The 57,671-nt window shown below is 61.0% G+C and carries 44 protein-coding genes (2 of these 44 running past the window's edge); 21 read left to right on the forward strand and 23 right to left on the reverse strand.

Annotation, left to right across the window (positions count from 1 at the left end):
- Together GSQ80_RS03630 and GSQ80_RS03635 are read left to right on the forward strand one after the other, a co-directional pair.
- On the forward strand, nt 1-733 hold the 3' portion of the coding sequence (locus GSQ80_RS03630; protein WP_158786121.1) for an NAD(P)-dependent alcohol dehydrogenase. The gene continues 287 nt to the left of window position 1, outside the view; only the last 733 of its 1,020 coding nucleotides appear in the window; its start codon lies beyond the left edge, outside the window; the stop codon is at nt 731-733.
- A gap of 77 nt (nt 734-810) precedes the next feature.
- The gene (locus tag GSQ80_RS03635; RefSeq protein ID WP_158786122.1) at nt 811-1,062 is read left to right on the forward strand and encodes a hypothetical protein; all 252 of its coding nucleotides are present in this window, start codon (nt 811-813) and stop codon (nt 1,060-1,062) included.
- 9 nt (nt 1,063-1,071) lie between these two features.
- Here the strand turns inward: GSQ80_RS03635 and GSQ80_RS03640 are convergent, their stop codons facing one another.
- From GSQ80_RS03640 to GSQ80_RS03645, 3 genes are all read right to left on the reverse strand, one after another.
- Entirely contained in the window at nt 1,072-1,839 is a 768-nt protein-coding gene (locus GSQ80_RS03640; RefSeq protein WP_158786123.1) for a PP2C family protein-serine/threonine phosphatase, read from the reverse strand.
- Between the two features lie 110 nt (nt 1,840-1,949).
- Nucleotides 1,950-2,324 carry a hypothetical protein gene (locus tag GSQ80_RS22960; RefSeq protein WP_216850111.1) on the reverse strand — a complete coding sequence of 125 codons (375 nt, stop codon included), beginning with the start codon at nt 2,322-2,324 and terminating at the stop codon, nt 1,950-1,952.
- On the reverse strand, nt 2,305-3,285 hold the full coding sequence (locus tag GSQ80_RS03645) for a coproporphyrinogen III oxidase family protein (RefSeq protein WP_216850113.1): 981 nt from the start codon (nt 3,283-3,285) through the stop codon (nt 2,305-2,307). Before GSQ80_RS03645 ends, GSQ80_RS22960 begins: the two co-directional genes overlap by 20 nt.
- 397 nt (nt 3,286-3,682) lie before the next feature.
- On the opposite strand from GSQ80_RS03645, the gene GSQ80_RS03650 reads away from it, so the two are divergent.
- Nucleotides 3,683-5,266, forward strand: coding sequence for a c-type cytochrome (locus tag GSQ80_RS03650; protein ID WP_158786124.1), 1,584 nt, complete (start codon nt 3,683-3,685; stop codon nt 5,264-5,266).
- A gap of 1 nt (nt 5,267) precedes the next feature.
- The gene (locus tag GSQ80_RS03655; protein ID WP_158786125.1) at nt 5,268-6,440 is read left to right on the forward strand and encodes a hypothetical protein; all 1,173 of its coding nucleotides are present in this window, start codon (nt 5,268-5,270) and stop codon (nt 6,438-6,440) included.
- Nucleotides 6,441-6,506: 66 nt separating this feature from the next.
- Here the strand turns inward: GSQ80_RS03655 and GSQ80_RS03660 are convergent, their stop codons facing one another.
- Together GSQ80_RS03660 and GSQ80_RS03665 are read right to left on the reverse strand one after the other, a co-directional pair.
- Nucleotides 6,507-7,691 (reverse strand): VIT1/CCC1 transporter family protein, encoded by a 1,185-nt coding sequence (locus tag GSQ80_RS03660; protein ID WP_158786126.1) that lies wholly within the window; start codon nt 7,689-7,691, stop codon nt 6,507-6,509.
- Nucleotides 7,692-7,754: 63 nt separating this feature from the next.
- Nucleotides 7,755-9,431 carry a hypothetical protein gene (locus GSQ80_RS03665; RefSeq protein WP_158786127.1) on the reverse strand — a complete coding sequence of 559 codons (1,677 nt, stop codon included), beginning with the start codon at nt 9,429-9,431 and terminating at the stop codon, nt 7,755-7,757.
- Between the two features lie 279 nt (nt 9,432-9,710).
- On the opposite strand from GSQ80_RS03665, the gene aceA reads away from it, so the two are divergent.
- The 3 genes from aceA to rseP all read left to right on the forward strand — a co-directional run bounded on the left by aceA (nt 9,711) and on the right by rseP (nt 14,104).
- Nucleotides 9,711-11,027 (forward strand): isocitrate lyase, encoded by a 1,317-nt coding sequence (aceA, locus tag GSQ80_RS03670; protein ID WP_158786128.1) that lies wholly within the window; start codon nt 9,711-9,713, stop codon nt 11,025-11,027.
- A gap of 467 nt (nt 11,028-11,494) precedes the next feature.
- Nucleotides 11,495-12,670: a 1-deoxy-D-xylulose-5-phosphate reductoisomerase gene (gene dxr / locus GSQ80_RS03675; RefSeq protein WP_158786129.1), complete on the forward strand. Its 1,176-nt coding sequence runs from the start codon at nt 11,495-11,497 to the stop codon at nt 12,668-12,670.
- Between the two features lie 60 nt (nt 12,671-12,730).
- Nucleotides 12,731-14,104, forward strand: coding sequence for an RIP metalloprotease RseP (gene rseP / locus GSQ80_RS03680; protein WP_158786130.1), 1,374 nt, complete (start codon nt 12,731-12,733; stop codon nt 14,102-14,104).
- A 333-nt stretch (nt 14,105-14,437) separates the two neighbouring features.
- On the opposite strand, the gene GSQ80_RS03685 is transcribed toward rseP, so the two are convergent.
- Entirely contained in the window at nt 14,438-15,388 is a 951-nt protein-coding gene (locus GSQ80_RS03685) for a DHH family phosphoesterase (protein ID WP_254059414.1), read from the reverse strand.
- A gap of 194 nt (nt 15,389-15,582) precedes the next feature.
- Here GSQ80_RS03685 and GSQ80_RS03690 point away from each other — a divergent pair, with 194 nt between their 5' ends.
- The 6 genes from GSQ80_RS03690 to GSQ80_RS03715 all read left to right on the forward strand — a co-directional run bounded on the left by GSQ80_RS03690 (nt 15,583) and on the right by GSQ80_RS03715 (nt 24,484).
- Nucleotides 15,583-16,683: a CPBP family intramembrane glutamic endopeptidase gene (locus GSQ80_RS03690; RefSeq protein ID WP_158786132.1), complete on the forward strand. Its 1,101-nt coding sequence runs from the start codon at nt 15,583-15,585 to the stop codon at nt 16,681-16,683.
- 146 nt (nt 16,684-16,829) lie between these two features.
- The gene (locus GSQ80_RS03695) at nt 16,830-20,084 is read left to right on the forward strand and encodes a penicillin acylase family protein (RefSeq protein ID WP_158786133.1); all 3,255 of its coding nucleotides are present in this window, start codon (nt 16,830-16,832) and stop codon (nt 20,082-20,084) included.
- A gap of 530 nt (nt 20,085-20,614) precedes the next feature.
- Nucleotides 20,615-22,663 carry a hypothetical protein gene (locus GSQ80_RS03700; protein WP_216850114.1) on the forward strand — a complete coding sequence of 683 codons (2,049 nt, stop codon included), beginning with the start codon at nt 20,615-20,617 and terminating at the stop codon, nt 22,661-22,663.
- Between the two features lie 66 nt (nt 22,664-22,729).
- Entirely contained in the window at nt 22,730-22,960 is a 231-nt protein-coding gene (locus tag GSQ80_RS03705) for a hypothetical protein (RefSeq protein ID WP_158786135.1), read from the forward strand.
- A 67-nt stretch (nt 22,961-23,027) separates the two neighbouring features.
- Nucleotides 23,028-23,963, forward strand: a complete 936-nt coding sequence (locus GSQ80_RS03710) for a polyprenyl synthetase family protein (protein WP_158786136.1) — start codon at nt 23,028-23,030, stop codon at nt 23,961-23,963.
- A 101-nt stretch (nt 23,964-24,064) separates the two neighbouring features.
- Nucleotides 24,065-24,484 (forward strand): hypothetical protein, encoded by a 420-nt coding sequence (locus GSQ80_RS03715; RefSeq protein WP_158786137.1) that lies wholly within the window; start codon nt 24,065-24,067, stop codon nt 24,482-24,484.
- A 95-nt stretch (nt 24,485-24,579) separates the two neighbouring features.
- Here GSQ80_RS03715 and GSQ80_RS03720 read toward each other — a convergent pair whose 3' ends face one another.
- The 5 genes from GSQ80_RS03720 to GSQ80_RS03740 all read right to left on the reverse strand — a co-directional run bounded on the left by GSQ80_RS03720 (nt 24,580) and on the right by GSQ80_RS03740 (nt 33,593).
- Complete coding sequence (locus tag GSQ80_RS03720) at nt 24,580-26,787, reverse strand: TolC family protein (RefSeq protein ID WP_158786138.1); 2,208 nt, start codon at nt 26,785-26,787, stop codon at nt 24,580-24,582.
- Nucleotides 26,784-28,475 carry an efflux RND transporter periplasmic adaptor subunit gene (locus GSQ80_RS03725; protein WP_158786139.1) on the reverse strand — a complete coding sequence of 564 codons (1,692 nt, stop codon included), beginning with the start codon at nt 28,473-28,475 and terminating at the stop codon, nt 26,784-26,786. The genes GSQ80_RS03720 and GSQ80_RS03725 overlap by 4 nt, the downstream gene beginning before the upstream one ends.
- Nucleotides 28,475-31,723, reverse strand: coding sequence for an efflux RND transporter permease subunit (locus GSQ80_RS03730; RefSeq protein ID WP_158786140.1), 3,249 nt, complete (start codon nt 31,721-31,723; stop codon nt 28,475-28,477). Before GSQ80_RS03730 ends, GSQ80_RS03725 begins: the two co-directional genes overlap by 1 nt.
- 208 nt (nt 31,724-31,931) lie before the next feature.
- Nucleotides 31,932-32,477 (reverse strand): Rid family hydrolase, encoded by a 546-nt coding sequence (locus GSQ80_RS03735; RefSeq protein WP_158786141.1) that lies wholly within the window; start codon nt 32,475-32,477, stop codon nt 31,932-31,934.
- A gap of 63 nt (nt 32,478-32,540) precedes the next feature.
- Complete coding sequence (locus tag GSQ80_RS03740; protein ID WP_158786142.1) at nt 32,541-33,593, reverse strand: arabinofuranosidase catalytic domain-containing protein; 1,053 nt, start codon at nt 33,591-33,593, stop codon at nt 32,541-32,543.
- A gap of 279 nt (nt 33,594-33,872) precedes the next feature.
- On the opposite strand from GSQ80_RS03740, the gene GSQ80_RS03745 reads away from it, so the two are divergent.
- A complete protein-coding gene (locus GSQ80_RS03745) occupies nt 33,873-35,225 on the forward strand; it encodes an NAD(P)/FAD-dependent oxidoreductase (protein WP_158786143.1) in 1,353 nt (450 codons plus the stop codon).
- An 11-nt stretch (nt 35,226-35,236) separates the two neighbouring features.
- Nucleotides 35,237-36,982 (forward strand): hypothetical protein, encoded by a 1,746-nt coding sequence (locus GSQ80_RS03750; protein WP_158786144.1) that lies wholly within the window; start codon nt 35,237-35,239, stop codon nt 36,980-36,982.
- Between the two features lies 1 nt (nt 36,983).
- Here GSQ80_RS03750 and GSQ80_RS03755 read toward each other — a convergent pair whose 3' ends face one another.
- Nucleotides 36,984-37,367 (reverse strand): nuclear transport factor 2 family protein, encoded by a 384-nt coding sequence (locus GSQ80_RS03755; protein WP_158786145.1) that lies wholly within the window; start codon nt 37,365-37,367, stop codon nt 36,984-36,986.
- 407 nt (nt 37,368-37,774) lie between these two features.
- Here GSQ80_RS03755 and GSQ80_RS03760 point away from each other — a divergent pair, with 407 nt between their 5' ends.
- A complete protein-coding gene (locus GSQ80_RS03760) occupies nt 37,775-39,505 on the forward strand; it encodes a M20/M25/M40 family metallo-hydrolase (RefSeq protein WP_158786146.1) in 1,731 nt (576 codons plus the stop codon).
- Between the two features lie 57 nt (nt 39,506-39,562).
- Here the strand turns inward: GSQ80_RS03760 and GSQ80_RS03765 are convergent, their stop codons facing one another.
- The 3 genes from GSQ80_RS03765 to GSQ80_RS03775 form a co-directional block, all read right to left on the reverse strand.
- Complete coding sequence (locus GSQ80_RS03765; RefSeq protein ID WP_158786147.1) at nt 39,563-39,883, reverse strand: hypothetical protein; 321 nt, start codon at nt 39,881-39,883, stop codon at nt 39,563-39,565.
- Nucleotides 39,880-40,443 carry an RNA polymerase sigma factor gene (locus GSQ80_RS03770; RefSeq protein WP_158786148.1) on the reverse strand — a complete coding sequence of 188 codons (564 nt, stop codon included), beginning with the start codon at nt 40,441-40,443 and terminating at the stop codon, nt 39,880-39,882. Before GSQ80_RS03770 ends, GSQ80_RS03765 begins: the two co-directional genes overlap by 4 nt.
- Nucleotides 40,444-40,579: 136 nt before the next feature.
- Nucleotides 40,580-42,100 (reverse strand): helicase HerA-like C-terminal domain-containing protein, encoded by a 1,521-nt coding sequence (locus GSQ80_RS03775; RefSeq protein WP_158786149.1) that lies wholly within the window; start codon nt 42,098-42,100, stop codon nt 40,580-40,582.
- Nucleotides 42,101-42,313: 213 nt separating this feature from the next.
- Between GSQ80_RS03775 and GSQ80_RS03780 the strand changes: the two genes are divergently transcribed.
- Both GSQ80_RS03780 and GSQ80_RS03785 read left to right on the forward strand, forming a co-directional pair.
- Nucleotides 42,314-42,643, forward strand: coding sequence for a DUF59 domain-containing protein (locus tag GSQ80_RS03780; protein WP_158786150.1), 330 nt, complete (start codon nt 42,314-42,316; stop codon nt 42,641-42,643).
- 96 nt (nt 42,644-42,739) lie between these two features.
- Nucleotides 42,740-43,465, forward strand: coding sequence for a class I SAM-dependent methyltransferase (locus GSQ80_RS03785; protein ID WP_158786151.1), 726 nt, complete (start codon nt 42,740-42,742; stop codon nt 43,463-43,465).
- A gap of 616 nt (nt 43,466-44,081) precedes the next feature.
- Here the strand turns inward: GSQ80_RS03785 and tsaE are convergent.
- The 8 genes from tsaE to murC form a co-directional block, all read right to left on the reverse strand.
- The gene (tsaE, locus tag GSQ80_RS03790) at nt 44,082-44,525 is read right to left on the reverse strand and encodes a tRNA (adenosine(37)-N6)-threonylcarbamoyltransferase complex ATPase subunit type 1 TsaE (RefSeq protein WP_158786152.1); all 444 of its coding nucleotides are present in this window, start codon (nt 44,523-44,525) and stop codon (nt 44,082-44,084) included.
- Nucleotides 44,522-46,210 (reverse strand): NAD(P)H-hydrate dehydratase, encoded by a 1,689-nt coding sequence (locus GSQ80_RS03795; RefSeq protein ID WP_158786153.1) that lies wholly within the window; start codon nt 46,208-46,210, stop codon nt 44,522-44,524. The genes tsaE and GSQ80_RS03795 overlap by 4 nt, the downstream gene beginning before the upstream one ends.
- Nucleotides 46,211-46,312: 102 nt before the next feature.
- Nucleotides 46,313-47,587 (reverse strand): penicillin-binding transpeptidase domain-containing protein, encoded by a 1,275-nt coding sequence (locus tag GSQ80_RS03800; RefSeq protein ID WP_158786154.1) that lies wholly within the window; start codon nt 47,585-47,587, stop codon nt 46,313-46,315.
- Between the two features lie 164 nt (nt 47,588-47,751).
- Nucleotides 47,752-49,587: a cell division protein FtsZ gene (ftsZ, locus tag GSQ80_RS03805; protein WP_371315677.1), complete on the reverse strand. Its 1,836-nt coding sequence runs from the start codon at nt 49,585-49,587 to the stop codon at nt 47,752-47,754.
- Nucleotides 49,588-49,665: 78 nt separating this feature from the next.
- Complete coding sequence (locus GSQ80_RS03810) at nt 49,666-50,334, reverse strand: hypothetical protein (protein ID WP_158786155.1); 669 nt, start codon at nt 50,332-50,334, stop codon at nt 49,666-49,668.
- Between the two features lie 48 nt (nt 50,335-50,382).
- A complete protein-coding gene (gene ftsA, locus GSQ80_RS03815; RefSeq protein WP_158786156.1) occupies nt 50,383-51,609 on the reverse strand; it encodes a cell division protein FtsA in 1,227 nt (408 codons plus the stop codon).
- The gene (locus GSQ80_RS03820; RefSeq protein ID WP_158786157.1) at nt 51,606-53,258 is read right to left on the reverse strand and encodes an FtsQ-type POTRA domain-containing protein; all 1,653 of its coding nucleotides are present in this window, start codon (nt 53,256-53,258) and stop codon (nt 51,606-51,608) included. Before GSQ80_RS03820 ends, ftsA begins: the two co-directional genes overlap by 4 nt.
- A gap of 331 nt (nt 53,259-53,589) precedes the next feature.
- Nucleotides 53,590-54,963, reverse strand: a complete 1,374-nt coding sequence (murC, locus tag GSQ80_RS03825; RefSeq protein ID WP_158786234.1) for a UDP-N-acetylmuramate--L-alanine ligase — start codon at nt 54,961-54,963, stop codon at nt 53,590-53,592.
- Between the two features lie 85 nt (nt 54,964-55,048).
- On the opposite strand from murC, the gene GSQ80_RS03830 reads away from it, so the two are divergent.
- From GSQ80_RS03830 to GSQ80_RS22965, 3 genes are all read left to right on the forward strand, one after another.
- Nucleotides 55,049-56,125 (forward strand): acetamidase/formamidase family protein, encoded by a 1,077-nt coding sequence (locus tag GSQ80_RS03830; protein ID WP_254059415.1) that lies wholly within the window; start codon nt 55,049-55,051, stop codon nt 56,123-56,125.
- A 436-nt stretch (nt 56,126-56,561) separates the two neighbouring features.
- On the forward strand, nt 56,562-56,840 hold the full coding sequence (locus GSQ80_RS03835; protein ID WP_254059416.1) for a GIY-YIG nuclease family protein: 279 nt from the start codon (nt 56,562-56,564) through the stop codon (nt 56,838-56,840).
- 777 nt (nt 56,841-57,617) lie between these two features.
- Nucleotides 57,618-57,671: the start of a colicin transporter gene (locus GSQ80_RS22965; RefSeq protein ID WP_158786158.1), read on the forward strand. It continues 810 nt past the right edge of the window; the window shows 54 of its 864 coding nt (coding positions 1-54); it begins with the start codon at nt 57,618-57,620; the stop codon falls past the right edge of the window.

Below are 57,671 nucleotides of genomic sequence, written 5' to 3' on the forward strand. Positions count from 1 at the left end.
CGGCCCCATCCAACCCACCACCGGCAAGTCCGCGCTAGGCGGCCCAATCGACGGCGTCTTCTCCACCCAGCACCTCTTTCCCGAAACCGGCCTCATCCACGCCCCCGCCGGCTTCACCCACGCAGAAGCCGCGACCCTCCCCTGCTCCGCCCTCACCGCCTGGAACGCCCTCGTCGAAAAAGGAAATCTCCACGCCGGCCAGACCGTCCTCCTGCTCGGCACCGGCGGCGTTTCGCTCTTCGCCCTGCAGATCGCCAAAGCCCACGGCGCCCGCGTCCTCATCACCAGTTCCTCCGACGAAAAACTAGCCCGCGCCCGCACCCTCGGCGCCGACGACGTCATCAACTACCGCACCACCCCCGACTGGGACCGCGAAGTCTTCCGCCTCACCGCGAACCGCGGCGTCGACCACATCGTAGAAGTCGGAGGAGCCGGCACCCTCCCTCTCTCCCTAAAAGCCGTAACCCCCGGCGGCCACATCTACGTCATCGGCGTCCTCGCTGGCAAAGGCCAGCTCATCGACCCCACGCCCATCCTCGCCAAGGCCATCCACGTCCAGGGCGTCTACGTAGGCAGCCGCGCCATGTACGCCCGCATGAACGCCGCCATCGACACCAACCACCTCCACCCCGTCATCGACAGTACGTTCCCCCTCACCCAGGCCCGCGAAGCTCTCACCCACATGCAGTCAGCCAACCACTACGGCAAAATCGTCCTCAACCTAAAAGCCTGACCCTCCGGAACGGTAGTCAGAGAACGGGCAAACCTATCCGCGATTCAGCCATCTTAGACGAACGAGGAGATATCGCTATGAACCGCAAATTGTTAGTTGGGCTGTTGGGATTAGGGATTGTATTGAGCGCGCCGCTGGTTGCGCAGAACACCGCGGATACCACGACGGCAAAGAAGCAGCTCAAGAGCGACCAAAAGGTAGACAAGCAGCAAGCCAAGGCGGACAAGGCGGAGAGAAAGGCACTCGGCACCAAACAGCAGAAGAAGGCTGATAAGGCTCAGGACAAGGCAAACAAGCAGGCCGAGAAAGCCTCCGATCCACAGGGTTAACCAGCGAACCTAGCGACTCCGAACCATCGCCAGCGCCGTCATGTCTTCCGGCACCGTCTTGCGCCAGAACGCCAGCCGACCCCACCGGCCCTGCTGAAACAAATGCGCCGCCTCCAACACCTCGCGGCACACTTCCGCTGCCGACTCCTGCTTCGAACTTCGCAGCACCTCCATAACCCGCTCAGCACCAAACGGAGTGTTGCCGCGCATGCTCTGCGTCACTCCTTTGGTGACGATCAGAAGCACCGCACCCGGCTCAAACGCCTGCATCGAAGCGTCATAGATCAAACGCGTAAACAGGCCGAGCGGCATTGCCACGTCGGGCAAAAGTCGCGTCCCCTCCGAATCCCGTATTGCCGCCGTCTGCCCGCCCGCGTTTACATACGCGAGTATCCCAAGCTGCACATCGTAGCAACCCACCATCGTCGGAGCGAAACGAATCTCCTTTGCGGGCCCCGTAATCCCTTCGTTGATCGCCTGCACCAGTAGCTCCGTGCCTTCCATCAAATTCACATCGCCGGCACCGAACAACTCAACGGCCTTCGCTCGAAACACCTCCTGCGCGCGCGCCGCGACTGGGCTGGCCTCGCCTCGTCTGCCCGCAATATCACTCAGGAGAAACACAACCCGCGAGCCCACGCGCACCGCATCAAAAAAGTCCCCGCCTGTGCGGTCAACATAATACTGGGCATGAAGATCAAGCCCATCGACGATCCCCAACTCCGCTCGCCGCGGCTCTTGATCGGATGCAGCCAGCTTCGTATCGACACCAGGCATAACACTCTCCACGATCGTTTGCTTTGTGAGATTGTAGTCCGGGTCACGCCCTTCGCGTGCTTTAACTTGCATAGCGTTCAGATTTGCTTCCGCCAAGCCCTGGCATGCTCTTACGACGCCATCCTGCGAGGCATCAACGCTATGCTTTCGAGACCCTTCCCCACAGCGCAGCTTCTTCCTTCCGTGCCGTCTTCAGGAGTCAGGGACTGCCGAGCCTGATCGCGGAATTCGTTGATCCCGATAAAAAATTCGCGCATCATCACGACAAAAAGATACTTCCCCCTGGTCGTCAATCGGATCACCGCAGAATCTGAAAAATCCAAGGCTCCATTCACCGTAAAGTAGGACAACTCCATAGCGAGTCCAAGCTCAACCGGCACCCCGAACCGGTCACGAAATTGCCTTCGGTCCAGCCCGGAGCCGAACAAATCCATCAAAAAATGGTAACGCATCTGATTATGGTGACTATACGATTTCGATCCCATCACCGGCCTCCGCCCACCCTGAATTTTCTTCTGTATAGCTCTTCAACGAAAAAGTGTTGACGTAGATGGTCCCATCCAAATAACTGAATGCCCCTGAGCCGATGCCGACGTACTCCTCCGTATCCACGATGTATTCATCGATTAAGCTGCCATTTTTGCGGGAAAACGCCCAACCAGTCGTTTGTTCAAACTCTCCAGCCATCTTTTCCAGGATCAACTGATAATCCTCGTACTCGCAATCGTAAGTAACAACGCCGACAGTTTGTTTCAGCGACTTCACGACCGACGATGGGCTCATCAATGGATAAAACGTGATCTGATTCGCGCCCGACCCCGACGCCAACTCGATATCCCTCAGCAGCACCTCTCTCGTTTGACCAGGAAAATTAAAGATGATGTCCACGTTCAGCGATTGAAACATTCCCTCTACGCTATGAATTCTTTTTAATATCTGCTCGCCGTCCCCGAAGCGCTCCAACCGGCTCACTTTATGAAGTAGCGCGTTATCAAAACTCTGGACCCCAACCGACATCCGCTGAACTCTTCCCGCCAATCTCTCAGCCAGGGCTGGCTCCAATTGATTGGGATTGGTCTCACAAGAGATATCTGTAATTCCAAAGAGTTCTTTAGCCAGATCAATTGTCGTTATCAATTCATCCAGCAGAATCGTGGGCGTCCCTCCGCCAAAATACAAAGACTGGAACTTGTAACCCAATGCGGCCGTCATGCGCATCTCATCGCGCAAGCTTACAAAGTAAGTTCTCGCTGCCGGCTCCTTATAAGCGAAGCGGTTGAATGAACAATACGGACACAGAACATCACAGAACGGTATATGGATATACAGCATGTAGCGTCGATCTAGCTTTGGACCAGGCAGGCTGGTTGCGCCGCTTTTCTCCAGTTGAAATGCATCTCGAGTGACAAACCGAAGCAGTGGCGTAAGAATTTTTTCCGATAGCATGGTGCGTACCTCAGGCGATTCCGGCAGACTGTCTTCGCAGCTCGAAGCTCCGTCCTTGATTCACGCTGCCATGGATCCTGACAAGCTGTTCGTTCTAAGCCTGACCCGAGTGTATGCCGTTCCATCGTGACCGCCATCACAGCAGCGCCACAATCCCCGCTTGTAGGGTTACACCCAGCACGATGACGAAGGGAGTAGTTTGTGGACTCCGGTTCAAGTGTGTTGGTAACAGATACCTCACGTCGAGCAGTCCTCTGTCTTTCAGCGGCTCCTACCTCTCCCTCCTTCCCATGCACCACAGCCAAACGGCTGAAGATTCGTACAATTCAGCTCGTTAACAGAGCCCTCACCGCGCCCTAATTTCACGGCAACGCGCGCACAGGCGAGAGGAAGCATCATGAACTACCCAATCTGGGACGTATCCTTTGGCGCAGGTTTACTCATAGCGCTCGTAGCCGGACTCCACGTCTTCGTCTCCCACTTCGCCGTCGGCGGCGGCCTCTTCCTTGTCCTCACCGAGCGCAAGGCCATCAAGAACCACGACCACGCCCTGCTCAATTGGCTTAAGGCCCACACCAAATTCTTCGTCCTTCTCACCGTCGTCTACGGAGCGGTCAGCGGCGTCGGCATCTGGTTCACCATCGGCCTCATCTCCCCCACCGCCACCAGCGACCTCATTCACATCTTCGTCTGGGGCTGGGCCATCGAGTGGGTTTTCTTCTTCGTCGAAATCACCGCCGCCCTTCTCTACCTCGCCGGCTGGGACAAGCTAAGCCCCAAACTCCACCAGTGGTACGGCTGGATCTACTTTTGGGCCGCCTTCGCAAGCCTCGTCGTCATCAACGGCATCATCACCTTCATGCTCACGCCGGGCAGCTGGCTCGACGTCCACAAGTTCTGGATCGGCTTCTTCAACCCCACCTACTGGCCATCCCTCTTCTTCCGCAGCGCCATCTGCATCGCCCTCGCCGGCATCTACGCCCTCATCACCGCAAGCGTCCTGAAGGACAAAGACCTCAAAGCCCGCATCGTCCGCTGGGGCGCTCTCTGGACCATCCCATCCCTACTCGCCCTCATACCCTTCGGCTATTGGTACATCCGCGAAGTCCCCGCCGCGCTCTTCCTCAGCGCCCGCGGCCTCATGCCCACCGCCACCCACTACGCCTTCCTCGCGTGGAGCCTCCTCGCCGTCACCTTCATCCTGATGCTGCTCGCCCTCTTCACCCCGCGCCGCATGCACCTCGTCTTCGCTCTTGTCATCGGCCTCGTCGCCCTCGGTGCGATGGACTCCTTCGAGTTCGTCCGTGAAGACGTCCGCAAGCCCTTCGTCATCGAAAACTACCTCTACGACAACTCGCTCTACGCCGCTGCCATGCCCGGCGACGGCGGCTTCACCGTCGACAACCTCAACACAGTCGGCGTCCTCCACTCCGCCGCCTGGATCGACCAACGCACCATCACCGCCGAAAACCAAATCGCCGTAGGCCACGAGATCTTCCGTGTCGAATGCCAGGCCTGCCACACCGCCAACAGCTACCGAGGCATCCATCAACTCCTCGAGCAGCGACAGTGGGATCCCACCACCACCCGCGCCATGCTCAGCGGTCTCGCCCTCATGCACAACGGAGTCATGCCACCCTTCGCCGGCACCGACCCCGAACGCGACGCACTAGCCGCCTACCTCAACACTCTCCAGACCATCACGCCCACACCCGCCACCGACGGCAAACTGATCTACCAGAACAACTGTTCCATGTGCCACCAGGATCATCCCAACGACCAGTTCTTCACCAGCATCGTCACCGACCCCAAGGCCGCCGCTGACTCCTTCAAGGACCTCACCAGCATCTTCCCCCTCATGCCCGACATCAAGTTGAACGAGCCCCAGCGCACCGCCCTCGTCCAGTACCTCAACACCCAGCGCCCACCCGCCCAGCACGCCCAGAATCAACCCAGCCCCGCAGCCGAAGGAGGCAAATAACATGATCGACCCCAGCATCGTTCCCATCGTCGACCCCAATCCGCTCCCCGCTCCCTACTGGCTCTTCAAGCTGCTGCTGCTCGTCACCTTCACCCTGCACATCATCGCGATGAACTTCATGCTCGGCGGTGCCTTCCTCGCCGTAGTCGCCCGCTTCACCTCAAAGGGAAAAGAGTTTCGCAACCGCATCTTCCTCGACCTAGCCAAGAAAGTTCCCGTCTTCCTCGCGGCCACGATCACGATTGGCATCGCGCCGCTACTCTTCGTACAGGCCATCTACGGCCAGTACTTCTACACCTCGACCATCCTCATCGCCTGGCCCTGGTTCCTAATACTGGTCCTCCTCTGCATCGCCTACTACGGCTTCTACTACGTCGTCTACAACGGCCAGCGCCGCCCCGGTCCCGCCGGCATCGTCCTTCTCGTCAGCCTCACGTTCGTCCTAATCGTCGGCTTCATCCAATCCAACAACGTCACCCTGATGCAGACCCCGGCCCACTGGGCAGCCAAGTACTTCGCCTCCCCCACCGGCTGGAGCAACAACCTCTCGGACCCCACGCTAATCCCGCGCTACCTGCACTTCGTCACCTCCGCGATCGCCGTCGGCGGCATGCTTCTTGTGCTCCTCGCACTGGCCCGCTGGAAGAGCGATCGTGAGTACGCCACTTACCTCTTCCAGTACGGCGGCAAGTCCTTCATGTACGCCACCATGGCCCAGTTCATTATCGGCACCTGGTTCCTCGTCACCATTCCACGCAACCTCCGCATGATCTTCATGGGCGACAACCCGCTCGCCTCGGTACTTTTCATCATCGGCATTCTCGGCACCATCGCCGCCATCTTCCTCATGTCCAACGCCATCCGAAAGCAGAACATCCGCGTCGCCGCTTACGGTGTCTCAGGGCTCCTCGCCGTGGTCATCATCACCATGATCATCATGCGCGACATCCTGCGCGACGCCTATCTCGAACCCTACTTCCACCCCCACCAATTCGCCGTGAAAACCCAATGGGCAGTCCTGCCAGTCTTCCTCGTACTCTTCCTCGCCGGCGTCGGCCTCTGGCTTCTCATGCTCAAGCGCTACGGCCTCTTCAGCGGCAACAAGCCTCCTCTAGCTGACACTACCCCAACGGCAAACGCGGCAGCCGAAACCGAAGTCGAGCTAGTCCACTAAAACTTCCTCCTGGAAACAGAAAAAGGAGCCATCACCGGCTCCTTCTCTGTTTAACCCCCCTCGCCCTCAGGCAAATCGTCCAATCCCAATCCCAATCACGTACGTCACGACGCCCTCCAGCAGTCCAACAAACGTCATCTCCAGCCCACTACTCCACCACGACCGAATCGTAATCAGCGACTTCGCCGCGCCCACCGCAAAGTGCGCCAGCAGCGAAACAATCGCCGCCACCAAAATCGCCGGATATCCCGCCAGGAAGAAAAACGGAATCACCGGCACCAGCGCACCCACCGCCGTCGACAACGCAGCCGTCGTGGCCGACACCCAAGGTTTGCTCAATCCCTCTTCACTCACATGCAGCCGCTCCCTCGCCAGCGCCTCCACCAGCTGCTCTTTCTTCTCCGCAATGTGTCCCACAAAATGGTCCGCATCTTCAGCCGACAGCCCCCGCACCTGGTACGTCAGCGACAGCAACTCTCGCGCCTCAGCCTCGTTGTTCTCCACCGCATCCCGCTCGCGTGCAAACTCCGCCTCATAAATTTCGCGCTCACTCTTCGCCGCCAAATACGCGCCCGACCCCATCGAGAGTGCGCTAGCAAACATTCCTGCCAGCCCCGCAATCAGCACAAACTTGCTGTTCCCCAGCGTCGCTCCCGACACGCCCGACACAATCCCGAAGATCGCGCCCAACCCATCATTCACGCCGTAGATTGCATCACCAATCCAGCTCGCGGCCCGCGGTTGACCCTTCTCGCGCTCGGCCACCAGCTCATCCAGCGCCTGCTGCGCCGCCTCCGGCCCCAGCGGCTCAGCCGGCAGATGATGACGAATCAACCCACCCAGCGTAAGGTAGTGATCCGCCTCATCCGAAATCACCTCTTTCAGAATCGCAATGCTCTCCTCATCGCCCAGCTCGCGAATCTGTTTTCCATAGCGCGCAATATCGCGACTCTCGTCCAGCTCCAGTCGCCGCAGTGCAAGATCCTGTCCGCCCACCCTCGTTGCCAGCGATCCAGCCTCACCCGACTCCGGCCCGTCGTATTTTGGGATCGCAGCACCCAGCACCGTCAGCCGCGTCGCCCACAGATCCGCATGGTGTTTCTCCGCCAGCGCCAGGTTGCGCAGCGTCCGCCGCCGCTGCAAGTCGCTCTCCTGGTCAGACAGTGCCTGATACGTGTGAAATCCCCGCATCTCCGCCTGCCAGTTGCTGGCCAGCGCTTCAATTAAATGTGCAGCGTCCTTGCTATTCATGAAAGTCTCTCATTCGTTTTCCCAATTCTCGCTTAACCCTCCGCTTTACGCTGTGACGGCCGTTCACGCTCTACCCTTCCCCAACCCCGCAACCGGCACCCCCGCCATCGACGACCGCTTCACCAGCCGCCTAACCTTCTGCGGCGACATTGCCAGCTTCTTCGCCACCCTCGAAATCTTGCACTCCTCCCGCATCCACACCCGCGGAATCACCAGCTGCGCAAACTGCTCCGTCACCTCCTGAAAACTCTTGCCCGTAATAATCCCCTGCGACCACGCCCGCAGCGTATCTTCAATCCCCACCACCTTCAGCAGCCGAGCCTTCAGCACATTCAACTCATCCACCGCATAGTCTGCATCCTGCGGGTCCAGCAGCGCCGACGCCGCATCCACACACCGCTGCGCCAGCTCATAATCATGAAAGAAATTATTCGCCGCCGTCTCCCCCAGCGCCACATAGGCATTCAGCAGCACGCGCTTATTCTCCATCGACTGCGCCAGCGTCACTGCCTCCATGCAATGCTGCTTTGCCAGCCGCGCATACACCGGAATCTCCTCAGCCGATCCCAGCAGCTCCTCCACCCGCGCATTCTCAATCATCCCCATCAGCGTGCACGCCCTCGCCCGCAGCAGCACATTATGATGTGCCTCCGCAATCTCCAGCGCCTGCGCCGCCTCCTTCGCCGACATCCCCAAATCACCGACATCCAAATGCAGATACCCCGCATTCAGCAGCGCCGACCCCAACCCGCCATGCTCCCCATGCAGCGTACAAATCTCCTTCGCGCGCTCCAGTTCCAAAATCGCGCTCCGATAAAGCTCCTGATACTGGCGATGAAACTCCCTCAGTCGCGACTCGCCAGACTTCCCCGCATCGCCCTTGCCGGTCTTCCGCGCCGCCGTCACATCAATATGCTTCTTCAACTGCGCCGCAAGCAGCCGCTTCACAAAACTTAAATTCGTAACTGCGCGCGCCAGGTTTGTATGATCTGGATGGCTGATCTCATACAGCGCCACGGCGCGCTCAAAGTGTGTCGCCGCCAGCGCATAGTCGCCATGCCTGCGCACAATCCGACCTCGCGCGCTCTCAATATTCCCCAGCGCAATCCAATGGTCCGTCTTCTTCAACTCCTTTTCGGCCTCGCTCAGCATCTGCAGCGCGCCCGCACTATCGCCATTCTGAAACACAATCCACGCCTGCTGAATCTTGATGATCGCCACCAGCGCCTCCGACCCCGGCATCGCATGTGCAATCGTGAGCGCCGCCAGTAGATGGTCTCGCGCCATGTCGTAGTCCGCCTTCTTGCGATGCGCGCGCGCCTTCCACAGATTTGCCAGCGCCTTCAACTCCGCATCCTGAAACACATCCTCCATCTGCAGCAGCCCACCCAATATCCGGATCGCCCCGTCCGCATCATTGGTCGACAGCGCATAGAACGCCTCCGTCATCCTCACCCGCACATACGCCGCCACACCCATCTGCTCCCGCTGCGCAGCCGTCAGCCGATCCAGCCTCTCGCGCAACAACTGCGGCTCGCGATACCCCACATCCACCCACTGCGCCAGCATCAACAAAACCTCTGCCCCATGCCGGTCATTCAACTCCAACGCCTTCCACGCCGGCTCCGCTCGATCCAGCAGCTTGATCCCTTCCGCAATACTCCGCCGCCGCAGGCAATCCATCATCGCGATCAGCCACTCGCGATCCGCCGCCACCGCTCTTGCCTTTCTTTCTGTCATTCCCTCTGGGAATCTGCTTCTGGTTTTGCTCTTGTCTTTCTTTCTGTCATTCCCTCTGGGAATCTGCTTTTGACTTTGCTCTTGCCTGTCTCTCGCACTCTTCGCAGTCATCCGAACCTCCGCTTGCTCACCAGTCTCCAGTGTCCTCTACCTCCACGTCTGTGTTCTGGCACACTTCGTTCACTAGCACGGTTCGTACCACCCCACCTTGCCATCGCGCTCGCAATCCACTCTACTCCGAAATAAGGCAACCACCCCACTGGAACCAAGGAGTAGAAAATGACCAAACAACAGCAGATTCAGCAGATAGAAACCAACTGGAACTCCCCTCGCTTCGCGGGCATCAAGCGCGGCTACACTGCCGAGGACGTATACACTCTCCGCGGCTCGGTCCACATCGAATACTCCCTCGCCCGTTCTGGAGCAGAGCGTCTCTGGAACGAACTCCAACACCCCGGCCACATCGCGGCCCTCGGCGCCCTCACCGGCAACCAGGCAGTCCAGATGGCGCAAGCCGGCCTCAAGGCCATCTACCTCAGCGGCTGGCAGGTCGCAGCCGACGCCAATACCGGCGGCCAGATGTACCCCGACCAAAGCCTCTATCCCGTCAACAGCGTTCCCCAGGTCGTCAAGGCCATCAACAACGCCCTGCTACGCGCTGACCAGATTCACCATAGTGAGACAACCGAACAGGCCGCAAACAAAGCCAGCGACACCAAGGACTGGATGCTCCCCATCGTCGCCGACGCGGAAGCCGGCTTCGGTGGCACCCTCAACGCCTTCGAGCTCATGAAGTCCATGATCGAAGCCGGTGCAGCCGGCGTCCACTTCGAAGACCAACTCTCCTCCGCCAAGAAGTGCGGCCACATGGGCGGCAAAGTCCTCGTGCCCACCCGCGAAGCCGTGCAAAAATTAATCGCTGCACGCCTCGCCGCCGACGTCCTCGGCGTCCCCACGCTCCTCGTAGCCCGCACCGACGCCAACGGCGCCCAACTCATCACCTCCGATTGCGACCCCATCGATGCCGAGTTCGTCACCGGCGAGCGCACCATCGAAGGCTTCTGTCGCATCAACGGTGGCATCGACTGCGCCATCGCCCGCGGCCTCGCCTACGCCCCCTACGCCGACATCATCTGGTGCGAGACCTCCGAACCCAACGTCGGAGAAGCCAAGAAGTTCGCCACTGCCATCCACAAGCAGTTCCCCGGCAAGCTCCTCGCCTACAACTGCTCCCCCTCCTTCAACTGGCGCGCCAAACTCTCCGAGCCCGAGATCCACGTCTTCCAGAAAACCCTCGCCGCCATGGGCTACAAGTTCCAGTTCGTCACCCTCGCCGGCTTCCACGCCCTCAACCTCTCCATGTTCGAGTTAGCCGAGGCCTACAAGCACGACGGCATGCTCGCCTACTCCCACCTCCAGCAGCGCGAGTTCGCCCTCGCCGACCAGGGTTACGGTGCCGTCCGCCACCAGCGTTTCGTCGGCACCGCCTACTTCGACAAAGTCGCCACCACCATCTCCCACGGCGAAACCTCCACCAACGCCCTCCCCGGCAGCACCGAAGAAGAGCAATTCGAACCCGAATCAGCCGCCGCCTAACCAACCCACAGTGCGCCCCGAATCGCAGGGGCGCACTTGCACTTGCCTTTTTTGCACTTGCCTTTGTCGTTGCAGTTGCAAGTTCTTCGCCGTCATCCTGAGCGGAGCGAAGGATCCCTGTATTTGTATTTGCATTTGCACTTGCGCTTGCCTTTCTTCAACAATTTCTAAAAGAAATTGTCATTCCGAGCGCAGCGAGGAACCTGCTGTCTTCCGTTCTTGCCTTTGCCTTCCTTTCGACCCTCCCCAAGCCACCCCAGGCCCTCACGCCAAGGGTGGCTTCTTTCAAGCGCCGCAGATCCAAGCCCCTAAGTCATCACGATCTCGAAGGGGCACGGCTTCAGCCGTGCCATAAACCTGTTCCTACCCATCGGCTTGAGCCGCCGAGGGTAGCCAGGCAATCTTTACCATCCCCACAATCCTCATCCCCCAGATAAATTCCCTCGCACCCAAGTAAAATAAACAGTGTGAAGAAGATCGCCGTCCTCGGCTCAACCGGCTCCATCGGCCAGAGCACCCTAAGCATCTGCGAGTCCCACCCCGACCGCTTCCATCCCATCGCGTTCGCCGCCGGCTCCAACCTCGACATCGTCTTCGAGCAGTGCCAGCGCTGGCGCCCACAGATAGTCTCCGTCGCCACCGAACCCCTGGCAGACAAGCTCTCAACCCGCCTCAAACAAAACGGCCTCACCGGTATAGAAGTCGTCCACGGCACGGCCGGCACAGTCCGCGTCGCCACCCTCCCCGCCGTAGACTTTGTAGTCGCGGCCATCGTGGGAGTAGCCGGCCTCGAAGCCACCTACGCCGCCGTTCTCTCCGGCAAAACGGTAGGCCTCGCTAACAAGGAATGTCTCGTAGCCGCCGGCGACCTAATCCTCGCCGCCGCCCGCGAACACAACGTAGACCTACTCCCCATCGACTCCGAGCACAACGCCATCCACCAATGCCTCCGCGCCGGCACCGCCGCCGAAGTCAAACAAATCTGGCTAACCGCATCCGGCGGCCCCTTCCGCAACACCCCGCTAGCCGACTTCGACCGCATCACCCCCGCCCAGGCCCTCAAGCATCCCACCTGGGTCATGGGCCAGCGCATCACGATCGACTCCGCCACCATGCTCAACAAGGGCCTCGAAATCATCGAAGCTTGCCGCCTCTTCAACCTTCCTCCCTCGCGCGTCAAGGTAACCGTCCACCCCCAATCCACCATCCATTCCTTAGTCGAGTACATCGACGGCAGCATCCTCGCCCAAATCTCCGTCACCGACATGCGCCTCCCCATCCTCTACGCCCTCTCCTGGCCCGACCGCGTCGCCAGCGACCTCACCTTCGACCTCGCCCATCTCTCCCAACTCGACTTCCAGACCCCCAACTTCGCCCGCTTCCCCTGCCTCCGCCTCGCCTACGAAGCCGCCGCAGCCTCGCAGAATCACTGCATTGCCCTCAACGCAGCCGACGAGATCGCCGTAGCCGCCTTCCTCAACGGTCAACTCTCCTTCAACGGCATTCCGCGTACAATCGAAAGGGTGCTGGCGCTAACCACTAGTGGTTCTCCTGCGTCCATCCCGGAGGTCCTCGCCGCCGATCTCCTTGCCCGCGAACAAGCCTCCGAGCTCGTCGCGAATTCTCAAGTTTTTTCATCCTGATCAAAGGAATATTTCGCTCAACCTGCCGATCTTCTTCTCTAAGGTTCCCGCGTAGTCCGCATGCATATTCTCCTCGTCATCATTGAATTCGCTATCGTCCTTGGATTCCTCGTCCTGATTCACGAGCTCGGCCACTTCATCGTTGCCAAGCTCTGCGGCGTCCGCGTTGAAACCTTTTCCATCGGCTTCGGCCCCCGCCTCGTCGGCTTCCGCTACGGCGACACCGACTACCGCATCTCCATCCTCCCCGTCGGCGGTTACGTCAAAATGGCCGGCGAACTCGGCGGAGACGGCGATGTCTTGCATGCTGGCATTCAATCTCTCCCGCCCGTGCCCGACGACCTCACCTCCAAGCCCCGCTGGCAAAGAGTCCTCATCGCCGTCGCTGGCCCCATCTCCAACTTCCTCGTCGCCTTTGTCCTGCTCTTTGTAGTAGCCCATTACCACCACGAAGTCGACCAGTACCTCACCGGCGCCGCAATCGTCGACTATGTCCCCCAAGGAACCGCCGCAGCCAGCGCCGGCATCACCGCAGGCGACGTCATCACCCGCTACAACCGCATCGCCAATCCCAACTGGGAACAGATCCTCGAAGAGTCCGCCCTCAACCTCAACCGGCCCCTTCCCATCGCCTTCAACCACAACGGCCAGACCCTAACCAGCACCCTCACCATCACCGTTCCGCCCAATACCGAGTTTGGTGTAGACGACGTCGCCAACGTAGGCCTCATCCCTCGCATGGATCCCGGCCCCATCAACGTGCTCTCCGTAACCGGGGGAACTCCCGCCGATCGCGCCGGGCTGCAGGCTGGCGACCAACTCCTCACCATCAACGGGTTTCGCCCCCACTCGGTCTACGCCCTGCTGGCCTACCTCAAGGACAACAAGGGCGCCGCCGACACCCTCGGCATCCTCCGCAACGGCCAGCCCCTTACCCTCACCGCCACTCCTGAAAAGATGGAAACCCCAGGCGCCGCCGATCAATACCGCCTGGGCTTCACCTATCGCCCGCCACCGGCCGACATCGAACACCTCCCCGTCGGCATGGCCATGGAGCAGTCCCTCAAGGACAATCGCGAAGGCTCCATGCTCATCCTCCGCGTCATCAAGGGCCTCTTCACCCGCCACGTAGCCGTCAATCAAATGATGGGTCCGGTCGGCATGGCGCAACAGATCGACATCGCCACCCAGATGGGGATCTGGCCGCTGCTCAACCTGGTCAGCATCATCTCCCTCAACCTCGGCATCTTCAACCTGATGCCCTTCCCCCTCCTCGACGGCGGCATGATCCTCTTCCTCATCGTAGAAAGCATCATGCGCCGCGACGTCAATCAGCAGTTCAAGGAAATCGTCTACCAGGTAGCCTTCGTCTGCATCATCCTCTTCGCCTTCTTCGTAATCTTCAACGACATCACCAAGCTCCACCTGCACTAGCAGCCAGCGCCTAACTTTTAGATCTGGCTTCGCGCCCACGAACTCCGAACACCGAGCTTCGAGCTTCGAGCTTCGAGCTTCGAGCTTCGAGCTTCGAGCTCTTTAGATCAAACCGCGTGCCTCCACCGATGCCGTCATCCTAGAGCGAAGCGAAGGATCCCTGTATTGGCTGTTGCTGCCCTTGCCGCTGCTTCTGAGATAGGTCCGGGCTTCAGCCCGGACACTAACGGAACACCCAACCACCGGGCTTTAGCCCCTGGGACATTCCCTCTATCCTCGCTGCCAGTCAGTCCGCAGCCGGGCAATGGAATCTGCCGTTGCCTTAGCTAAGACCTAGGCGCCGCTCTTCTCCAACTCCGCCACAATCTCCCCCACCGCCGCTCTAGCCTCATCTTCCTTATCCACCGCGAAGCTGATCGCCCCCACGCGCGCGTGTCCCCCGCCCCCATACCGCTCGCAGATCGCCGCAATATTCGCCAACTCTCCCACATCCTTCGTCGTCCAGGGATTCGTCCCCACGCTCACCTTCGTCCGAAAGCTAGACTTCGACAGCCCCACGTTATACGTCCCCTCCGGAAACAAATAGTACGGAATAAATTTGTTATATCCCTCCGTAGGCTGGTCCGTAATATCAAAACGAATCACGCCGCGCTCACACACCGCCCGCTCGCGAATCAACTCCAGCACCGCAAAATGCTGCTCCAATAACGGCCCCAGCAACTCCTGCACAAACGGCTGATCAAGCACCTGTTGCAACGGCATCTCGGTCAGCAGCGGAATAAATTTCTTCGAGACCGATTCCCCATCCTCATCCGGCGCGCTCTCAATCACCATGGTCAACTTCATCGCCGGCTCGGCCATCTCCACCGCGGCCTTCGCGCTCTCATACTTCGCGCCGTCCACGATATTCGCCCAATAGATCAGCTCCCGAAACGGCACCATATCCATCCCGAACTTCGTCTGCGCCACATGCGCAATCAAGCCTGTACAGCTCGTGTACGCAGGATCGAAGAACTGCCGCATCGTCTCGGACCCATCCATCTGCCCACGCCGAAACCTCTCCTCATCCTTCACCGTCATAAACGCCGACAGATGATGATCGAACCACCAGGTCAGCTTCGGTGACGCCGAGTACTTGAAATCCACAATCGCATTCTCACCCCGCGCCTCAAACCAACTCTCCTCAAACAACGACCCCGCACGATGCACCAACCCCTGGTACGCATAGCGCCACGCGGACCCGTCCGCGGCCTTCACGCACTCCGTGTGGAACCGTGTAAACATCGCCGCCGAACAAGCGCCGTCAAAACATTTATCGTGATAAAAAACTCTGCAGTTCACGTCGCCCCGCCCCTCTGGATTTCCGAATACACCCACAGCATATCTGACCCACCACGAAACCATCGCGCTCCCCCACGCGTATCATCGTGAACATCTTCATCTCTCCACCACAAACCCACTCCAGAGAAACCCCACGCATGGACATGACACCCCCGCAACACCCCTCCGACCCGACAACCATCCCCCTCCCGCCGTCCGCGCAGGACGTGACGGTTGCACCCAAACCGAACACGATATTCTTTGGCCGCTTCGGCCTTCGCGCCGGATGGTCGATCGCAATCTTCGTCATCATCGTCGCCATCGTCGTCACCCTCAGCGGCATCTTCTCTGTCGCCGCCACCGGCCAGCTCAAAGAGATGATCGCCGCCCGCGCTCAAGCACAAGCGCATCCCCAGGCGCACCCCGTCCACCCAACCGTCCCCTTTCAGCCAACGCTGGTCATCGTGAATGACGGCCTCACCTTCCTCGGCATGCTCGGCCTCTGCTGGTTCTTCTCCCGCGGCGAGCGCCGCCGCCTCGGCGTCTACGGCATCGGAGCTTCTCGCCGCAGCGACTTCTTCTTCGGAGCCTTTTGGGGCCTCGTCGCTCTCTCCGCTCTTGTCCTGCTCCTTCATTCCCTCCACCTGCTGTACTTCGATGCGCGCCTCCTCACCGGCACCGCCCTCTGCCTCTACGCCGCCAAGTGGCTCTTCGCCTTTCTCCTCGTCGGCTTCTCAGAGGAGTACATGCTCCGCGGTTACCTTCAATTCACCCTCACCCGCGGCGTCTTCGGCCTCGCCGAAAAAATCTCTCCCACCCACGCACGCCTCGTCGCTTTCTGGATCGCCGCCATCATCATGTCGCTCCTCTTCGGTGTCCTCCACCTCGGCAACTCTGGCGAGAACGCCCTCGGTATCGGCCAGGTCGTCCTCTTCGGCCTCATCTTCAGCTACACCCTCTGGCGCACCGGCTCCCTCTGGTGGGCCATCGGCTTCCACATGGCATGGGACTGGGCACAGAGCTTCCTCTACGGTGTCCCCGACAGCGGCAACCTTTCCGTCGGCCGCCTCTTCCAAACCCACGTCGCCGGCAGCCCTCTCCTCTCCGGAGGAGTCGACGGCCCCGAAGGCAGCGTCCTCTGCATCCCCGTCCTTCTACTCGTCGCCCTTGTCGTTCGCTTCACCACCCGGCCCGGCACACAGCCTCCCCTCGAACCCGACTTCGACCCACTATCCATGCCCGTTCCTCCGTCCTTCTAATCACCACCGTCCCAGCCCCCGCCGTCCGCGCAGGACTTGGGTGCCCCATGTCCCGTTTCTGGGACGTGGGCTCGCACGATGTCCGCCCAGCACCACCAACCTCGCCTCACCTCCAACGCCGGCGTGACCTAGAATCGCTCTAGACCATGTATCCCTCCGACTCCGATAACCCAGACGACTCCGCACCCCTCCGCCACCGCACAAGCTCCCATCTCTCGCCGTCCGCGCAGGACCCGTCCGCGCAGGACCTTGACGACGCCCGCTCGCTAAGGACCACGCGCCTGAGACGCTGGCTCGGCCGCGTCGCGTTCACCTTCAGCATCCTGCTCGTCCTGTTATTCGTCGCGCTCGCAATAATCGCCGTCTCCCTCCGCCGCGACATGCGCGCCAACCTCCTCACCAACCAGGGCCTCCTAGACGGCAACGTCCCAGTCTCCGGCCTCTCCGCGCCCGTCACCATCACCCGCGACGCGCAGAGCGTTCCCTCCATCCACGCCGCCAACCTCGACGACCTGCTCTTCGCCCAGGGCTACATCACCGCTGCCGACCGTCTCTTCCAGATGGACGCCCTCCGCCGCCACGGTGCCGGCACCTTAGCCGAGATCCTCGGCCCCTCCCTCATCCAGCACGATCGCGAACAGCGCATCCTCCAGCTCCGCGCCGCCGCCGACCGCGCCGTCGCCGTCCTTCCCCCCGACCAGCTCCACCAACTCCAGGCCTACGCCCGCGGCATCAACGCCTACATCTCCACCCACAGCGGCGCCAACACGCCGAACACCCTCCCCGTCGAGTTCCACATCCTCCACTACTCCCCTGAACCCTGGCAGCCCCGCGACTCCATCCTCATCGGCATCATCATGGCCCAGGACCTATCCACCGAATTCCCCACCAAGCTCAACCGCGAAGCCTTCTCCGCCAGCCTTCCGCCCAACCTCGTTCCCGATCTCTACCCCGTAGGCTCCTGGCGCGACCATCCCCCCACCCAGCAGCCGCCAGATCTAACCGCCCCCTCAGCCCCCGTAGAGCAAATCCCCCTCGACCCCACCCAATCCTCCATCAACCCTCAAACCGGGTGCGACCGAGTCCCGCGTTCCACCAACAAAATCGGGTGCCCCATGTCCCGCTTCTGGGACATGGGTTTGCAGAACGCCAGCAATCTCCCACCAACTCTCGAACCCCCACCGAACCCAACTCCCGCCGCTCACGCAGGACTAGCATCCCCGCAAGACCTCCTCCGCATTTACGCCGACCTCCGCGCCCACCAATGCAACGGCTGCCGCGACGGCTCCAATAACTGGGTAGTCGCCGGCAACCACACCGCCACCGGCGCCCCCCTCCTCTCCAACGACATGCACCTCGGCCTAACCGCCCCCGACATCTGGTACGAAGCCGCCCTCCACGCCGACGGCCCCACGCCTCTCGCGGTCGAAGGCTTCACCCTCCCCGGCGTTCCCTTCGTCATCGTAGGCCGCAACGCCAACATCGCCTGGGGCTTCACCAACTCAGGCGCCGACGTCCAGGACGTCCTCATCGAGCACCTCCGCAAGAGCGGCTCCGAAACCGAGTACGAGCATCCCGACCACACCTGGTCCCCCGTCGCCCATCACACCGAACTCATCCACGTTCGCGCCGGCCGCGACGTCACCCTCGACGTCCTCACCACCACCCACACCATCGGCACCACCAACATCCAAACCCCGATCATCTCTGCCCTTTATCCCACCGAACACCGCCCCCTCGCTCTAGCCTGGACCGTCTACGATCCCTCCACCCAAACCGCGCCCTTCCTCGCCATCAACACCGCCACCGACGCCGCCTCCCTCGTCGCCGCCTTCGCCAGCTTCAGCAGCGTCTCGCAAAACCTCGTCTACGCCGACGCGCACCACATCGGCTACCACCTCCTCGGCCGCATCCCCATCCGCGGACCCGCCACCCAGCGCCCCCGCACCACCCAACCCTTCATCCTACCCAACACCACCCCCCCTCAAGACGAACAAGACGAGTCCGGCGACAACCCCTCCGCCTCCCTCCCCCACCCCCAAGCCATCCTCGCCTCTTTCTCCCCCACAATGTCGTCATCTCGACCGAAGCGCGCAGCGCGTAGTGGAGAGACCCCTGTATTTGCACTCGTCAGCACCCCGCAGCAATCTCCGTCATCTCGACCGGAGCGCGCAGCGCGTAGTGGAGAGACCCCTGTATTTGCACTCGTCAGCACCCGCAATAACGCTGTCATCCTGAGCGCAGCGCAGCGCAGCCGAAGGACCCCGAAGATTCCAGTCCCACCCACGCCCTCGACCCCTTCCACCACGACGGTCCCCACAACCCCCACCGTCGCCTACACCATCGGCTCTCCCCTCTCCCCCATCCCCGTCGACGCCCTAGACCTCACCCAATCCTGGTCCGGCTACATCCCCTACGACGCCCTCCCCTCCGTCCTAGACCCCACCTCCGGCATCCTCGCCACCGCCAACGCTCGCATCGCCCCCGACGACTACCCCTACTACATCTCCAACAACTGGGCCGATCCCTACCGCGTCGAGCGCATCAACCACCTCCTCGACGCCAGCGTCACCGCCAACCACCCACTAACCCCCGCCGACATGCTCCGCATCCAGATGGACGTCCACTCCGAGTTCGATCTACTCGTAGCCCAGCGCCTCGCCTACGCCCTCGACCACAGTTCGCTAACCCACAAGGACGCGCGCCTCTTACAAGCCGCCAACATCCTGCGCGGCTGGAACGGCGACGTCTCCGCCGACTCCCCCGCCGCCGCCATCACCTCCGCCGCCTATCACGAGATCTGGTCCATGCTCCTCGCGCCCCAACTCCGCGACTACGCCAACGCCCGCTACCACCTCAAGCTTGACGACGTACGGTTGACGCGCATCCTCAATCTCTACACCTGGGACGAAGACCGCACCGCCCTCGAGCAGCTCCTCCAGAACACCCCCGCCCGCTGGCTCCCGCAAGGCTACTCCAACTGGAACGATCTCCTCGCGATCTCCGTAGAACGCGGCCTCCACTTCATGAACGCGCCTCGCGACCTCTCTACCCTCACCTACGGCTCCGCGCACCCCATCGACATCGCTCACCCCATCTTCGGCAGCCACAGCCCCATCAGCACCATGCTCGGAGTAGCCACCGGCTCCGGCTTCCATCCCAACGGCGGCGACTCGACGACAGTCAAAGCGGCAGGCCTCCACTTCGGCCCCAGCGAGCGCTTCACCGCCGACCTCGCCGACCCCGATAACACCCACGCCAACATCCCCACCGGCGAATCCGGCAACCCAGCCAGCCCCTCGTTCCTCGACCAATTCCAACCCTGGCTCCAGGGCACCACCTTCACCCTCCCCCTAACCCACCCCACCATCCAACACACCCTAACCCTAACGCCGCAGTAGCAAGCTCCTAGCTTCCAGCTCTTCGCTCGTCGCTTCTAGTTGTTATCGCCGCCCAGAATCCCGTCATCCTCGAGCGAAGCGAAGGACCCCTGTATTGGTCGTTGCAGTTGCGTTTGCTCTTGCTCAGGCAGCTGCATTTCCGGCAGTCATCTCGCGGGATCCGCTTCTTCTCTTACCCTTGCCCGTGCTTCTTCTTTACCTCGTCCTTGCTCTCCTTTGCCCTCGCCGTTGCCTCTTCTTTCGCCCTTGCCCTTGCCTCTGAGATAGGTCCGGGCTTTAGCCCGGACAATCACCGCTCACCTAGACAAAGGGCTTTAGCCCCGGGCCGTTGTCCTTGCCTTTCTTTCTGTCATTCCCTTTGGGAATCTGCTTCTTCTTTTGCCTTTGCCCCCGGCTGTTGCTCTTGCCCTAGCTTTTCTGGCCGTCATTCCGACCCTGAGCGAAGCCGAAGGGGAGGAACCTGCTTCTCGCTCGCGCAGCGAGCGCCCGTTCTCGCCTTAGCCAGAGCTAAGAGCTAAACGCTTTCTCGAATGCAACAATACCTAATGCCCGCCGCCGCGCCATCCCCCGCACCGAAGCGCGCATTCATCCTCATCCCCTTCGCCGTACTCCTGGTCCTCCACCCCCTCCTAATTCACGGCCCCTCCTGCGGCCAGGACCTCGCCTTCCACGTCCAAAGCTGGCTCGACGCCGCGCACCAACTCCGCCACGGCACCCTCTACCCCCACTGGGACGCAACCGCCGCCTGGAACGCCGGCGAACCCCGCTTCCTCTTCTACCCCCCAATCTCCTGGCTACTCGGCGCCGTCCTCACGCTCATCTTTCCCACCATCCTCTGCCCAACAATCTTCATCGCCATCGCTCTCCTCGCCTCCGGCTTCACCTTCCACAAACTAGCCAGCGAGTTCGCAAGCCCCAACGCCTCCCTCATCGCCTCCACGCTCTACCTAGCCAACCCCTACATGCTCTTCACGGCTTTCGAGCGCTCTGCCCTGGCCGAACTCCTAGCCGCCGCCTGGATCCCCCTCCTACTACTAGCCATCCTCCGCTCACGGCCCACCATCCGCGCCATCGCAATCCCGCTAGCCCTCCTCTGGCTAACCAACGCCCCCGCCGCCGTCATCGGCAGCTACACCCTCGCCCTCCTCGCAACCCTCCGCATCGTCTCTTCTTTCGCAACAAAGAAAGCCCGTCATCCTGAGCGGACCCTTCACACCGTGAAGGGGGAGTCGAAGGACCCCGAAACCTATAGCCAACCCCTCTCGCCCATCCCTTTTCAACCGCGATCACCCAGTCCCCTCCAACTCGCCCTCACTTACCTCGCCGGCACGATCCTCGGTCTAACTCTCCCGGCCATCTACCTGCTCCCCGCGGCCTACGAGCGCAAGTACATCCAGACAGCCATGGCCCTCCTCCCCAACATGCGCTACCAGGACAACTTCCTCTTCACCCACACCACCGACGCCGCCCACAACGCTGTCAACCACTCCATCAGCCTCCTAGCCCTGACCCTCCTGCTCCTAGCCGCTGCCTCCTTTCTAACCTTGCTCCTCAAAAAACCCCTCACCCGAAAAAACTTCGCCGCAAAAAAGCCCGTCCCCTTGCGCTCCCAAGAATCTGTCATCCTGAGCGAAGTCTCTCGCAGCAACGCGCGAGAGACGCAGCCGAAGGACCCCGAAGCCCTCAACCCCACCGATATAGCCGGCCCCTTCTCAACCAATACCCCCGCGACCCTCACTTACACCCTCGCTCTCCTCACCATCGCGATCGCGATCCTCCTCACCCCCGTCTCCGCCCCCATCTGGCACCATCTCCCCAACCTCGCCTACCTCCAATTCCCCTGGCGCCTCCTCACACTCCTAACCCCGATCCTCGCCCTAACTATCGCCCTACTCCTCGACACACCCAAAATTATGGGTGCCCCAGGTCTCGCTTCTGAGATCTGGGTTAGCAGAACGCCGAGCGGCCTCACCACCGCCCTGTCTCTCCTCCTCCCGCTAGCCCTAGCCGTCCCCGCCTACCGCCTCTACCACCAACCCTGCGATCCCACCGACGACCCCAAGCACCTCGCCCAACTCTTCACCACCCACCACGGCTTTCCCCCCACCGACGAGTACACCCCCACCCTCGCCGACAACGACCCCCTCCGCTCCAACAACCCCGCCTACTGGCTAGCCCCTTCCCCCAACGACCCCGCGCCCAACACCACCCCCACCGCCTCCGAACTCAACCCCTCGCTCGACACTGACGACACCCCCATCCCCGACACCGAAACCCTCTCCACCCCAGGCCCCCACCACTTCCAAATCCACGCCCCCACCCCCAGCTATCTCATCCTCAATCTCCGCGACTACCCCAACTGGCGAATCACCACGACTTCAAAACCCTCGCCGTCCGCGCAGGACCCCGCCCACATCCCCCGCCCTGACGGCCTCATCGCCATCTCCCTCAATCATGCCGACGACTACACCATCAACATCACCTGGCACCGCACCCTCGATCAGCAGCTAGGCCTGGCCCTCACCACCCTCGCCTTCATAGCCCTCGCCCTCACCTACCGCCGCAAACCGAACACATAAATCCCCCCACCCCGAACATCGTCATCTCGACCGAAGCGCACAGCGCGTAGCGGAGAGACCCCTGTATTGGCACTTGCCTTTGCATTTGCATTTGCATTTGCACTTGCCTTTGCCTTTGCCTTTGCCTTTGCACTTGCCTTTGCCTTTGCCTTTGCACTTGCCTTCGCACTTGCCTTCGCACTTGCCTTTGCACTTGCTGTTGTTCTTGCTTTTCTGGCTGTCATTCCGAGCGCAGCGAGGAACCTGCATCTCGCGCGAAGCGCGCCCGTTCCCGCCTCTGCCTTTGCTAGACGCTAGAAGCTCACCCACGATCCCAACTCCCGCCGCCCGCTCAGGACCGCAGGACGTAGAATCAACAGTGACCATGAACCCTGAAGTGCAGAACATCCTAACCTCTGGCGTCACCCTCACCGACGCAGCGCTCGAGCGCCTCCTCCCCTCGGCCACCACCGAACCCCACTCCATCCACCGCGCCATGCGCCACAGCACCTTCGCCGGCGGCAAGCGCCTCCGCCCCATCCTCTGCATGGAAGCCGCACGCATGGTAGCCGGCACCGGCCAGATCCCCGAAGGCGCAGCCGACCTCGGAGCCGCCATAGAAATGGCCCACACCTACTCCCTCATCCACGACGACCTCCCCGCCCTCGACAATGACGACCTCCGTCGCGGCAAGCCCACCTGCCACGTAGCCTTCGGTGAAGCCATCGCGATCCTCGCCGGCGACGCCCTGCAGAACCTAGCCTTCCAGGTCATCTCGAATCTCCCCGCCCCACCCGCCACCATCGTCGCCATCCTCCACGACTTCGCCCTCGCCATCGGCACCGGCGTAGGAGCCCCCACCGGAATCCCTCCCGGCATGATCGGAGGCCAGGTCGTCGATATCGAATCCGAGCACCACAAGCCCACCCCCGAGCTAGTCGAGCGCATCCACCGCGCCAAGACCGGCGCCCTCATCACCACCAGCATCGTCTGCGGTGGCCTGCTCGGCATGGCCTACGCGCCCGTCCAACGCTCGCCCTCCGCGCAGGAGCTCCGCACCTTCGGCGAAAGTGCCGGCCTGGCCTTCCAGATCGTCGACGACATCCTCGACATGACCCAAACCTCTGCCGAGCTAGGCAAGACCGCCGGCAAAGACACCGCCTCCGACAAAGCCACCTGGCCCGCCGTCTACGGCATCGAGCAATCCAAAAAAGACGCCGCCTCCCTCATCGCCGACGCCTTCGCCGCCCTCGAACCCTTCGGCGAATCCGCCACCCCCTTAAAATCCTTAGCCCAATATCTAGTCGACCGCACCCACTAACCGCGTTGTCAGTTCTTAGTTCTCAGTTATCAGTTTCCCTCCATGGAGTCCTGAGAACGAACAACTGAGAACTGACAACTAACAACTGAGAACCGACACCCATGAATCTCCGTCCCCGCCACTACATCCTCCTCGCCGTCGTCATCGGCCTTTTCATCTTCAACATCGTCCGCCATCGCCGCGACCAGCGGAACCTCACCTCGACCAACAACACCCCCGCGCCGGTCGTCATGACCACGCCGCGCATCAACACCCCCGCCTGGGTAGCCTTCGACCACGCCGCCTCCCTTCGCGACGATCCCCCCGCCACCTTCAGTCCCGCTCTCCACGATCTACAGCAGCTCATTCCCGTCGACCCCAACCAGAAGGACGGCCACATCGAAGACATCAATGGCTGCCTCACCTGGCTCGAGTTCTACCGCCAGGGCGCCCAACCAATCCACCCCGACCCCACCATGAAAGACCGCGCCATCCGCCACATCGACGACTGCGTAAAGCTCCACAAGGACAGCGGCAATTAGCTAACCGCCCGACCACCGATCCGGGCGCCACCTATCTCGCTTTTGAGATGTGGGTTTCCACCGATCCCCACCCACTGCGAACTAACGATTCAGCCTTACTGCGATGTACTCCCCGGCTGGACTGTACCTCCCGGTGAGACCGTACCACCCTCCGGCAGCGTACCCCGAATCGCGTCATCCAGCTCCACGTGGTTCTTCTCCAACAAATCTCCCAGCGCATAATCCAGACTGATCCGCGCCTTCATCCAGTTTGACCGCGCCGCAATCTCGGTCGACTTCGCCTGCGCCAAATACGCCTCGTTCTGCAATACCAGCAAATCCGTCGACTGCCCCACCGACAACTTATCTCTCTCCGCATCCAGCAGCTGCCCCTGGTAGTCCCTGCTCTGCGACGCCGCCTCGTAAGCCGCCTGCGCCGTCTGCAACGCCACCACCGCCGTCTCCACATCCTCGCGAATCTGAGCCGCCATCTTCTCCGTGCGCGCCTGCACCTGCCGCAGCTGCACCGCATCCCGAGCCGCATCCGCCTGCGCCACACGGTTGCGCAGCGGCAGCGTCAACTGCAGCCCGCCTTGATAAATTGTCGACACCCTCAGCCCGCCCAGCGCCAGATCCTGCGGCGTCGTTGGCAATCCCGTCCCCGGCGACCCCAGCTGTTCATACGGCTGCTCCGTCGCTCCCCGCGTCTGCGCATTCGCATACAGATTCAACTGCGGCCGCGCGTTGTTGCGACTCGCCTCCACGCTGATCTTCCCTGTCTCCACCTGCAACTGCGCCTGCGCCAGATCAGGCCGCTGCGATAACCCCTGCCCCACCAGGTCCGGAACATCCAGGTCCTCCAGCTTATCCGGCACCACAATCCGATCCGTCGGCACAATCTCGTCGAACTGCGCCGTGAACACCGGCGACGCCGTCCGCACCAACTGGTTGCGCAGAATAATCTCTTCCTGCTTGTACAGTCCCTGCGCCTGGATCAGCGCAAACCGGCTCGAGCTCTCCAGCGCCTTCGCCTGCGTCAATTGAATCGGCGCCAGCGTCCCCATCTCCTCCTGGTTCTCGTAATCCTGGCGCTGCTTCGTCGCCGCGCGCAGCGACTCCGTCTTCACCAGCACATCCTCACCCAGCGACACCAAATCAAAATACAGCCGCGACGTCCCGTAGATCGTTTGCAGCACCTGTTCCTCAAACAGCAGTCGCGAAATCCTCTGGTCCACGCGCGCAATCCTCAGATAGCGCAGGTTCACTCCCCGCCCAAACCCCCGCAACAATGGCTGCGTCAGCGTCACAGAGGTGCTCGGCGTCGAAAACGGATTCAGCTGCGAAGCCGACCCGTACTCCACCGACGACGCATTGTTCCCAATCGCCACCAGCTGCAACCCTGTCGAAAACCCCTGCATGTACGCCACATTCGCCGCAACAAAATTCATCGGCCCCGTGCTCGCCGTCGTCCCAGTTCCGGTCGTCGTCGTCCCCGTCCCCGTCGTCGTCGTGCCTTCCAGCGTCACCGAATCCGATCGCCGCAGATACCCCACATCGCCAATCAGCTGCGGATCAAACAGCGGCACCGACGGCCCCAAAGAATACGTAAACCCCGTCGACAGCTGCGATAACGACTGCTGTATCTGCGTCGTCGAATTCAGCGACGTCAAATCCGTGACCGCCGGCGTCGTCGGATTGCTGTTCACCGTCACCGCATTCAACAGCGGCGATCCCGGCCCGCCCACCCCGTTCTGCGGCAGCTGCGCCGTGAAGTCGAGACCGCGCGTGCTCCCGCCCCCCGCGGCCCGCACTGCATCTGTTCCCGCCAGCGTAATGTTGTAGCGCTCCGTCTCCACATCCAGATTATTTTCCAGTGCCAGCGCAATCGCATCCTGCAACGTCAGGTAAAGCTTCCCGTCGCGGATCAACCCATCCAGCCGCGTAGCATCCCCTTGAAACAGTGGTGGTACCGTCGGCCGCCGAAACGGCCCCAGGAACCCCAGAAAATCCGGCCGCAATCCAGTCACGCCCTCACGCTGCGGCTCCGTCTTCGAATCCTCTGCCTGCTGCAACTGCGGCTCCGGCGCATTCGGCGGCGGCACATGTCCATCCAACGGCGAGATCTGCGGCACCCGCATCTTTGTCCCCGCATCCGTTCCCGTCACCGGCCCCGGCGGCACTGACCTCTGCGTCGGCTCAGGACTCAGCGCCGGTGTATTCTGCGGCGTCAGTGGCGGCGAAGGCGACTGCCCCCACACCACACCCGCAGCCGCCAGCAGCAGCAACGCAACTCCCTCGCTCCAACTCCGCCTCGCCCGCCTCATTGTTTACTCTCACTACTCTTCTGCTTACTCGGGCCCTGCTGCTTGCTTTTGCCCCCCTGGTTCTGCTGCCCTTGCTGCCCTTGCAGATTCTGGTCCGTAATATTCGCATTGCCATACTGCGTACTTCCGCCCAGCGGCACATTCTGCTTCGGCGCAGTCGACTGCTCCTCCGAACCCTTCGCCATGTGCATCTCCACCGCCGCGCCCTCGACCACCTCATCGGTCACATCCGTCACAATGACGTCGCCGGCCTTCAACCCATTCACGATCTCCGTCTCGCTACCGAAGTCGCGCCCAATCGTCACCGGCACCCAGTGAATCTTCCCATCCACCACTGTCGCCACCATCGACGTATTCTTGCGAATCGCAATCGCGTCTCCGGTAATCACCAGCGGCGCCTGCACTCCCGCCGCCGGCGGGAACGTCACCACCACGTACATGCCCGAGATCAGCTTGCCCGCCGAATTATCAATCTGCAACTCCGTCAACATCGTCCGTGTGTTCGCATCAATCGAATTCGCCGTCCGCGTTACCTCGGCAAACAATGGCGCGCCCTGATACTCTTGCACCTCAATCGGCGCCTTCAATCCCGGATGAATCACCGGCGCATACCCCTCCGGCACCGACACCAGAATTCGCAGCCGCTGCATCTGCGAGATCCCAAACAGCGGCCCACCCTGCCCCGGCGACTGCGCCGACACAGCCGACGTCGGCCCACTTCCCGAGCTGCCCGAACTATTCGACGCTCCCGCCTGCGTCGTTCCCCCGGCACTCGAGTTCTGCCCCTGTGGCGCCGGCGAACCCTGCGCCCCCGAGCTCGCCCCAGCCGCCGAAATCAGCGCCCCCACATCCACATCGCGCTCCGTAATCACGCCCGCAAACGGAGCCCGCACCTGCTCATAACTCTGCAGCGCCAACTGATGTTCTAGATTCGCGTTGAACGCATCCACGTTGCGCTGCGCCGCCTGCACATTCGCCACCTGCGACCCGTAGTTCGCCTCCTGCGTGTCCCCGTCTTGCCGCGAAAAAACACCCTTCGCCACCAGCACCCGATAGCGCTGCACCGTCACCGTGTTCAGCGCCAACTGAGACTTCTGCTGGTCCAGCTGCCGCTCCGCCTGGAACACCTGCTGCCGCGCCTGCGAAACCTGCGCATCCAAATCCGGCGCATCGATCACCGCCAGCAACTGCCCCTTCTTCACGCGATCGCCGATGTCCACAAACCGCTTCTGCAAATATCCATTCGCCCGCGCATACACATACGCCTGCGTCAAAGGTATCGCCGTTCCCGGAACCGCCAGCCCCGCCTGATCCTTCGGCTGGACCACCTGCATCGTCTCGACCACTGGCTTCGCGCTCTTCTCCTGTTTCGACCGCTCGTCGATGTCCTTGTTGCGGGAGAGTCGCGGCAGCCCACCCGCCAGCACCGCCACCACTACCAGGATCACAAACGCGATCAGAAACCAGTACAGCGGCTTACGATTCTCCGGCCAATGGATCCTCTCCTTCAGCGGCTCGTGAGGATGCTTCGCGCGGCTGGAGTTCGTCTCCTCAAACCGCTTGCCCAACCGCCGATCATCCCCCGAGTTCGGATCGGCAAACTGCTCGCCTACCTTCGCCGGATCGCTCTCCTCCGGCCACGGCAGCTCGTGCTTTGGATCAATCGGATCGTTCCTGTCGTCGGCCATTACGCTGGTTGCTCCTGACTTCCTTGCGAGGGATTCGGTGGTTGCTGGCCATGCCCACTCAACGCCGGGCCCGCCTCTTCGTCAATCTCTTTCGAGTAATCAATCGGTGGATGCGTCTTCAGCAACGAATAAATCGTCGGCACCAAAAACAGCGTGCCCATCGTCGCAAACAACAGCCCCCCAATCACCGCTCGCCCCAGTGGCGCATTCTGCTCGCCACCCTCGCCGAACGCCAGCGCCATCGGCAGCATGCCGATGATCATCGCCAGCGCCGTCATCAGCACGGGCCGCAGCCGCGTGTGGCCAGCATTCAGCGCCGCCTCGCGCTGGTCTTTGCCGGCAAGTCGCTCGTCATTCGCGAACACCACCAGCAGAATCGAGTTCGCCGTCGCCACGCCAATCGTCATAATCGCGCCCATCAGCGATGGCACACTGAACGTCGTCTGCGTCAGGAACAGCATCCACAGAATCCCGCAGAACGCGCACGGAATCGCCATCAGAATAATCAGCGGATCCAGCCACGATTGGAAGTTCACCGCCATCAGCAAATACACCAGCATGATGGCAAAAATAATCCCGACGCCCAGCCGCACGAACGACTCGTTCATCGTCTGCACCTCGCCGCGCAACGAGATCTGCGTCGTCTTTGGCAGGCCCTTCTTCGTCTGGTCCATGATCTTCTGGATCTCGCTCGCCACGCCGCCCAGGTCTCTCTGATCTACATCGGCATAGACGTCATACACCGGTTGAATGTTGTAGTGGTCCGCAATAATCGGAGACAGGTCCCGCCGAAAGTCCGCCACGTTTCCCAGCAACTGCGTCGTGTTCCCGTTCGGCGACGTAATCGGCGTCCGTGCCAGCGACTGCAAGCTGTCGATCCGGTAAATCGGCGTCTGCGTCACAATCTGGTAGTTCACCTGCGTCTTCGGATTCAGCCAGTAGTTCGGCGTCGTCTGCCCGGACCCCGTCAGAGAAATCAGCGTCGAGCTCGCCACATCCGTCTGCGTCAGCCCTACCTGCCGCGCCTTCGTCCGGTCCGCATTGATCTGCATCGTCGGATAATCCACCTGCTGATGCAGGTGCACATCTACCGCTCCCGGAATCCCCGCAATCTGCTTCGCCAGCTTCGTCGCCAGCTCATAGTTTCCCGGATCGTGCCCAATCACCTGCAGATCAATCGGTGCCGGCAAGCCAAAGTCCAGAATCTGGTTCGTCATGTTCGCCGGCGTAAAGAAGAACGTAGCAGTCGGAAACTTCCGCCGCAGATCATCGCGCAAAATTCGCGTATACATCTGCGTATCTTTCTTGCCCGGCTTCAACGCAATCTGAATATCTCCATCGGAGTTGGATATCGTCGAAGTGCCCGAGAACGCCAGGTTAATACCGCTGTTCGGCAGCCCGATATTATCCAGAATCAGCTCAACCCGATCTGCCGGAATCTGCGTCCGGATCTCTTTCTCCACCGCCGCAAAAAACTGCTCCGAATCTTCCAGCCTCAACCCTGGCGGAGGATTCACATGCAGCTTCATCTGCCCTGAATCCACATACGGAAAGAAATCCTTTCCGATAAAGAATGTTAACGGCAAGCTCACGATCAGCAGCAGCACGAACAGTCCCAGCGTGATCGCCGCATGCTCCAGGCACCAGTCCAACAAATCTTTATAGCGATGCTGCATCTTCTCGAATTGGCGATCAAACTTCGAATGAATCCGCCACACAATGCTGCGCCGCTCTTCGCGCTCGCTCTCGCCTGGATCCTGGTACAGCGCAATCTCTTTCCCCAGCAGAAAATGCATCATCGTCGGCACCAGCGTTCGCGATAGGAAATAACTCGCCATCATCGCAAACGCCACAGCCTCAGCCAGCGGCGTAAACAAAAACTTCGCCGCGCCCGTCAGCAGCACCACTGGAACGAACACAATGCAGATCGACAACGTCGACACAAATGCCGGAGCCGCCACCTGCTGCGCCGAGTGCAGAATCGCCTGCGTCAGCGGCCGCTTCTCCGCCATGTTCCGATGCGTGTTCTCAATCTCCACCGTCGCATCGTCCACCAGGATGCCCACGGCCAGCGCCAGACCACCCAGCGTCATTACATTAATTGTCTCGCCCAGCGCGCTCAAAATGATCAGCGACGTAGCAATCGACAGCGGAATCGAAATACAAACAATCAGCGTCGATCGCCAGGATCCCAGGAACAGCAGGATCATCAACCCCGTCAGCGCCGCCGCAATGCAAGCCTCGCGCACCACTTCGTTAATCGACGACCGCACAAAAATCGACTGATCAAACAGCGGTGTAATCGTCAGATTACCCAGCCCCGCCTTCAACTGCGGTACCATCGCCTTCGTCTGCGACACGATATCCAGCGTCGACGTATCGCCGTTCTTCAGCACCATCAGCAGCGCCGACCGCTTCCCGTTCTCGCGCACAATGTTCGTCTGCACTGCGTAGCCCATGTGCACCTGCGCCACGTCCTTCACATACACCACCGCACCATTCGCCGCGCGGATCGGCAGATCGTTCAGCGCAGACAGATCGTCCGGACTCGAGTTCGTCTTCATCACGTACTCGCGATCGCCCATCCGCTCCGTGCCCGCCGGAAGAATCACGTTCTGCTGCGAGATGGACGCCGATACGTCGTTCGCCGACAAATGCCGCGCGTACAGCAGGTTCGGATCCGTATCCACCATCACCTGCTTCACCTTGCCGCCCCACGGCAGCGGAACGCTCGCCCCCTTCACATTCGCCAGCCGCGGCCGAATAAACTGCAGCCCATCGTCATACAGATCGGCCTCGCTCAGCCCCTGCCCGCTCAGCGCCAGCTCCACAATCGGCACCGACGACGCGTCGTACTTGATCACGAACGGCGGATACGTCCCCTGCGGCAACACCCGCAAAATCGTCTGCACAATCGAGGTCACCTGAGCCAGCGCCTGCGCCACCTGCACCTGCGGCTGGAAGTACACCTTCACCACCGCGATGCCCTGGTAGCTCTCGCTCTCCGTGTGCTCCATGTCGTTGACCGTCGTTGTCAACGCGCGCTCGCACACCGTCACCACGCGCCCTTCCATCTCCTCGGGCGTCAGTCCGGCATACGTCCAGACAATCGTGATCACCGGAATATTGATGTTCGGAAAAATATCCTTGGGCGTCTCAATCGCCGACCCGATGCCCAGCAAGGCAATCAGCATCGACAGAACAACGAAGGTATAAGGGCGCCGAAGAGCTAGCCGAACAATCCACATAGACGCCTCAGGGGGTTGTAGTTCGCGGTGAAATACATTCAGTTATGAGACGCACAAAACCCTTCCGAAGACTCCAACTCCTCACCCGCCAAACATTTGCATCCACCGCCTCTTCAATTACATCAAAACCCGATTGCCGATATCTTTATCTCGCAGTCCGATCAGAAGCCCGCGCACCGCACCTTGATTATTCCACCGCGCCCTTGCCTCACTTCTTCGCCGGCATTAAATCCACGCTCTCCTGCGTAGCGCCCTTACTCCGCACCGCGATCACCTGGATCTCCACCAGCCCCCAATCCGTCGCCAGCGCAGCCACCTGCATCGCCGCCCTCACTGGCCGATTCGGTTGCTCCGCTGTCCCAAAGAATTTCGCATACGCCGCATTCAATCCAGCAAAATCCATCTTGCCGCCCTTGGCCGGATCACCCGCAAGGAAGCACTGCATCTCGACCACATCACCCATCGTCAGACCCTGCGTCTTCAGCAGCGCCTCAATCTTCGTCAGCACACTCGTCGCCTGCGTCTCGGTATCGCCAAACACGGCGGGCGTACCCTTCGCCGCATCTTCCGCCGTCACCGGGCTAGCCATCTGCCCCGACAGATACAGCGTATCCCCCGCCCAGATAGCCGCAGCAAACCTCTGCGACGCCACCGGCGTCCCCGCCGAATAAATCCGCTTCACGGCAGTCTGCGCCTGCACACCGCAAGCAACCATCATCATCGCAACCGCCAACACCGCCATACGAATCTTCATCGCTCTCTCCTCAATTAAATTCCTGCCAGCCTCTAGCGCGGAGAACCTCAGCACCGAAACTCCTCAAGGCTGTAACGTCCCCGCATACCCGGCCTTCACAATATTGCCCTGCACCGTCTCCAACGCCGCCTGCGTCGGCATGCCCTTCGTCATCACCCCTTCAAAGAAATAGCCCGTCGCCCAATTGCTGTTATCGCCGCCGATCCCCAGGATAATCGCGCCCTCCTGTTGCATTGGTTGATAGCCCTTCGGCAGAGGAATGATCCCTGTAGTCGTCAGCCCTCCGCTCTGCGCATTACCCTGGTAGATCGCGTAGCTATGCTGACCATCGCTCACGCCCATGTCCGTAACAAACATAGTGCCGCTCGGCACACGTAGATTGCCGTAGATGCCGTCCTCCATATCGAGCCCCGCGCCCAAGCTGCAAGGTGAGCCGTAACACATCACATTGATGGCATCCATATGGCCTGCCTTGTTGTCCAGATTATTCGACTCCGCATTGCCAAAATCAAAGCAGCATTTCTCATTGAGATGAAGCGCCGACGTCACCATGTACACGCCTTCCGCCTCACCGTGCACGGCCGTCCCCTTCGGAGTGTCATTGCGATAACCCATGCCCGGCGAAATCGCAATCCCATACACCTTGTGTCCTCCCACCATCGCAGGAAGCGCATCAGCCACAGCCGGCACATCGGACCCATTCGGCCCAGGTCCGCGCGCCGCTCCCCCAGCAGGCGCAGGCGTAAGGTCGTTATGATTCGGCGACTGGTCATAGATCTTCGTGATGGTGCACGTCGTGTTCGCGCAGAAGCTGTCCTGCGCCGCCGCATTCGCATACCCATCGGGAAGCAGCCCAATGTCAGCGTGCGCGTTATCCGATTGCCGCGTCACCTGGTACAGCGGTCCCGTATAGGCCACGTACAACGCTCGAGTCGTGCTGATCGCCGCCACACACGGCGTCGCCGACGCAAGCAGGTCACACGGCTGCGGATTTGCCACTGCCACTACCGCTGCCCCAGTCGCCGCGGCCGCGCAGCCCATATTCATCACAAAAGCGGACAGAAGAACGCCCAGCGACAGGAGATTTCCAAACACTGAGTTCAATTTCTTTGTCATAGGATTTCTGTAAGTCCTTTGCATAATCTGTATTTCCTCCCGCCAATCAGTCGCTCACGACGCCGGATTCTCACAGCACAGAAAACGTTTTATCCGACACCCCTACATACTACTCACGCCGAGCTGATCAAGCAGCGGCCACCAAAAATTCCCATCCGCTTACAACTCTGCCCTCTCCATTGCATCGCATGTCTCATCCCCGCAGCGACTCTCGGGGCGTGCGCCGACGATCCTGGCGTTTCGATCGTCTCAGACGGCTGACACATGAGCTCGTTCCGTATGTCAGAACATGACCGAAGGGCGGGATTCAAGTTGCCAAACGACATCGATGTACTCATCCTGGGTGCCGGCATAGCCGGCCTTACCGCCGCGCGCACCCTCGCCGAACGCGGCATGCGCGTCTGCGTCCTCGAAGCAAAACAACGCGTCGGTGGAAGAATCCTGTCGCAGAAAGTCGAAGGCGGTGGAACCGTCGAGCTCGGCGCCGAGTTCATCCATGGACGCGCGCCCGAGCTCTGGGCACTCATCGACGAAGTCGGCGTCAAAACAGTCGAGCGCCACGGCTCAATGCTCCGCGAACTCCAGCCCGGCACGCTCGTCGCAGATGACCCACAAGACAACACGATGTTTGAACCACTCGAGCAGCTTGAAGATTTCACAGGCGAAGACAAGCCCTTCGCCGACTGGCTTGCCGCCAGCAATGTCGCCAACGAACTACGCCCCGCGCTCACAGCCTATGTCGAAGGATTCAACGCTGCGGACGCGCAACGCATCAGCGTCCACTCGTTAGGCGTGCAGCAAAAGGCCGAGGACGCCACCGAGGGAGATCGCTCCTGGCAGCTGCCCGGCGGATACGCGCAGCTACCCGACTATCTCGCCGCCCGCCTCAAAGATCTAGGCAGCGAAATCCGCCTCAACTGCGAAGTCCTCGGCATCCATTGGAACCCACGCAACGTTGCCGTCGTAACAACCCACGGAGAACTTAACGCGCCGCAATGCATCGTGACCTTCCCGCTCGGCGTCCTGCACAAGGTCAACCGGCCGGGCGGAATTTCAATCACCCCCGAACCCGCCGCGATCTCTCAGGCACGTCGTCTCGCGATGGGCCACGCCTCGCGCTTCACCATGATTTTTCGTAACCCATACTGGCAATTAACACAGTTGATCGATCAGCAGACCGTGGATAGTATGAGCTTCTTGTTTGCCTTAAATCACATCCCGCCTGTGTGGTGGACATCCCACCCCGACCCCAACACCCTCCCTGCCCTAACAGGATGGGCAGGTGGCCCGCGTGCCTCAGCGCTGCATGGAAAAACGCCCGACGAACTAGCATCCGACGCGTGCGCCGCGCTTGCGCAAATATTTGCAGTCGACGAGAAAATTTTTCGCCAAAACCTCATCGCGACCTACTCGCACGATTGGTCCGCCGACCCCTTCGCGCAAGGCGCCTACAGCTACGCCCCGGTCGGCGCCGTCGATGCCTCCGCGGCGATGACCCAGCCTGAAGCCGACACAATTTTCTTCGCTGGCGAGCATACCGACATCACCGGCAACTGGGGAACAGTCCATGCCGCGATTCGCAGCGGACTTCGCGCCGCAGAACAAATTCTCGAGGGCCGCGCAACGGGCTAAAGGAGGTCGGGGTGTCCTCTAAAATTTGCGTACGTTTGCGCAACCTCAGCACTCCGGCTCGACGTGTGCTGTTCTGCCAATTAGTCTGCCTGCTCGTTTTGGCATTCAGCCACTGCGCCTCCGCGTATTCCCAGGAGCCCGCTCCCGTCACGGCCACGCCCAATCTACCCGACGCTCCCGGCGTACAACCCACCACCGTCGCCGAGGCCGACAACCCGCCGCCGTTGCCGCGGGAGAACTTCGCTCCCAACCCCGACGATGAATCGTCGCAGGTGCCCAATCAGTCCGGCCCGCCACGCTGGTGGAAGCAATCCACCTTCGATCCCGACGCCAAGCCCGATCCCGACTACCTCAAACACTACCAATGGCGCGGCCTCATCTGGCAGAGCGTCGAGTTCAACGTCGTCGAAAATGGCTTTCGCGTCTCCAGCGATCCCGTCATGCGCGACATCCTCGCCCACCGCCCCTACTGGCACGATTGGCTTGCCTCCATGAAACAGTTCAACATGCGCCGGTGGAATGACGGCGACGCCTTCATCGTCAACTATGTTGGCCATCCCATGCAGGGCGCGATCGCCACGTACATCGAGATCCAGAACAGCCCCACCGACCGCCGTCTGCAATGGGGCGACCCCGGGTATGGCAAGTCCCGCTTCAAAGGTTTCCTCTGGTCAGTCGTCTACAGCACACACTCCGAGATCAGCCCCGCAGGCGAGGCCGGCGTTGGCAACGAGGGCGGCTTCACCTACCCCACAAACTGCCTCTACCAGTCCTTCGACTTCCCAATTGGCATCTGCCATCCAAACACCAAGTACACCAACAACACTGGTTGGGTTGACTTCATCATCACCCCCACCGTAGGCATGGTGTGGGTCACCGCCGAAGACCTCATCGATCGCTACGTCACCAAGCCAATGGTCCTGCGTCACCCCGACCGCTTCTGGCCTCTCGTCGTCCGCAGCGGCCTCAGCCCTTCGCGCTCCTTCGCCAACATGTTGCGCTGGAAGGTCCCCTGGTATCGCGACTACGAGGCGCCCATCCAGGAGCCCAATCGCGTCTACTGGTTCCCCTCCAAAGAAGTCGCCGAGTACCGTGCACTTCCCGACGTCCAACTCGCGCCCTTCTGGAATAGCGTCAGCATCGCCTCGAACACTTCCACCTGCTTCAACTGCCGCGAGACCACCATCGGCGGCGGCCTCCAGACCACTCTCAAAATCCGCGGCTGGCTTGGCTTCGACACCGCCGTCAGCTACCACCCCAACGCCAGCCCCCTGCCCAGCGACCGCGCCGGCGGCAACATGCTCGCCGCCTTCTTCGGCCTCAGCGCCAGCAAGCAATGGCACTACTACGCCCTCCACTTCGCCATGCGCCCCGGCATGGTCCAATACAGCCAGGCCTACCTGCGCAGCCCCGTACTGTATTCCGTTCTCACCTCACCTCCGCGCATCGCAACGACCGGCGGCAACGCGGAGGGCCTCCCCTACCCTGGCGTCACCGACGCCAACGGCACCCCAAACGAGCCGCCCCTAGGCTCCATCCATCACTTCGCCTGGGACTGGCAGCTCGCCCTGGACTACCGCGTGAACAAACGCATCGCCTTCCGCGTAGGCCTCGAAGACGCCATCGTCCGCTACCGTACCAACAAGGTGGATGACCCCGGCACCGGCGCGCCCCCCTTCTTCAGTTGGCTCTCGAAAGAACAATTCATCAACCGCGGCAACTTCGTCCTTCAACTAGGCCCCGTCTTCAACTTCTGATTCACACCTTCTGCTCGACCCACTGCTTCCGCCAAGCGGGCGCCTCAAAAGGATCCGCAAAATACTGCGTCTCGTGCACCACCTTTCCATCGCGAAACTCCATGATGCTAACGGTGAATGCCGGCTTCCCCTGGTAGACAATCGTGTATTCCGTAACCCACAGATCATCTCCCCCAACAATTCGCCGGACCTGAAACCCCGAAGGCTTCCCCGGATGATGACTCCGCAACGCCTGCAAATTCTTTCTCCCCAAAATCCGCTCGCCCGACTGCGGATAATCGCAGATCGAATCCTCGGCGTAAATATCATGTTCCGCATCGGCCTCGCCATCCGCCGAAGCCCGCCAATGCGCATCCAACGCTTTCCGTATTTGTTCGTCGCCCATTACATCCCTCCCGTCATGATTCGAACTACATCCTAGTCCGCTCCGCTAACGCACGTTCTCGCAACCGCCTAGCACCCACTTTGCGCCCCCACGGAAGCACCTGCCGTTGCTTTTCTTTCTGTCATTCCCTCTGGGAATCTGCTTCTGCCCTTGTCCTTGTTTTTCGGCTGTCATTCCGCAGCGCAGCGAAGGAATCTGCTTCTCCAACCACTAACCTCGTCATCTCGACCGAAGCGCGCAGCGCGTAGCGGAGAGACCCCTGTATTGGCTCTTGCCCTTCGCCCTGCCTTTCTTTCTGTCATTCCCTCCGTGGATCTCCCTCTTCTTTTGCCGCTGTACCTAAAAATCCTCGAGTAGCGAAGGTCAACCAAATAGACGCCCAGCGACGCCGGCTTTATAAAGGAGGGATGACGAAGAAGCACAGCAAGCACATCACGTCGACAGCAGCAGTCCTCCTGTCGATCCTCGCAAGCGCGTACGCCACACCAATCCTCGCTCAAAGCGCACCCAACGTAGCGCCCAGCACCATCGCGGCAGTGGAGGCTTCCGTCAGCGCACAAAACATCCGCACCCAGGATCAATTCATCTCCGACGACCTCTTCGAAGGCCGCTACCCCGGCCTCCGCGGCGGCCAGCTCGCCGCCCAATACATCGCGACCCAGTTCGCCCTCTACGGCCTCGCCCCCGCCGGCGACAACGGCACCTACCTCCAGCAAGTAAACTTCGTCGGCATGAAAGTAGTCCCCGACCAGACTACCTTCACCCTGAAGCCGACCACCGGCCAACCCGTCCTCCTAAAATTCGGCGACGACTTCGTAGTCTCCAACCAAACCCTCACCCCCACCACCACCCTCGACGCCCCCATCGTCTTCGTCGGCTACGGCGCCACCGCACCCGAGTACAACTGGGACGACTACGCCGGCGTAGACGTCAAAGGCAAAGTCATCCTCTGCATCGTCGGCGACCCACCCTCCGACGACCCCAAATTCTTCGCCGGCAAAGCCCTCACCTACTACGGCCGCTGGACCTACAAATTCGAACAAGCCGCGCGCAAAGGCGCAGTAGGCGCCCTCATCATCCACCGCACCGACCTCGCAAGCTACAGCTGGAACGTAGTCCACAACTCCAACTCCGGCGAAAAAACTTTCCTCCGCGACGACGCCAACCCCCGCCTGCAAGCCGCCAGCTGGATCCAGCTAGACGTAGCCCGCAAGCTCTTCGCCCTAAGCAACCTCGACCTCGACAAAGAATTCGCAGCCGCCGGCAAGCCCGGCTTCCACGCCATCGAACTCCCCGTACACCTCAAGGCCACCGTAACCAGCACCGTCCGCCCCTTCCAAAGCCCCAACGTCGTAGCCATCCTCCCCGGTGAGTCGTGCGGGGGCAGGGACGGTAGGAACGGTTGCAAACCCGGCCTAGATCAGGCCGTCCTCTACACCGCCCACTACGACCACCTGGGCTTTGTCCCCAACATGCCCGGCGACAACATCTACAACGGCGCAGCCGACAACGGCACCGGCGTAGCGATGCTCCTCGAGATGGCGCGCGCCTGGGCCCAATCCGGCATCCACCCGCCCCACTCCGTAATCTTCGCCGCCGTCACCGCCGAAGAGCAAGGCCTCCTAGGCTCCGAATACCTAGGCCAACACCCACCCATCCCCGCGTCCCAAATCTCCCTCGACATCAACTTCGACATGCTCCTCCCCATCGGCGTCCAACAAGAAATCAACGTCAACGGAGCCCAGCGCACCACCTTCTATCCGCGCGTCGAAGCAACCGCAAAACGCTTCGGCCTAACCATCGTCCCCGACCCCCGCCCCGAAGCCGGCAGCTACTACCGCAGCGACCACTTCAGCCTCTCGCGCGTAGGCATCCCAGCCTTTTCCGTCGACTCCGGAACCCTCTACGAAGGCCACGATCGCGCCTGGGGCGTAGCCAAGGAGAAGGATTTCAACGACAACCACTACCACAACTTCTCCGACAACTTTGACCCCACCTGGGACTTCACCGGCGACGCCAAGCTAGCCCGCTTCGGCATCGACCTCGGCTGGCAAGTCCTCAACGCTCCCCACACCGTCGAGTGGAACAAGGGCGATGAATTTGCGCCCGCTCGCATCGCCAGCGAGAAATCCCACTAGCCCTCACCTCAGCACGCGAAACGAAGGCAGCCCAATCGGCCCGCCTTCGTTTTTCGCTCACCGCTGCCGAGTATTCGCAAGCGCCCGCAAAATCGTGCGCGTGTTCTTATTCATCACCTGCCGCAGATACATCGTCAGCGCAAACGCGAGCACCAGGAAGAACAGATCCACGCGCAGTATCGAGTGCAGCAGTTCCCCCAGGTTCTCAGGCGGGAACATGTGCATGTGCATCCACACAAAGACAACGACAACAAGTATCGCAAGCACGCCAACAACAATCCGCGACGTGCGCTCCGACCGGTCAGCGTCCGCCAAAGCTTGTTGCACAAACGCGCGCTCTCCGCCGGCGTTTTCAGGATTAGTAGATTCAGGGCTCATGCTGGTTTCCTTTCATCAGTTAAATATTTGCGAAGCATAGTCACTCCGTAATGCAGCCGCGACTTCGCGGTGCCCACAGGAATTTCAAGAATGGCGGCAGCTTCTTCCAGCGACAAATCCTGCTGATACCGCAGCAGCAACACCGCCCGACTAGCCGGCGACACGTTCTCGACCAACCTCAAAAACCCCTCGTCAGGCGGCTCCCCAAGACGATCATCAAACGTAGTCAGTTGTTCCGCCGGCGCGTCCTCCAGCGGTTGCCACCGCCGCGCGCTCTTCATATGCGAGAACGCAATCCGTGAAGCAATCCGAAACGTCCATGCCCGAAACACCGCAGGCTCGCGCAAATGCGGCAGCTTGCGAAATATCTGCAGCGAAGTCTCCTGCAAAATATCCTCAGCGAGCGCGGTCCCGGCGAGATACGTGATGTACCGCCGCAGCGGCGCATACGCCTCGCGCAGAAGTTCTTCCAGCGCACCCCGGTCGCCGCTCTGCGCCAACAGCACCAGCAGCGTTGAGTCGGACGTCGCGAGCTCCTTCGCTTCCATTCCGGTGTGCATGCTAGAGAGAGGCCTTGCGATCCCAGAAAGTTCGGTTCAACGATAAATAATTATCCAGGCGTACCCGCACGTTCCCCACCAGCAAGGGAAAGCTTCAAACGCAAACCCGATAGCATACCTAACCAACAGAAGCCTTCTAACGCTTCGAACTTCCACCCAGCAACGAACCCAGCACCCCGCGAATAATCTGCCGCCCCACCGTACTTCCCATCGTCCGCGCAGCGCTCTTTGCCATCGACTCCATCAGCGAATCGCCGCGCCCGCTCGTCCCTCTCCCCGCATTCAGCACACCGCTCAACATATTCCCCGCGCCGCTCACCCATCCCGCGCCGCCGCTCCCCGCAGTTCCATCCGCCGCAACAGGCGCAGCCGTCCCCGAAGCATCCACCTTCCCCTTCAACTTTTCGTACGCCGACTCGCGATCCACCACCGTCTCATACACCCCAGCCACAACCGAGCTCTTGATCAGCGCCTCTCTCTGCTCCGGCGTAATCGGCCCAATCTGGCTATGCGGCGGACACACCATCGCCCGCTCCACCATCGCCGGAATTCCCTTCTCATCCAGAAACGACACCAGCGCCTCGCCCACACCCATCTGCGTAATCGTCTCTTCCACATTCACCTTCGGATTCGCACGGAACGTCTGTGCCGCAGCCTTCACCGCCTTCTGGTCCTTCGGTGAAAACGCCCGCAGCGCATGTTGCACTCGATTCCCCAACTGCCCCAGAACCGTGTCCGGCACATCAACAGGATTCTGCGTCACAAAGAAAACCCCAACACCCTTCGAACGAATCAGCCGCACCACCTGCTCAATCCTGTTCTGCAACACCGAAGGAAGGTCCTTGAACAGCAGATGCGCCTCATCAAAGAAGAACACCAGCTTGGGCTTTTGCTGATCACCCACCTCCGGCAGCTTCTCGAACAACTCACTCATCAGCCACAGCAGAAACGTCGCATACAACTGCGGGGACTGCATCAACCGGTCCGCAGCCAGCAGGTTCACCACACCCTGCCCGTTGCCATCCACCTGCAACAAATCTTCGATGTTGAGCGCCGGCTCACCAAAAAATAAATCCCCTCCCTGTTGCTCCAGCGTCACCAGCCCTCGCTGAATCGCGCCAATGCTCGCCGCTGAAATATTTCCATACTGCGTCTGGTACTCCTTCGCGCAAGAGCCCACATGCTGCAACATCGCCTGCAGGTCTTTCATATCCAGCAGCAACAAACCACTGTCGTCAGCAATCTTGAACACCAGCGTCAACACGCCCGACTGCGTATCGTTCAAGTTCAGAATCCGGCTCAGCAGCAGCGGCCCCATCTCGCTCACCGTCGCCCGTACAGGATGCCCCTGCTTCCCAAACACATCCCAGAACACCACCGGGCATCCGGCAAACTTCACCTCGCCCAGCCCCAGCATCTTCACGCGTTCATCAAACTTCGGCGAGCTCTTCCCCGGCTGACTGATTCCCGAGAGATCCCCCTTCACATCCGCGGCAAACACCGGCACCCCAATCGAACTCAGCGCCTCCGCCATCACCTGCAGCGTCACGGTCTTCCCCGTACCCGTCGCTCCCGCCACCAACCCATGACGATTCGACATCCCCGCCAGCAGATACAACTCATCCGCGCCCTTCGCGATCATTGGCATCTCGACCATCAGCGGCCTCCTCCATAAATCTGCAGAGATTCAAGCCTACACATTCCACTCAAAACCGCATAACAAAACAACAGCCCGCTGAAGTTGCTAGCGCAAGACGCAGCGGTGCTGAAGCTAGGACGAGGCTTCAGTAGAACCCGCATAGACCAGAAGTGCATCGACGATGCGTCCTTCGACTCACTCCCACTCCCATCCTCCGCCCGTAACGATACAGTGAGAAGGACGATCTTCCGCGCGCCAACCCTCATGACCGAAGCCGACCTCCTCCACCTACTCCGCGACTGCTACACCCCCACCGGCCCCAACATCGTCGCCGCCGGCCTCGTCCGTTCCGCCACCCTAACTCCCGACCCCGACGCCCCCGGCGCCAACGTCCCCGGCCTCCCCCCGCGCTTCATCGCCCACATCACCCTCCACGCTCCCTCAACCGACGAGACAGCCGCCACCCAACTCTCCGCCCAGGTCGAAAATCGCCTGCTCGGCGTCCCCTCCATCTCCCGCGTCGAGATCAACCTCCTCCCCGCACTTTTCCCCATCCTCTAAAATCCGCGCTACCCGAAACTAGGCTAAAGCAGTCGCTGCGTAACCCGAAACCGGGCTAAGTCGACACCAAACGCACCCGATTCCCCCTCAATATCCATGCCAAGACACAAGTCCGAACCCGCCATCCACCCCTTCGACCAACTCCACGGCACCGACACCTCCGGCCTCATTCCCGGCTATGTCATCGCCGAAGGTACCGACGCGCAAGTCTCTGAGCTCACTGCCTACTACGGCGTAGCTCCCTCTATCCTCCATGGTTTGTTAGACATCTGGCTCCAGCGCACCAGCCCTCAGCCCATCGACCGCACCGTCTTCCTCGACATCGGCGCCGGTAAAGGCCGCGCCATGCTCCTCGCCTCCCAGTTCCCCTTCCTTCGCGTAGAAGGCGTAGAGCTCAATGCCGACCTAGCAAGCATCGCTAATGTCAACATCTCGCAATGGCACAATGACTTACAAGCCAACGCCCTCTCCCCCCTGACCCTCCATCACTCCGACGCCACCACCCATCCCTTCCCCTCCGAACCCACCCTCGCCTTCCTCTTCCACCCCTTCGAACTCCCCCTCCTGCGCCGCTTCCTCCGCCATGTAGAAACGTCTATCTCTAACAATCCAAAGCCGTTCGACCTCCTCTACGTCAACGCCGAGCACGACTCCTACCTCGACCGTCACCCCGCCTTCACCCGCCTCTGGACCGGCCTAATCCCCATGTCCCCCGCCGACCACGCCGCCGACCTAGCCGCCATCGCCCAACAAAAGGAATACGGCTCCACAGGCGACGAACTCTGCGCCATTTACCGCTTTAAAGGCCGAAAAACACCTTAGACACAGCCGAAATCGCAAAAACCAAAACCGAAAATCGCAAGGAATTCGAATTCATCATCCCGTCACGGAACTAACCCCACTCCACTCCCGTACTACAACTCAGACCTGATTCGCCCCGCTTTTCCCAACAAATTACGGGTAGCGTGCGAATAACGGCCAAGACGAGCGATAAAAGATTGAGTCCAACGGAACCAATCGCAAGTCTTATACGTAACAGGTTGTGTGCACAATACCCGGATGCCCTCCCTCAAACTGAGCGAGCGACCGGCGGCTGAATGTTCCCGGTGAGCTCCTGGGACCGCCAAAGCCACAACTTTATCCCCGCGAACGCGACGGCTGAGTCAAGATCTCAAACCGCCCACACGGACGACATTCACTGATACCAAACGCTTTATTAGAGCGCCGCAATCCCGGCATGCCCGGTCGCGCGCGCCAAAGGAGAAACACTATGTACCTCGCTCTCGTAGCACTCGCTTCCGCTTCCACCATCTTCGTTCCCAGCTTCATCGCTATTCGCGATCGTACGAACGCTGACTGGCACGCACGCTTCTAAATTCAACCGCAACAAAACAAAGGCCGCGATCCATTCGCGGCCTTTTCTGTTTTCACTCCATCCCTACCATTGAACCCGTAGCAGTCGTTCGTTTTCCTCCTCGCCCTGCCCAATCGAAATCTCCGCATCAGCCCGCTCCATCACGCTCGCAAACCGATCGCCCCACTCCACCATCACGAGCGCATCCTGCGCCTCGGCCATCTCCCACAATCCAATCCCCTCAATCTCCCGCTCCTCCTCCAACCGGTACAAGTCCAGATGAATCAGTCGAGTCTTCCGCCCCTTGTACTCGTGCACCAGCGTAAACGTAGGACTCGTAACCCCCATCGAATCAGCGCCAAGCGCCGCCGCCATCCCCCGCACCAGCGTCGTCTTCCCCATCCCCAGATCCCCGCGCAACACCACCAGCTTCGGCGCCGGCAGCAACTCCGTGAGCAACTCCCCTAACGCCAGCGTTCCATTCTCACTGCGCGTCCGCAACCGCTTTTCCCGCGTCCACACCTTCATCGCCCCGCTACCTCAATTCCGTTCGCCGCCGTCCCCGCAATCCACGTCAGCCCATCCGAATCTTTTACCCGCGCCCGAAACGCCTCCCACAGATGCCCCACCGTATCCGTGGCCAACACTGTATGTTCATCCTGCGCCAGGCAAGCAAAGTCCCCGGCCAGCCCATGCAGAAACACCGCCGCCTCCACCGCGGCAGCCACATTATCAGGATATTGCGCCAGCATCGCGCTCACGATCCCAGTCAAAATATCTCCGCTTCCACCCTTCGCCATCGACGGATTCCCCGTAGTATTTACCGCAACCCGTCCATCCGGATGCGCCACCAGCGTCCGCCAACCCTTCAAGACCAGTGTCACGCCATTCTCAGCCGCGAATCGCCGCGCCAGCCCCACGCGATCCGCCTCAACCTCCTTCACACTCATCTCCGCCAACCTCGCCATCTCTCCCGGATGCGGCGTCAGCACAATCGTCCGCGGCCTGCCCGCGGCATCCACCGCATTCTTCAGCAGCGACATTCTCCCCGCCAACGCATTCAGCGCATCCGCATCAATCACCATTGGCAGTGTCACGCGCTGCACAAACGTCCGCACCCATTCCGGAGTAGACCCTTCCTGCCCCAATCCCGGGCCAATCCCCACCACCGAAATCCCCTTCAGCAGCGTAGCTAACGACGCTTCGTCCAGCGCCTCCATCTCAAGTCCGCCCGACCCCTCCGTCGCCAGCGGCGTTAGCATCAACTCCGGCGCAACCGCGGCCACGATCGGCAGAATCTCCCGCGGCACCGCAGCCGTCACCAAGCCGGCGCCGGCGCGCAGAGCAGCCAGGCTCGCCATCGACGGCGCGCCCGCCTTCCCAAACGCTCCTCCCACCAGCAGCACATGTCCCAACCTGCCCTTGTTCCCATTGATCGCCCGCGCCGCTTCCGCAATCACCTTCGAGCTCCCACCCCACGTCAGCCCGCTCGCCGACTCAATCGCCCCCGCCGGCGTCCCAATCTCCGCCACCACCACCGGCCCAAACGTCGCAGCCGTCAGATGTCCAAACACATGAGCCAGCTTAGGAGCCGTGAACGTCACCACAGCATCCGCGCGAAACGCTCCCTCAGCCTTCTCCTCCATCGAATCCGCATCCCACCCACTCGGCAAATCAACCGCCACCACCGGCACGTCACTCTCCGCCAACATTTTCTGCGCCGTCGCCGCAAGCCCGCGTAGCGGCGGCTTGAACCCCGTCCCCACCACCGCATCAATCACCAGCGCCGCACCCTCAAGCGTCTCCCGCAACCCCGCCTCGTCCTCAATCTCGCGCACCTCCACGGAAATCGGGTGCCCCCTTTCGGCAACATTAGCCGGGTGCCCCATCTTCGCGACGGCTTCATCGTCGCTAAGGTGGGTTATCGACTCCCAAGCCCGCGCGGCCTCGCCCTTCAGTTCACTCGCCTTCCCCAACAACACCACCCGCACCTGCCGCCCAGCCTCCGCCAGTCGCAGCGCCGCAACCATTCCATCGCCGCCATTATTTCCCTTGCCAGCGAGCACCACCACCAGCCCGTCCCCCCAAAATCGCCGCAGGCAAAACCGCGCCACCGCCTCGCCCGCATGCTGCATCAGCGTACCCACCGGCACGCCGGCCTCGACCGAGCGCCGGTCCGCCCCACCCATCTCTTCTGCTGTCAGGATCTTCATCGCGAATCACTGCCTCATACAATAAACGCAACCAATTCGGCCGCATGACGATGCACTCGCCCTCACAGAATAACGATGCAAGCGTCGACCAGAGTACCCACCCTACTTCTGCGCCACACCGCCGCTTCCCAACATAGCCGTGGTCTCGGGCTTCGACTGCAAAAAGTAGTTCCGATCAGACATCGCGCGATAGAACTGTCCCGTCAACTCAGCTGCCTTCGGTCCAAAGGTGTCCCTGCCACCTTCCAGGAAGATCACCGTAACAATCCGTCCGGTCGGCGCATCGCCATAGCTGACAAACCATCCAAACCGCGTCCCGTTATCCGAGCAGGTACCTGTCTTCCCAAACACTGGAAACTGCACAAAGTTCGTTCGCAAAGAACGTGCCGTGCCATTCGAAAAATCCACTGCGCCCTGCATGCCGGGCAGAATCTGCGGGATCACATCCTTGATGTCCAGCAGCCGTTTCACCTGGGGCTGGAAGTTCGCAACCTCAACCTGAGTCGTCGGATGCTGCAAGTAATACAGCGTGCCACCATTCGCAATCGCGCTCACCAGCGCACCCAGTTGCAGCGGAGTCATGCTGATACTCTCGCCGAACGAACACATCCGTCCCACCCCGCCACTGGCCGCCGGCAGCTCCGTATCGGGATACACCCCCAGGTGCTCGCCCGGAATGTTATATCCCGCCAGCTCACCCAAACCAAACTCGTTCGCATAGTGCTTCACGCGCTCAAAGCCCATCGAGCGTCCCAGCACCTCGAAGTACAGATTGATCGACCGCGCAAGCGCATGCGTCAGATCCACCGCATAGTGACCGCCCAAATTCACCGGCGTATCAGACTTGACCAAACCCTCTTTCAACGCCGCCAACGCTACGGCTACCTTAATCGTCGAGCAAGGCTCCGCGCCCGCGCTCAGCGCCAGCTTCTGGTTGACCATCGCCAGGATGCGCCCGTCCGAAGGATCGATGGCAAGCACCGTCCCATTCATGTTGCCCAGCGCTTCAACCGCCGCCGCCCGCACCACCGGATCCTCTCCCGCGCTCACATCGTTCGCAGTCAAAGCATTCACATCGGTGAAGCTGCTCGCCGTAAACCGTTCTCCATAGTAGCGAATCCGCCCCCGCCTGGCACTCACGCGCACCATCGCCGCGTGCCCATGAGCCGACACGCGCCCTGCAACATGCACAACCTCTGCATGTCCATACGCTGCGGCCGCCCGCGTCCGCCGAACGCTATGCGCCACCATGCGATGGGATGTAGAGGCCGCGATCATCCTATGTCTATGTCGAGCCGGCGTAATCGTCGCATGCGCGCTCAGCACGCCTGCAAGCATGAACAACACCATCGCCAGCCCTGATATCCTGCGTCCCATCTCGTCTCTTCTCTGCGAAAATTCAACTATCTACTACATTCGTGCCTTGCAGCTGTTCTGTCCGTCCCTACAAACACGCCAAACGAGACTACCGCACCCTTCTACCTCTCCTCGGCCACACCGCCCCGGACTCCAGCCTCAGCCATCGATCAATGCCGAGCCGTCTACTGCTTCCGGCGCAGAAACGCTGGAATATCCAGCTCATCGTTCTCTGCCGCGGGTTCACTTGCATACCCCGCGAACGACGGAACTCTTGCATCCGGCCACGCCTTGGGAGTCGCATCCTCAGCAGCCTTGACCTCCGCCGCCTCTTCCTTGGGCTTCCGGAAAAAATCATCGTCGAACACCGACGAATTCCCTGGTGTCTGCTCTGCAGCCGACTCCACCTCCGCAGGTGCATGCTCAGCCGCCTGCGGAATATGTTCGACAACCACCGGAACCGGCGCAGTCGCCGTTTCAGAAATCACAACAGCCTTCGGCTCCTCTGCCGCCTCTATATAAGACGGCACGGAACGCTGAAAGTCTTCCGCCGGAAGCGCCGTGGGCTCAACCCGCGGCAACTCATGCCACGCCTGCCGCCGCGCCGTCTCGTAGTACGACGAGACCGGATACGTCGGCCGTTGCACCGGCGTCTCAACTACCGGCTCTGGAACAACCTGCGCTTTGGGCTCGCTAACCGATCCGGCACCCAGCGCCTCTTCCACCTCGGTCTCGCTCGCAAACCGAATCGCCGGCTTTGCCGCCTGCGATCCAAAGATCAACGGCTGCGTCTCCTCCGCAGGCTTCTCGACAGGTGCAGACTGCGGTACCAGTGGCCGCGATACAACCCTCGGCGGCACAATCTCGTGATGCGCCGTCGGCAGCGCGGAGGCTGCCATCATGCGCTCCCGACGCTCCGGCATAGCCTCGCGGAACCCGGTCGCGATCACCGTAAACTTCACCTCGTCGCCCAGCGCCTCATCCAGCACCGCTCCAAAGATAATGTTCGCGTCCTCGTGCGCCGCCTCCTGAATAATCGACGACGCCTCGATCACCTCGCTCAACTTCAGGCTGCTTGACCCGGTAATGTTGATCAGGATCCCGCGCGCTCCATCGATCGCTCCTGCCTCCAGCAGCGGCGAAGCAATCGCGGCCTTCGCTGCCTCCTTCGACCGATCCGGCCCCGACCGCACGGCGGTCCCCATCACCGAATAGCCCATCCCCGCCATCGTCGTCTTCACATCAGCGAAGTCGCGATTGATCACGCCCGGAATCGTAATGATGTCTGAAATTCCCTGCACGCCTTGGCGCAAAATATCATCGGCAATCCGGAAGCTCTCAAAGAAGCCAGCATCTTTTGCCGTCGTCAGCAGCTTGTCGTTCGGAATCACGATCAGCGTATCGACCGACTCCAGCAGCTCCTGCAACCCGCGCTCCGCCTGCATCGCCCGACGCTTGCCTTCAAACGCAAACGGCCGAGTCACCACAGCAATCGTAAGCGCGCCCATCTCGCTCGCCAGCGACGCGATCACCGGCGCAGCGCCCGTGCCCGTCCCGCCGCCCAGACCGGCCGTCACAAATACCAGGTCCGCGCCCTCGAGCGCCTCGATGATCTTGTCCGAATCCTCCAGCGCCGCCCGCCGCCCTACATCCGGATTCGCTCCCGCACCCAGCCCGCTCGTCAGCTTCACACCCAGCTGCAGCTTTACCGGCGCATGCGACCCTTCCAGCGCCTGCACATCTGTGTTGGCCGCGATAAACTCAACGCCCTGAACATTCGCCTCGATCATGCGGTTGATGGCATTGTTGCCGCCACCACCCACACCAATCACCTTGATCCGCGCGTTCCGCCGCGTCTCTTCGTGATATTGAATCCGGAGGGAATCCGGCTGTTTATCGTCGAGCGATTCTTGCGGAACGCCGGGTGCGTTTTCAGGCGGCATAGGCATAGGCGTATCTCCTTCGGCGTTGCTGATTTGCTTCTCTTCATTCTGCACGGCGAACGCCTCCGTGGCATGCATGAAATGCCATCGTGCATCTAAATCGATTACAGCCGTCCCGTTCGGGCACCGGCTTACCTGCAAACCTGTCGCGCCAACCTACCGCGAAGAAGGCAGATGGAACACGACCGATGCCCCGATCGACGCCACGCCAACCGAGCTCGGCCCATCAACTGTCGCACCGCTGTTACCAACCCGGTTCATGTTCCCGATGCCCAGCTCTATCGGCCGCAGATCAATCATCGGGAAGATGTGGATGGTCAAGCCAGCGAACCCTTCATACATGATGTAGCTGTCTTCCAATCGTGGTAGTGGCGTGGTCGTCGTCAGGCTCGCGCCGAACGGCAGCGTCGCATTGCTGCGCCCATACCCAGCCGATATCTGCACATACGGTGTCAGCCACGAGATCGGCGTGTGAAACGACCCCCTGACGCCAAGCAGCGCGTTGTCCAGCACCGTGGTATCGTTGCCCCCTGCGGAACTCGTCGCCGACTTGTTCGAGTGCATCACGCCACCTCGGAAATCCACTCCCAGCCGCATCGGCCCTACATTGCGAAAGTCGTAATAAGCACCCGCCTGAAAGCCCGCCGGGTTCACTTTACCGCCCGTGCTCGAGCACTCAAGTGGCGCTGTCTCGAAGCACGTGATGCCACGCAACTGGGTCGCCTGGTACCCGATATATACGCCTGCCTGGGCATGTGCCGCCGCGGCAAACCCAAATCCGAAAACTCCAAACAAAACTACAGCCAGCCTTGTGCAAAATCTCATATACACCCAGTCTACCGTCTTCAGCCCTTCCTCCATAGCCACAGATGCCTAAAAACTGCCCGCGAAGATGGACTTCAGCTTCTGCGCCAGCCCCTGTTCTTCGCTCGCCTTGCGTACCTGGGTGCGGTGCGTGTATAGCAACATTCCAATCGCCACGGAAAACTCCGGCTTCGCCAGCTCTGGCGGCATCCGGCTCAACGGCACCGGATATCCAATCCGCGCCGGCACCCGCAGCAAACTTTCAGCGTTATCAAGAAAGCCAACCAGGTGCGCTCCCCCGCCGGTAAACACGCAGCCCGCGCCCATCGCCTCCAGCACACCGCCGTTACGCAAATTGTCGCGCAGCATCGTCAACAACTCCCTCGCCCGCGGCTCCAGAATCTCCGCCAGAAACCGTTGCCGCACCAGCCGCACCGATTGGCCGCCCACAGCCAAATCACTGCCAATCTCAATCTCGTTCATCTGCGGAATCGACGTCACCACGCAGTTGCCGTACATCCGCTTCAACTGCTCAGCCTCTTCCACGCTCACATGCAGACCCACCGCGAGATCATTCGTAAAGTGATCGCCGCCAATCGGAAGCACCGCCGTGTGCGCCACGCTGCCCTCAAAGAACACCACCAACTCCGTCGAGCTCGCACCAATATCGACCACGCAAACGCCCAGTTCGCGCTCGTCAGCCGACAGCACCGCCTCCGCCGCCGCAATCCCCTCAAACACCGTGTCCACGACCTCGAGCCCCGCCCGATTCGCGCAAGTCACCACGCTCTGCGCCGCCGACCCCGAGCACGTCGACAGATGCAAACAGACCTCCAGCCGATTCCCTACCATCCCCACCGGATCATGAATCCCATTCTGGTCATCCAGAATAAATTGCTGTGGCAACAGATGCAGCACCTCGCGGTCCGGAGCCAATCCCACACTCCGTGCCCGGTCAATCGCCGACCGCACATCCTCACGAGTAATCTCTTTCATGCGGCTGCCCATGCTGATGCCGCCCTGCGAGTTCATCCCTCGCACATGCGGTCCGCCAATCCCCGCCACCGCCGTCTCAATCGGAGCCTTCGCCGACCGCTCCGCCGTCAGTGCCGCCGCATTGATAGCCTTCGCCGCCGGCCCCAGGTCCGAGATCACGCCGCGCCGCATCCCGCGCGAAACTTCCACCCCGTGCCCACGATACCGCAGCACGCCATCAATCAACTCCGCCACCAGCACGCAGCTCTTCGAGCTCCCCGCGTCCAGCACCGTGATCAGGTTGTCCATCTTTGCATTCATGGAGTCGCTCCATTCTTTCCACCGGCTCCGCCACGCTTCTTCTCAGCCTTAGCCGTCGCCGTCTTGTGTGCCTTCGCCAACTCAGCCCGATGCTCCGCCGCCAGCCGCTCAAACACCTTCTCGTTCGCGGCGCTCATCCCCGATCCCGGCTTCGGCTTCCCAGCTACCGGCTTCGTCACAACCTTCTTCGCCGCCGACTGACTCGTCTTTGCCGCCACCAGCTTCGGCGCAGCCACAGGTTTCGGCGTGGCAGGCTTCGGCGCGGCCGCGTTCAATACAACAGGCTTGGGCAGCGCAGGCTTTGGCATAGTGGCGTTCGAGAAGTCAGGCTTCACCACCGGTTGCTTCGACGAAGCAACATTCACCGCAACAGGCTTCGGCATCCCTGGCTTCGGTGCAGCAGGCTTCGACGCAGCAACATTCGCCGGCGCAGGCTTCGGCACCGGCGGCATCGACGCCGCAGCGCTCAACACCGGCTTCGGAACAAGAGCCTTCGGCGCAATGGATTTCACCGCCGCGGGCTTCGCGCTCGCAACCGGCTTCGCTTCCGTCACCGGCTTCGAGATCACAGGCGCAGGGCTCTCCGTGCTCGCTGTCGTCGCCGCGCCAGTCCCGACGGCTGCTGCCTTCCCGTCCCCCTGCATCTCCAGAACAATCTGCCCTTCATACCGCATGTCTGCCGACGCCAGCTTGGGATACTGCTGCTTCCACTCCTCCAGATGCTGCTCGAATTCCTGGTACCGCTTCAAAAACTTTTCCTGCCCAAAGTGCACCAGGATGTCTGAACTGCCCGACGTAATCAGTCCCTTCACGTCCTCCGGATCAGCAACGTCCACTTCGCTGACCGAGTTCGTCAGGCGCTGCCCCGAGCCGTCCAGGTCATGCATAAACTGCTCGTAGACTTCCATCTTCGCCGCGCGTTCCGACATCGCTTCATCAGCCGACAACCCCGTCAGCACCGGAAACGAATAGTGCGGATCGCCGGCCGCATCCGCAGGCATGTCCAGCAGCACGCCGCTCGCATCTACCAGCCCGATCTGCGACCCCTGCCGGACAAACGCCACCGGCGTCCGCTCCACAATCTGTACACGCAGAACATTCGGCAACAACCGCATCACCGTCGCATGCGCCACCCAAGGCAGCCGCTCCAGGTCAGCCTGCCGCTCCCCCAGCGACAAGCGGAAGATATTCCGTTCCAGGTCCGCGCCAAACACGCTCACGATCTGCTCACGCGTCAGGTGTTCAGCGCCCGTGATCTGAATATCATCCGAACTCGCCAGCACAAATCGCGCATCATGCATCAGGTAAGAGCGCACACCAGCAAACGCAACCGCAACGGCCCCCACCAACGCGAACACCACCACGCCCAGCACAATCCGACCCGCCACACTGCGCGGCAGCCTACGAAACTGCAGGATCTTCCCCCGCTGCGGAACGTACTCGGACTCATCCGAATAGGAGCCTTCAGCCCCCGTTTGATCATAGCGATCGTTGCCATACCCGCGCTGCAGCGCGCCCGCAGGCGCTGGCCCTTTGCGCCTTCCCGGAGCATCAGCCTCCGAAGCGTAACTCTCCTCAGGCGCCGTCAGCACCGCCGAGCCCAGTCCGGAGTCATACCCGGACACGCGCTTCGCACCTGTCTTCTTCATCTCCGCAAGGCCCTGAGCAAGGCCGCGGAAGAATCGCCGTTCTCACAACTATAAAGGTCCCCACCCCCACCGCCGAAATACTAAGCCCCGGGGTACCCCATCAGGAACACTTCTGTTCCCCATTCCGACCAAACGGCAAACATATACCTCAAGACTTCAGTTCAAACCAAGAACAGGTACCCACGGCTTTAGCTCAAACCACCAACAGGACCCCAAGACTTCAAGTCGAACCTCGAACAGGTACCCCAAGGCTTCAGCCTTGGGTCTCATAGCCTGGTAAGTTCTTGGGCTTTAGCCCTGGGGTATGCCCTCGTTCACTCTCGCCGTCCGCTCAGGACCTCAACGCCTCCAGCAACATCGGCCCCGCCTGCGACACGCTCCCCGCCCCCAACGTCAAAATCATCTCCCCCGGCCTTGCATCCTCCACCAACCGCTCCACCGCCTCCGCCATCGACGCCGCATACATCACCCGCCCCCCATTCTTCGCCTGAATCGCCGGCGCCAGCGTCTCCCCGGTAATCCCCTCAATCGGCTGCTCGCTAGCCGCGTAGATATCCAACACCTGCACGGCATCCGCATCGCCAAACGCCCCCGCAAAATCCTCCATCAAATCTCTCGTCCGTGTGTAACGATGCGGCTGGAACAGCACCAGCACCCGTCCATACCCACACTCCCGAGCCGCCTGCAGCGTAGCGCGAATCTCCGTAGGATGATGCCCATAGTCATCGATCACGGTCACCCCCCGCTCCACCCCGCGCACCTGAAATCTCCGATCCACCCCCCGAAACGTAGCCAACCCCGCAGCAATCTTCTCCGGAGTCAGCCCCAACTGCACCCCAATCGCCACAGCCGCCGTAGCATTCAGCACATTGTGCCGCCCCGGAACATGCAGCTCAAACGGCCCCAGCACCAACCCCCGCGCATTCACCTCAAACCGAGCATGCGAGCCTTCCTCCGCCGGCAGCATTCTCAACCGAAAATCCGCCTCCGCGCTAACGCCATACGTATAAACCCGCCGCCTCACCCGCGGCAGAATCCCCCGCAACCGCTCATCATCCACGCAAGCCGTGACCGCGCCATAGAACGGCACCTTATCCATGAACTCCACAAAGCAGTTCTCAACATCGCTCATATCCGCATACGAATCCATATGCTCGCGATCGAGATTCGTCACCACCGCCAATATCGGCGACAGCTTCAGAAAGCTCCTATCACTCTCATCAGCTTCTGCAACGAGATATTGCGAACGACCCAGCCGCGCATTCGACCCCATCGCATCCACGCGCCCACCCACCACCACCGTAGGATCGAGTTCCCCACCCGCCAGCACGGCCGCCACCATCGACGTAGTCGTCGTCTTCCCATGCATCCCGGCAATCGCAATCCCATACTTCAGCCGCATCAACTCCGCGAGCATTTCGGCCCGCTGAATCACCGGAATCTTCCGCGCCCGCGCCTCCACCACCTCAGGATTATCCTTAGCCACCGCCGAGCTAGTCACCACCACATCACTAGCCGCAGCATTCCCCGCCGCATGCCCGATAAAGATCGTAGCCCCCAACCGGTCCAACCTCTCGGTCGTCGGAGACCCCCGTAAATCCGACCCCGAAACCGCATACCCCATCGTCAGCAGGATCTCCGCGATCCCACTCATCCCAATCCCACCAATCCCAATAAAATGCACCCGCTGCGAAGGCGCAAACATAGCGTGTTCCGGCAATCCCAAAGTCTTCATCGCTATGTATTGTCCCACCCTCAAGCGTTGTGCATGCTATATAAGCTCGTTGTGCGTGCTATACAAGCTCATGCGCCTCAGCCGCCTCCTCCTAGCCGCCACTCTCGCCGCGCCACTCACCGCCCAGACCACCCACACCCTCCTCGCCACGCCCACCACGGTAGCCTGGGGCTACTACTCCGCGCACGCCAAGCCAGTTCTCACCGTCAACTCCGGGGACACCGTCATCATGCAAACCGCCAGCACCTGCGGCCCACCCGAGCGCCTCCAGTCCGAAGGCGTCGCCCCCGCGCAGATCCCCGCCTGGCTAGCCCCGCTCTACGCCGGCGTTCCGCAATCCGACCGCGGCCCCGGCGGTCACATCCTCACTGGCCCCGTCGCCATCGCCGACGCGCAACCCGGCGACATCCTCGAAGTCCGCGTCCTCAAAATCGACATCACCACCGACTTCGCCTGCAACGGCTTCGGCGCCGGCCGCGGCTTCCTCCCCGACGACTTCCCCTACGGCCGCACCAAAATCATCCCCCTCAACCGCGAGAAGATGACCGCCGACTTCGCCCCCGGCATCACCATCCCGCTCCATCCCTTCTTCGGCTCCATGGGCATCGCGCCCCCCGAGTCCGCCGGCAAGTGGAACTCCGCGCCCCCCTGGATGCACGGCGGCAACATGGACAACAAGGAACTCACCGCCGGCTCCGTAATCTTCTACCCCGTCCACGCCGAAGGCGCCCTCTTCGAAGCCGGCGACGGCCACGCCGGACAGGGCAACGGCGAAGTCGACATCACCGCCCTCGAAACCTTCCTCACCGGTACCTTCCAGTTCGTCCTCCACAAGGGCGAAGCCACGCGCCAGCGCCTACTCTGGCCGCGCGCCGAAACCCCGACGGCCTACATCGCCATGGGCTTCTCCCCCGACCTAAAGACCGCCACCGAAATGGCCGTCCGCAACATGATCACCTTCCTCTCCGAGCAGAACCCCGACTACCCCCACCTCTCCCGCGACGACGCCTACGCCCTCATCTCCACCGCCTGCGACGTCGACATCACCCAACTCGTCGACACCAACGACGGCGTCCACGTCCTCTGCCCAAAATCCCTCTTCACCGGCCCCAAATCATCGCCCAAGAAGTAAACAACCGCTAGCAATCCATAAATCGCCCGAGAGCCAAAGGCCATCAATCGCCGATGGCCAAAGGCCGCCCTCATCACAGCCCAGGCCGAAGGCCTAGGCCACCTGCATGGCGGGTGGCCCAGGTGTGGGTGCCCCATCTTCGCGACGCCTTCATCGTCGCTAAGGTGGGCATCGCGCGATAGCGCGACCGCTCCCGCCCATCTCCACCTCACTCATACAGCCTGTCATCCTGAGCGAAGCGCAGCGCAGCCGAAGGACCCCGACGCCCTCAACTCACCCACACCTTCAACACCTTTCTCACCACCAAGCCCAACCCACATATCCCGCCCAAAAGCTCCCCGCACCCTCGACACACCCAACCCCTCGGGGTCCTTCGACTTCGCTCAGGATGACAGCGATCACATCCTACCAACCAACCGCCTGCTAGCATCCACCCATGCCAGCCGGACACACCTACATCATGGGCAGCACTTCCGGCACACTCTACATCGGCGTCACCAGCGTCTTCGACACCCGCATCCTCCAACATAGAAACGGAAGCTTCGAAGGCTTCTCCAAAACCTACGGCTGCACCCGCCTCCTCTACTCCGAAACGTACGACAACATCCGCACAGCCATCGCCCGCGAAAAACAACTCAAAGGCTGGCGCCGCCAAAAGAAACTCGACCTGATCCGACCACCAACCCATATTTTGAAGATCTCGCGGAAAAACTAGGCTGGCACCTCATCACCAAGTACGAACGCCCAAAACCCTGATACCCCACCTCTGCATCTCCCACCAAGACCATCGAAGGGGCACGGCTTCAGCCGTGCCATAAACCCACCGGGCCAACGAGCGTACCGCTCTGCCGAAGGCCGGAGTGCAGTCGGAGGCGCAACGACCAACCTGCTTTCTTCGTTCCCACCCATCCCACAACCGACAGCCACGCGAAGCCCCTCGCCGTCAGCGCAAGAACCTGTCAAGCCCCCCAGCACCCCCAAATCCACAAAAGCCCCTATAAACACTGGCGATTTATATTTCCAAAACTTGGCATAGTTACCCCCACCCGCTAACTACAATAGAGATAGCCCCCAAACACCAACACCATCCCTCCCCCTACTGCCTCAAAAACAGCTAAGTCCTTTAGAAAGTCATACTCCACCCATAACATGTTTGACGAGACTACTTTAGCCCCCTACTCGACCCCCAGGTCAGGGGTACTTTCGCCCCTAACCCGTTTGTTGAGACTACTCTAGCGTCAAGTCATACCCGAAGGGGGTGGGGGGTGCCCACCACCATCCACAGATCCCGTCATTCCGGCCACGACAAGAAGCCGGAAAAACATGCCATGTGCGATTGTGTGAAACCCGCCCGAAGAAACCGCAACAAATTAAGCAGACCTTGGGTCTAATCTGATTGAGAGCCGGTACCGCAATCAACGCACCGGACTCCCACGCCGCACTCGCACCTCCTGCTGGAAGAATGCGATCAACGGCCGGAAGGCTAGGAATCATGCAATTCAAACGCGCAATTCGCACCTCTCTTACCGCGTTGGCAGTAGCGACG

The organism is Granulicella sp. L46 (genome assembly GCF_009765785.1).
Lineage (GTDB): Bacteria > Acidobacteriota > Terriglobia > Terriglobales > Acidobacteriaceae > Granulicella.

What these genes read in the sequence shown, in the direction of transcription:
- GSQ80_RS03660 (WP_158786126.1), bottom strand. Translation starts at nt 7,691, where the DNA reads ATGAATAGCAAGGACGCTGCACATTTAATTGAAGCGCTGGCCAGCAAC.
- GSQ80_RS03655 (WP_158786125.1), top strand. Translation starts at nt 5,268, where the DNA reads ATGATCGACCCCAGCATCGTTCCCATCGTCGACCCCAATCCGCTCCCC.
- murC (WP_158786234.1), bottom strand. Translation starts at nt 54,963, where the DNA reads ATGTTTGCGCCTTCGCAGCGGGTGCATTTTATTGGGATTGGTGGGATT.
- GSQ80_RS03740 (WP_158786142.1), bottom strand. Translation starts at nt 33,593, where the DNA reads ATGACAAAGAAATTGAACTCAGTGTTTGGAAATCTCCTGTCGCTGGGC.
- GSQ80_RS03745 (WP_158786143.1), top strand. Translation starts at nt 33,873, where the DNA reads ATGTCAGAACATGACCGAAGGGCGGGATTCAAGTTGCCAAACGACATC.
- GSQ80_RS03725 (WP_158786139.1), bottom strand. Translation starts at nt 28,475, where the DNA reads ATGGCCGACGACAGGAACGATCCGATTGATCCAAAGCACGAGCTGCCG.
- GSQ80_RS03645 (WP_216850113.1), bottom strand. Translation starts at nt 3,285, where the DNA reads ATGCTATCGGAAAAAATTCTTACGCCACTGCTTCGGTTTGTCACTCGA.
- GSQ80_RS03795 (WP_158786153.1), bottom strand. Translation starts at nt 46,210, where the DNA reads ATGAAGATCCTGACAGCAGAAGAGATGGGTGGGGCGGACCGGCGCTCG.
- GSQ80_RS03775 (WP_158786149.1), bottom strand. Translation starts at nt 42,100, where the DNA reads ATGGTCGAGATGCCAATGATCGCGAAGGGCGCGGATGAGTTGTATCTG.
- GSQ80_RS03715 (WP_158786137.1), top strand. Translation starts at nt 24,065, where the DNA reads ATGAATCTCCGTCCCCGCCACTACATCCTCCTCGCCGTCGTCATCGGC.
- aceA (WP_158786128.1), top strand. Translation starts at nt 9,711, where the DNA reads ATGACCAAACAACAGCAGATTCAGCAGATAGAAACCAACTGGAACTCC.
- GSQ80_RS03835 (WP_254059416.1), top strand. Translation starts at nt 56,562, where the DNA reads ATGCCAGCCGGACACACCTACATCATGGGCAGCACTTCCGGCACACTC.
- GSQ80_RS03700 (WP_216850114.1), top strand. Translation starts at nt 20,615, where the DNA reads ATGCAACAATACCTAATGCCCGCCGCCGCGCCATCCCCCGCACCGAAG.
- GSQ80_RS03650 (WP_158786124.1), top strand. Translation starts at nt 3,683, where the DNA reads ATGAACTACCCAATCTGGGACGTATCCTTTGGCGCAGGTTTACTCATA.
- GSQ80_RS22960 (WP_216850111.1), bottom strand. Translation starts at nt 2,324, where the DNA reads ATGGGATCGAAATCGTATAGTCACCATAATCAGATGCGTTACCATTTT.
- GSQ80_RS03710 (WP_158786136.1), top strand. Translation starts at nt 23,028, where the DNA reads ATGAACCCTGAAGTGCAGAACATCCTAACCTCTGGCGTCACCCTCACC.
- rseP (WP_158786130.1), top strand. Translation starts at nt 12,731, where the DNA reads ATGCATATTCTCCTCGTCATCATTGAATTCGCTATCGTCCTTGGATTC.
- GSQ80_RS03690 (WP_158786132.1), top strand. Translation starts at nt 15,583, where the DNA reads ATGGACATGACACCCCCGCAACACCCCTCCGACCCGACAACCATCCCC.
- GSQ80_RS03635 (WP_158786122.1), top strand. Translation starts at nt 811, where the DNA reads ATGAACCGCAAATTGTTAGTTGGGCTGTTGGGATTAGGGATTGTATTG.
- GSQ80_RS03770 (WP_158786148.1), bottom strand. Translation starts at nt 40,443, where the DNA reads ATGCACACCGGAATGGAAGCGAAGGAGCTCGCGACGTCCGACTCAACG.
- GSQ80_RS03785 (WP_158786151.1), top strand. Translation starts at nt 42,740, where the DNA reads ATGCCAAGACACAAGTCCGAACCCGCCATCCACCCCTTCGACCAACTC.
- GSQ80_RS03765 (WP_158786147.1), bottom strand. Translation starts at nt 39,883, where the DNA reads ATGAGCCCTGAATCTACTAATCCTGAAAACGCCGGCGGAGAGCGCGCG.
- GSQ80_RS03800 (WP_158786154.1), bottom strand. Translation starts at nt 47,587, where the DNA reads ATGGGACGCAGGATATCAGGGCTGGCGATGGTGTTGTTCATGCTTGCA.
- GSQ80_RS03695 (WP_158786133.1), top strand. Translation starts at nt 16,830, where the DNA reads ATGTATCCCTCCGACTCCGATAACCCAGACGACTCCGCACCCCTCCGC.
- GSQ80_RS03685 (WP_254059414.1), bottom strand. Translation starts at nt 15,388, where the DNA reads ATGTTTACACGGTTCCACACGGAGTGCGTGAAGGCCGCGGACGGGTCC.
- GSQ80_RS03735 (WP_158786141.1), bottom strand. Translation starts at nt 32,477, where the DNA reads ATGAAGATTCGTATGGCGGTGTTGGCGGTTGCGATGATGATGGTTGCT.
- GSQ80_RS03730 (WP_158786140.1), bottom strand. Translation starts at nt 31,723, where the DNA reads ATGTGGATTGTTCGGCTAGCTCTTCGGCGCCCTTATACCTTCGTTGTT.
- ftsA (WP_158786156.1), bottom strand. Translation starts at nt 51,609, where the DNA reads ATGAATGCAAAGATGGACAACCTGATCACGGTGCTGGACGCGGGGAGC.
- GSQ80_RS03720 (WP_158786138.1), bottom strand. Translation starts at nt 26,787, where the DNA reads ATGAGGCGGGCGAGGCGGAGTTGGAGCGAGGGAGTTGCGTTGCTGCTG.
- GSQ80_RS03665 (WP_158786127.1), bottom strand. Translation starts at nt 9,431, where the DNA reads ATGACAGAAAGAAAGGCAAGAGCGGTGGCGGCGGATCGCGAGTGGCTG.
- GSQ80_RS03820 (WP_158786157.1), bottom strand. Translation starts at nt 53,258, where the DNA reads ATGAAGAAGACAGGTGCGAAGCGCGTGTCCGGGTATGACTCCGGACTG.
- ftsZ (WP_371315677.1), bottom strand. Translation starts at nt 49,587, where the DNA reads ATGCATGCCACGGAGGCGTTCGCCGTGCAGAATGAAGAGAAGCAAATC.
- GSQ80_RS03760 (WP_158786146.1), top strand. Translation starts at nt 37,775, where the DNA reads ATGACGAAGAAGCACAGCAAGCACATCACGTCGACAGCAGCAGTCCTC.
- GSQ80_RS03810 (WP_158786155.1), bottom strand. Translation starts at nt 50,334, where the DNA reads ATGAGATTTTGCACAAGGCTGGCTGTAGTTTTGTTTGGAGTTTTCGGA.
- GSQ80_RS03755 (WP_158786145.1), bottom strand. Translation starts at nt 37,367, where the DNA reads ATGGGCGACGAACAAATACGGAAAGCGTTGGATGCGCATTGGCGGGCT.
- GSQ80_RS03640 (WP_158786123.1), bottom strand. Translation starts at nt 1,839, where the DNA reads ATGCCTGGTGTCGATACGAAGCTGGCTGCATCCGATCAAGAGCCGCGG.
- tsaE (WP_158786152.1), bottom strand. Translation starts at nt 44,525, where the DNA reads ATGAAGGTGTGGACGCGGGAAAAGCGGTTGCGGACGCGCAGTGAGAAT.